The 54927-nt window shown below is 60.9% G+C and carries 57 protein-coding genes (2 of these 57 only partly in view); 35 read left to right on the top strand and 22 right to left on the bottom strand.

The window, feature by feature from the left end; all coding sequences use genetic code 11:
- Positions 1–52 carry the 3' portion of a GNAT family N-acetyltransferase gene (locus tag ACA051_RS12535; RefSeq protein ID WP_497375011.1) on the top strand. It extends 407 nt beyond the left edge of the window, so 52 of the gene's 459 nt are visible here — the last part of the coding sequence; its start codon lies beyond the left edge, outside the window; the stop codon is at positions 50–52.
- Positions 53–154: 102 nt separating this feature from the next.
- Positions 155–1081 (top strand): universal stress protein, encoded by a 927-nt coding sequence (locus ACA051_RS12530; RefSeq protein ID WP_497375009.1) that lies wholly within the window; start codon positions 155–157, stop codon positions 1079–1081.
- Between the two features lie 138 nt (positions 1082–1219).
- Here the strand turns inward: ACA051_RS12530 and ACA051_RS12525 are convergent, their stop codons facing one another.
- Both ACA051_RS12525 and ACA051_RS12520 read right to left on the bottom strand, forming a co-directional pair.
- The gene (locus ACA051_RS12525; protein ID WP_497375007.1) at positions 1220–2032 is read right to left on the bottom strand and encodes a class I SAM-dependent methyltransferase; all 813 of its coding nucleotides are present in this window, start codon (positions 2030–2032) and stop codon (positions 1220–1222) included.
- Between the two features lie 37 nt (positions 2033–2069).
- Positions 2070–2339 carry a DUF4242 domain-containing protein gene (locus tag ACA051_RS12520; RefSeq protein WP_497375005.1) on the bottom strand — a complete coding sequence of 90 codons (270 nt, stop codon included), beginning with the start codon at positions 2337–2339 and terminating at the stop codon, positions 2070–2072.
- 183 nt (positions 2340–2522) lie between these two features.
- Between ACA051_RS12520 and ACA051_RS12515 the strand changes: the two genes are divergently transcribed.
- Positions 2523–3515, top strand: coding sequence for an AraC family transcriptional regulator (locus tag ACA051_RS12515; protein ID WP_497375003.1), 993 nt, complete (start codon positions 2523–2525; stop codon positions 3513–3515).
- Positions 3516–3524: 9 nt separating this feature from the next.
- Here the strand turns inward: ACA051_RS12515 and ACA051_RS12510 are convergent, their stop codons facing one another.
- From ACA051_RS12510 to ACA051_RS12500, 3 genes are all read right to left on the bottom strand, one after another.
- Entirely contained in the window at positions 3525–4733 is a 1209-nt protein-coding gene (locus ACA051_RS12510; protein WP_497375001.1) for a cytochrome c biogenesis protein DipZ, read from the bottom strand.
- Between the two features lie 165 nt (positions 4734–4898).
- Positions 4899–5153, bottom strand: a complete 255-nt coding sequence (locus ACA051_RS12505) for a hypothetical protein (protein WP_497310080.1) — start codon at positions 5151–5153, stop codon at positions 4899–4901.
- Between the two features lie 48 nt (positions 5154–5201).
- The gene (locus ACA051_RS12500; protein WP_497310079.1) at positions 5202–5468 is read right to left on the bottom strand and encodes a DUF2790 domain-containing protein; all 267 of its coding nucleotides are present in this window, start codon (positions 5466–5468) and stop codon (positions 5202–5204) included.
- Between the two features lie 306 nt (positions 5469–5774).
- On the opposite strand from ACA051_RS12500, the gene ACA051_RS12495 reads away from it, so the two are divergent.
- The 5 genes from ACA051_RS12495 (at position 5775) to ACA051_RS12475 (ending at position 10169) form a co-directional block, all read left to right on the top strand.
- Positions 5775–6515, top strand: a complete 741-nt coding sequence (locus tag ACA051_RS12495) for a response regulator (RefSeq protein WP_497310078.1) — start codon at positions 5775–5777, stop codon at positions 6513–6515.
- On the top strand, positions 6512–7807 hold the full coding sequence (locus ACA051_RS12490; protein ID WP_497310077.1) for a sensor histidine kinase: 1296 nt from the start codon (positions 6512–6514) through the stop codon (positions 7805–7807). The genes ACA051_RS12495 and ACA051_RS12490 overlap by 4 nt, the downstream gene beginning before the upstream one ends.
- A gap of 199 nt (positions 7808–8006) precedes the next feature.
- Positions 8007–8639, top strand: a complete 633-nt coding sequence (locus tag ACA051_RS12485) for a CDP-alcohol phosphatidyltransferase family protein (protein ID WP_497374999.1) — start codon at positions 8007–8009, stop codon at positions 8637–8639.
- Positions 8626–9225 carry a lysophospholipid acyltransferase family protein gene (locus ACA051_RS12480; RefSeq protein ID WP_497310075.1) on the top strand — a complete coding sequence of 200 codons (600 nt, stop codon included), beginning with the start codon at positions 8626–8628 and terminating at the stop codon, positions 9223–9225. Before ACA051_RS12485 ends, ACA051_RS12480 begins: the two co-directional genes overlap by 14 nt.
- Positions 9222–10169, top strand: a complete 948-nt coding sequence (locus tag ACA051_RS12475) for a phosphatidate cytidylyltransferase (RefSeq protein ID WP_497310074.1) — start codon at positions 9222–9224, stop codon at positions 10167–10169. The genes ACA051_RS12480 and ACA051_RS12475 overlap by 4 nt, the downstream gene beginning before the upstream one ends.
- Positions 10170–10313: 144 nt before the next feature.
- Here ACA051_RS12475 and ACA051_RS12470 read toward each other — a convergent pair whose 3' ends face one another.
- The 3 genes from ACA051_RS12470 to ACA051_RS12460 form a co-directional block, all read right to left on the bottom strand.
- On the bottom strand, positions 10314–11072 hold the full coding sequence (locus ACA051_RS12470) for an HvfC family RiPP maturation protein (protein WP_497374997.1): 759 nt from the start codon (positions 11070–11072) through the stop codon (positions 10314–10316).
- Complete coding sequence (locus tag ACA051_RS12465; protein ID WP_497374995.1) at positions 11065–11904, bottom strand: HvfB family MNIO-type RiPP peptide maturase; 840 nt, start codon at positions 11902–11904, stop codon at positions 11065–11067. The genes ACA051_RS12470 and ACA051_RS12465 overlap by 8 nt, the downstream gene beginning before the upstream one ends.
- Before the next feature lie 142 nt (positions 11905–12046).
- Positions 12047–13381, bottom strand: a complete 1335-nt coding sequence (locus tag ACA051_RS12460) for an acetamidase/formamidase family protein (protein ID WP_497310071.1) — start codon at positions 13379–13381, stop codon at positions 12047–12049.
- A gap of 488 nt (positions 13382–13869) precedes the next feature.
- On the opposite strand from ACA051_RS12460, the gene ACA051_RS12455 reads away from it, so the two are divergent.
- Together ACA051_RS12455 and ACA051_RS12450 are read left to right on the top strand one after the other, a co-directional pair.
- On the top strand, positions 13870–14916 hold the full coding sequence (locus ACA051_RS12455; RefSeq protein WP_497310070.1) for a class I SAM-dependent methyltransferase: 1047 nt from the start codon (positions 13870–13872) through the stop codon (positions 14914–14916).
- 190 nt (positions 14917–15106) lie between these two features.
- The gene (locus tag ACA051_RS12450; RefSeq protein ID WP_497374993.1) at positions 15107–15949 is read left to right on the top strand and encodes an NAD-dependent protein deacetylase; all 843 of its coding nucleotides are present in this window, start codon (positions 15107–15109) and stop codon (positions 15947–15949) included.
- 115 nt (positions 15950–16064) lie between these two features.
- On the opposite strand, the gene ACA051_RS12445 is transcribed toward ACA051_RS12450, so the two are convergent.
- Positions 16065–16967, bottom strand: a complete 903-nt coding sequence (locus ACA051_RS12445) for a LysR family transcriptional regulator (protein ID WP_497374991.1) — start codon at positions 16965–16967, stop codon at positions 16065–16067.
- Positions 16968–17118: 151 nt separating this feature from the next.
- Between ACA051_RS12445 and ACA051_RS12440 the strand changes: the two genes are divergently transcribed.
- From ACA051_RS12440 to ACA051_RS12430, 3 genes are read left to right on the top strand one after another with little or no spacing between them, the layout of a single operon-like run.
- On the top strand, positions 17119–17817 hold the full coding sequence (locus ACA051_RS12440) for a CoA transferase subunit A (RefSeq protein ID WP_309675526.1): 699 nt from the start codon (positions 17119–17121) through the stop codon (positions 17815–17817).
- Between the two features lie 33 nt (positions 17818–17850).
- Complete coding sequence (locus ACA051_RS12435; protein WP_010455523.1) at positions 17851–18516, top strand: CoA transferase subunit B; 666 nt, start codon at positions 17851–17853, stop codon at positions 18514–18516.
- Between the two features lie 11 nt (positions 18517–18527).
- Positions 18528–19709: an acetyl-CoA C-acetyltransferase gene (locus tag ACA051_RS12430; protein ID WP_497374988.1), complete on the top strand. Its 1182-nt coding sequence runs from the start codon at positions 18528–18530 to the stop codon at positions 19707–19709.
- Positions 19710–19961: 252 nt separating this feature from the next.
- Here the strand turns inward: ACA051_RS12430 and ACA051_RS12425 are convergent, their stop codons facing one another.
- Entirely contained in the window at positions 19962–20564 is a 603-nt protein-coding gene (locus tag ACA051_RS12425; protein WP_497374986.1) for an NADPH-dependent F420 reductase, read from the bottom strand.
- Between the two features lie 113 nt (positions 20565–20677).
- On the opposite strand from ACA051_RS12425, the gene ACA051_RS12420 reads away from it, so the two are divergent.
- Positions 20678–21580: a LysR family transcriptional regulator gene (locus ACA051_RS12420; protein WP_497374984.1), complete on the top strand. Its 903-nt coding sequence runs from the start codon at positions 20678–20680 to the stop codon at positions 21578–21580.
- Positions 21581–21673: 93 nt separating this feature from the next.
- Here the strand turns inward: ACA051_RS12420 and ACA051_RS12415 are convergent, their stop codons facing one another.
- The 3 genes from ACA051_RS12415 to ACA051_RS12405 form a co-directional block, all read right to left on the bottom strand.
- A complete protein-coding gene (locus tag ACA051_RS12415; protein WP_497310063.1) occupies positions 21674–22993 on the bottom strand; it encodes an Nramp family divalent metal transporter in 1320 nt (439 codons plus the stop codon).
- Between the two features lie 77 nt (positions 22994–23070).
- Entirely contained in the window at positions 23071–23595 is a 525-nt protein-coding gene (locus ACA051_RS12410; protein ID WP_497310062.1) for a DUF3833 domain-containing protein, read from the bottom strand.
- A 10-nt stretch (positions 23596–23605) separates the two neighbouring features.
- On the bottom strand, positions 23606–24139 hold the full coding sequence (locus tag ACA051_RS12405) for a chalcone isomerase family protein (RefSeq protein ID WP_497310061.1): 534 nt from the start codon (positions 24137–24139) through the stop codon (positions 23606–23608).
- A gap of 163 nt (positions 24140–24302) precedes the next feature.
- Here ACA051_RS12405 and ACA051_RS12400 point away from each other — a divergent pair, with 163 nt between their 5' ends.
- From ACA051_RS12400 to ACA051_RS12385, 4 genes are all read left to right on the top strand, one after another.
- The gene (locus tag ACA051_RS12400; RefSeq protein WP_497310060.1) at positions 24303–25097 is read left to right on the top strand and encodes a hypothetical protein; all 795 of its coding nucleotides are present in this window, start codon (positions 24303–24305) and stop codon (positions 25095–25097) included.
- A gap of 56 nt (positions 25098–25153) precedes the next feature.
- Positions 25154–26077, top strand: a complete 924-nt coding sequence (gene yddG, locus ACA051_RS12395; protein WP_497374982.1) for an aromatic amino acid exporter YddG — start codon at positions 25154–25156, stop codon at positions 26075–26077.
- Positions 26078–26158: 81 nt separating this feature from the next.
- Positions 26159–26830, top strand: coding sequence for a glutathione S-transferase family protein (locus ACA051_RS12390; protein WP_497374980.1), 672 nt, complete (start codon positions 26159–26161; stop codon positions 26828–26830).
- Between the two features lie 234 nt (positions 26831–27064).
- On the top strand, positions 27065–27652 hold the full coding sequence (locus ACA051_RS12385; RefSeq protein WP_497374978.1) for a hypothetical protein: 588 nt from the start codon (positions 27065–27067) through the stop codon (positions 27650–27652).
- Between the two features lie 3 nt (positions 27653–27655).
- Here the strand turns inward: ACA051_RS12385 and ACA051_RS12380 are convergent, their stop codons facing one another.
- From ACA051_RS12380 to ACA051_RS12370, 3 genes are all read right to left on the bottom strand, one after another.
- The gene (locus tag ACA051_RS12380) at positions 27656–28372 is read right to left on the bottom strand and encodes an alpha/beta hydrolase (RefSeq protein ID WP_497374976.1); all 717 of its coding nucleotides are present in this window, start codon (positions 28370–28372) and stop codon (positions 27656–27658) included.
- Positions 28373–28555: 183 nt separating this feature from the next.
- Positions 28556–29668, bottom strand: coding sequence for a succinylglutamate desuccinylase/aspartoacylase family protein (locus ACA051_RS12375; RefSeq protein WP_497374974.1), 1113 nt, complete (start codon positions 29666–29668; stop codon positions 28556–28558).
- A 205-nt stretch (positions 29669–29873) separates the two neighbouring features.
- Entirely contained in the window at positions 29874–30653 is a 780-nt protein-coding gene (locus ACA051_RS12370; protein WP_497310054.1) for an ABC transporter substrate-binding protein, read from the bottom strand.
- A 246-nt stretch (positions 30654–30899) separates the two neighbouring features.
- Here ACA051_RS12370 and ACA051_RS12365 point away from each other — a divergent pair, with 246 nt between their 5' ends.
- The gene (locus tag ACA051_RS12365) at positions 30900–31544 is read left to right on the top strand and encodes a type 1 glutamine amidotransferase (RefSeq protein ID WP_497374972.1); all 645 of its coding nucleotides are present in this window, start codon (positions 30900–30902) and stop codon (positions 31542–31544) included.
- Positions 31545–31736: 192 nt separating this feature from the next.
- Here ACA051_RS12365 and ACA051_RS12360 read toward each other — a convergent pair whose 3' ends face one another.
- Entirely contained in the window at positions 31737–32171 is a 435-nt protein-coding gene (locus ACA051_RS12360) for a rhodanese-like domain-containing protein (protein WP_497374970.1), read from the bottom strand.
- 102 nt (positions 32172–32273) lie between these two features.
- On the opposite strand from ACA051_RS12360, the gene ftrA reads away from it, so the two are divergent.
- A complete protein-coding gene (ftrA, locus tag ACA051_RS12355; RefSeq protein WP_497374968.1) occupies positions 32274–33248 on the top strand; it encodes a transcriptional regulator FtrA in 975 nt (324 codons plus the stop codon).
- Between the two features lie 93 nt (positions 33249–33341).
- On the opposite strand, the gene cobF is transcribed toward ftrA, so the two are convergent.
- Both cobF and ACA051_RS12345 read right to left on the bottom strand, forming a co-directional pair.
- Entirely contained in the window at positions 33342–34097 is a 756-nt protein-coding gene (gene cobF / locus ACA051_RS12350) for a precorrin-6A synthase (deacetylating) (RefSeq protein WP_497374966.1), read from the bottom strand.
- On the bottom strand, positions 34097–34657 hold the full coding sequence (locus ACA051_RS12345) for a histidine phosphatase family protein (RefSeq protein ID WP_497374964.1): 561 nt from the start codon (positions 34655–34657) through the stop codon (positions 34097–34099). The genes cobF and ACA051_RS12345 overlap by 1 nt, the downstream gene beginning before the upstream one ends.
- Before the next feature lie 341 nt (positions 34658–34998).
- Between ACA051_RS12345 and ACA051_RS12340 the strand changes: the two genes are divergently transcribed.
- From ACA051_RS12340 to ACA051_RS12305, 8 genes are all read left to right on the top strand, one after another.
- Positions 34999–35850, top strand: coding sequence for a MurR/RpiR family transcriptional regulator (locus ACA051_RS12340; protein WP_497310048.1), 852 nt, complete (start codon positions 34999–35001; stop codon positions 35848–35850).
- Between the two features lie 2 nt (positions 35851–35852).
- Complete coding sequence (locus ACA051_RS12335; RefSeq protein ID WP_497310047.1) at positions 35853–36497, top strand: cysteine hydrolase family protein; 645 nt, start codon at positions 35853–35855, stop codon at positions 36495–36497.
- Positions 36494–37825: a glutamine synthetase family protein gene (locus tag ACA051_RS12330; protein WP_497374962.1), complete on the top strand. Its 1332-nt coding sequence runs from the start codon at positions 36494–36496 to the stop codon at positions 37823–37825. Before ACA051_RS12335 ends, ACA051_RS12330 begins: the two co-directional genes overlap by 4 nt.
- Positions 37809–38561 carry an N-formylglutamate amidohydrolase gene (locus ACA051_RS12325; RefSeq protein ID WP_497374960.1) on the top strand — a complete coding sequence of 251 codons (753 nt, stop codon included), beginning with the start codon at positions 37809–37811 and terminating at the stop codon, positions 38559–38561. Before ACA051_RS12330 ends, ACA051_RS12325 begins: the two co-directional genes overlap by 17 nt.
- Positions 38562–38617: 56 nt before the next feature.
- Positions 38618–39967, top strand: coding sequence for an APC family permease (locus ACA051_RS12320; RefSeq protein ID WP_497310044.1), 1350 nt, complete (start codon positions 38618–38620; stop codon positions 39965–39967).
- A gap of 119 nt (positions 39968–40086) precedes the next feature.
- Positions 40087–41103, top strand: a complete 1017-nt coding sequence (locus ACA051_RS12315; protein ID WP_497310043.1) for an arginine N-succinyltransferase — start codon at positions 40087–40089, stop codon at positions 41101–41103.
- A 61-nt stretch (positions 41104–41164) separates the two neighbouring features.
- The gene (gene astA / locus ACA051_RS12310; protein ID WP_497374958.1) at positions 41165–42199 is read left to right on the top strand and encodes an arginine N-succinyltransferase; all 1035 of its coding nucleotides are present in this window, start codon (positions 41165–41167) and stop codon (positions 42197–42199) included.
- A 128-nt stretch (positions 42200–42327) separates the two neighbouring features.
- The gene (locus ACA051_RS12305) at positions 42328–43197 is read left to right on the top strand and encodes an isocitrate lyase/PEP mutase family protein (protein WP_497310041.1); all 870 of its coding nucleotides are present in this window, start codon (positions 42328–42330) and stop codon (positions 43195–43197) included.
- A 119-nt stretch (positions 43198–43316) separates the two neighbouring features.
- Here ACA051_RS12305 and ACA051_RS12300 read toward each other — a convergent pair whose 3' ends face one another.
- Both ACA051_RS12300 and ACA051_RS12295 read right to left on the bottom strand, forming a co-directional pair.
- Positions 43317–44558: a M20/M25/M40 family metallo-hydrolase gene (locus ACA051_RS12300; protein ID WP_497374956.1), complete on the bottom strand. Its 1242-nt coding sequence runs from the start codon at positions 44556–44558 to the stop codon at positions 43317–43319.
- A gap of 147 nt (positions 44559–44705) precedes the next feature.
- Complete coding sequence (locus tag ACA051_RS12295; protein ID WP_497310039.1) at positions 44706–45779, bottom strand: diguanylate cyclase; 1074 nt, start codon at positions 45777–45779, stop codon at positions 44706–44708.
- 194 nt (positions 45780–45973) lie between these two features.
- On the opposite strand from ACA051_RS12295, the gene ACA051_RS12290 reads away from it, so the two are divergent.
- From ACA051_RS12290 to hglS, 3 genes are all read left to right on the top strand, one after another.
- Entirely contained in the window at positions 45974–47428 is a 1455-nt protein-coding gene (locus ACA051_RS12290; RefSeq protein WP_497374954.1) for a flavin-containing monooxygenase, read from the top strand.
- A gap of 22 nt (positions 47429–47450) precedes the next feature.
- Positions 47451–48398: an alpha/beta fold hydrolase gene (locus tag ACA051_RS12285; RefSeq protein ID WP_497310037.1), complete on the top strand. Its 948-nt coding sequence runs from the start codon at positions 47451–47453 to the stop codon at positions 48396–48398.
- A 164-nt stretch (positions 48399–48562) separates the two neighbouring features.
- On the top strand, positions 48563–49945 hold the full coding sequence (hglS, locus tag ACA051_RS12280) for a 2-oxoadipate dioxygenase/decarboxylase HglS (RefSeq protein WP_497374952.1): 1383 nt from the start codon (positions 48563–48565) through the stop codon (positions 49943–49945).
- Positions 49946–50036: 91 nt separating this feature from the next.
- Here the strand turns inward: hglS and ACA051_RS12275 are convergent, their stop codons facing one another.
- Complete coding sequence (locus tag ACA051_RS12275) at positions 50037–50714, bottom strand: type 1 glutamine amidotransferase domain-containing protein (RefSeq protein ID WP_497374950.1); 678 nt, start codon at positions 50712–50714, stop codon at positions 50037–50039.
- A gap of 415 nt (positions 50715–51129) precedes the next feature.
- Here ACA051_RS12275 and ACA051_RS12270 point away from each other — a divergent pair, with 415 nt between their 5' ends.
- The 4 genes from ACA051_RS12270 to ACA051_RS12255 all read left to right on the top strand — a co-directional run.
- Positions 51130–51645, top strand: a complete 516-nt coding sequence (locus ACA051_RS12270) for an Hcp family type VI secretion system effector (protein WP_054051032.1) — start codon at positions 51130–51132, stop codon at positions 51643–51645.
- 131 nt (positions 51646–51776) lie between these two features.
- Positions 51777–53825, top strand: coding sequence for a type VI secretion system Vgr family protein (locus ACA051_RS12265; RefSeq protein ID WP_497374948.1), 2049 nt, complete (start codon positions 51777–51779; stop codon positions 53823–53825).
- A complete protein-coding gene (locus ACA051_RS12260; RefSeq protein WP_497374946.1) occupies positions 53815–54552 on the top strand; it encodes a DUF4123 domain-containing protein in 738 nt (245 codons plus the stop codon). The genes ACA051_RS12265 and ACA051_RS12260 overlap by 11 nt, the downstream gene beginning before the upstream one ends.
- On the top strand, positions 54552–54927 hold the beginning of the coding sequence (locus ACA051_RS12255) for an RHS repeat-associated core domain-containing protein (RefSeq protein ID WP_497374944.1). It continues 4424 nt past the right edge of the window; 376 of the gene's 4800 nt are visible here — the first part of the coding sequence; it begins with the start codon at positions 54552–54554; the stop codon falls past the right edge of the window. The genes ACA051_RS12260 and ACA051_RS12255 overlap by 1 nt, the downstream gene beginning before the upstream one ends.

Genomic DNA, 54927 nt, shown 5'->3' with positions numbered 1-54927 from the left:
CCACGGTGCCGAGCGCACGATCATCATGGAACGGCGTCTGTCCTCCCTCTGACTGGCACGCCCACCCAACCTGCACCAGTCTGACGGACGGGAGGTCGATCATGGTCAATACTTAAAGACTGCTATCTCTTCGTTCACCCACGGGAGGTTTGCCATGTCTGGTCAATCACGCTTCATGCTGGTCGCCTCGCCACTGATGGAACACAGCCCCGCCTTCGACAGGGCTGCGGCGCTGGCCAAGGCCGAAGACGCGGCGTTGCACATCGTGGCGTTCGATTACCTGGAAGGCCTGGCCACCGCCAGCCTGGTCAACGAAAAGGCCCTGGAACAGATGCGTCTGGGCTACGTCGATCGACACCGCCAGTGGCTCGAAGAACAGGCCCGGCCCTTGCGCAAGATTGGGGTGCACGTCACCACGGAGGTGGCGTGGGTCGAACGCCCGCTGGAAGAAATCCTGATTCACCTCAAAGAACAGCCGATGGACGTGCTGATTAAGGCGTTAGAGCATGAATCGCTGCTGTCGCGGTTGATGTTTACCCCGCTCGACGTGCATTTGCTGCGTGAATGCCCGGTGCCGCTGCATTTTGTCAGCCATGCGGTTCACGCCCTGCCACGTAGGGTCGTCGCGGCGGTCGACCCTTTTCATCGCGACGATCACTACAAAACGTTCAATGACCGGATCCTGCACGAAGCGTCGAAACTGGCGAGTGCCTGTAATGCCGAGCTGGACGTGCTCTACGCCTACGACCTTTCCTCCATCAGCGCGGACGAGTTCGGCTTTGACAACGGCTCGGCGTTTTTCAATTCCGGCAAGGCCAAGACCCTGTTCGACTACCAGGAAGACGCCTTCAATGAATTGGCCGAGCGCAACGGTATAGCGCCCGAGCAGCGGCACATGATCATGGGCAACCCGGCCAAGGTATTGACCCGCTATGCCGATGCTTATGACGTCGACGTGATTGTCATGGGCCGGGTCGGCCATCGCGGCCTGGGCCGGTTGATCGGCAGCACGGTGGAGCACCTGCTGTACAAAATGCCCTGCAGCGTGTGGGTGGTGCATACCGAGCGGGTGGATGAGTGACCGCCCCCTGCAAAACACCGCATATCCCCTGTGGGAGCGGGCTTGCTCGCGAAGGCGTCGTGTCAGTCGATACGAATGGTGCCTGACACACCGCTTTCGCGAGCAAGCCCGCTCCCACATTGGGATTGTGTTGATAGGTCAGCGCCGGGTGATGACGACCTCCAGGTATTCACTCGGCACCACCAGCGACTTCTCTCCCGCCCGGTTCATCTTGTTGATCAGTCCGGTCAGGTCGCTTTCCAAGGCCTGGCCACTCTCGGGAGGCAGCGCCGCGAAGGCTTTGTGGACCGGGCCGTACCAGGTGCGGAATGTGTCGATGAAGTGCGCCGCCGAGCGATAGCGGAAGTTGAAGGTGCGGCGCGTCACCTGGACCTGGAAGTCGCGCTCATCGAAGTGCGTGTGCAACCAGGCTTCGGTTCCCCAATTTGAAGGCGGTTGCGCGCCTGCTGGTGGCGGCAGATGACGGCCCAGGGTCTTGAACATCTGGCCGACAAAACCTTCAGGCGTCCAGTTGGCCAGGCCGATGCGGCCACCGGGGCGACAGACCCGCGCCAATTCCGCAGCGGCTTTGGCCTGGTCCGGCGTGAACATCACACCAAACGTCGAGAGCACGGCATCGAAGCTGGCGTCCTCGAAGGGCAGCGCCTCGGCATCGGCGACCTGGAAGGTCACTTCCAGGCGCTCGGCCCGGGTCCGGTCTTCGCCGCGTTCCAGCAGCGCGGCCACGTAGTCGGTCGAGGTAACGTTGCACCCTCGGCGTGCGGCGGCGAGCGTCGCATTGCCGTTGCCGGCGGCCACGTCCAGCACCCGCTCGTCGCAGAGCAAGTCACAGGCTTCGGCCAGTTGCTCGCCGACGATCTGCAGGGTGGTGCCGATCACGGCGTAGTCGCCGCTGGCCCAAGAGGCCATCTGACGGTTTTTCAGGGCAGTGAGATCAAGGGGGGTACTCATTAAATCTGCTCCGTAAGGATTGGAACGCAGGCCCGGCTTATTCCGCCGTGGTGGGATCGATGATGTTCGTGACCTGGGAAATGCGGTTGGCCGGGAAACCGCTCTGCCTGGCGTGCTCCTGGATCAGCGCCTCACTTGGCGAGATGTACACGCAGTACAACTTGTCGCCCGTGACATAACTCTGAAGCCACTGCACCTGCGGCAAATCGCGCAACGCCCGGCAGGACTTTTGCGAAGCCGCTTTCAAATCCCTTTCTGACAGTGTTCCAGCACCTGGGATCTCGCGTTCTATGACGAACTTTGGCATGGCAACCTCTCGTTCTTGTTATTGATGACAGGGTCGGCAGTGGCCCTGTAGGCAAACTATCGCTCCGGCGCGGGCCGGCGTCCTGCCCGATCGTCGGGCAACACTGCCCGATCGTCCGGAGAATTCACGTTACGCGGCAACGCGCTCACAATCAGAAAGCCCTCAGCCGCACGGGAAGCCACCATGGACGCCCTGTCCCAAACCCTGCGCGTCGTTCGCCTGGTCGGTGCGATTTTCATCAATGCCAGGTTCACGGCGCCCTGGTGCTACCAGTCGCCCAGCGCCGACACGGCCGCCCCCTTTCTGGAGCCCGGTGCCGAGCGGGTGGTGATTTTTCACTTGATCACCGAAGGCGAGTGCTTTGTCGAGATGGGAAACGATCCGCCGCTGCGCCTGACCGCCGGCGATGTGGTGGTGTTCCCTCAGGGCGACGCCCATCGCATGAGCTCGCAACCGGGGCTGACGCCGGTCACGGGCAAGCGGCTGGACGTGGTGCTGGCGCGCCGTCCCCGGCAACTGAGTTACGGCGGTGGCGGCGCGGTCACGCGGCTGGTGTGCGGTTATCTGGCGTGCGATACGCGGTTGGCGGGCATGTTGCTGACGGGGTTGCCGGCGGTGGTCCGGGTCAATGTGCGCGGCTCAAATGCCGGAATCTGGCTGGAATCATCGGTCCGTTATGCGCTGGCCGAAGCACGCTCGCCCAGGCCCGGCGGCGAAAGTGTGCTGGCGAAACTGGCCGAGGTGTTGTTCATCGAGGTGTTGCGCCTGTACATGAACGAACACGGTGAAGGCCGGACCGGTTGGCTGGCGGGTGTGGGCGACCGGATTGTCGGTGCTGCCCTGAATGCGCTGCACAAAAAACCCTGTCACGCCTGGACCCTGGATGAACTGGCGCGGACCGCCGGCACGTCAAGGTCGGTGCTGGCGGAACGCTTTGCGCAATTGGTTGGGAGTTCGCCGATGCAGTACCTGACGCAATGGCGGATGTTGCTGGCGGCCAACCTGTTACGCAGCAGTAACCGTTCGTTGATGTGGATTGCCGAAGAGGTGGGCTACCAGACCGACACGGCCTTCAGCCGTGCCTTTCGTCGAGAGTACGGCGCGCCACCGGCGGCGTGGCGGCGCAATCAGGAGAAAAAACCAATGGCCCACGGCGCGCAGCCTATGAGCCATTGATGTCAAGGGTTACGCCGAAGGTGCCTTGGCCTCTTCCAGCAACTGTTGAATCATCTTTTCCTGGGTTTCGTAGGCGCCTTCACCGAAGTGGGTGTAACGCACCTGGCCCTTGGCGTCGATCAGGAAGTGAGCGGGCCAGTACTGGTTGTCGAAGGCGCGCCAGATCGCGTAGTTGTTGTCGATGGCCACCGGGTAGGTAATCCCGAGCTCTTTGACCTGATCCTTGACGTTGTCGATGATGCGCTCGTAACCGTATTCAGGGGTGTGGACGCCGACGACCACCAGGCCATCCTTCTCGTATTTCTTCGCCCAGTCCTTCACATACGGCAAGGTGTGCTGGCAGTTGATGCAGTCGTAGGTCCAGAAGTCCACCAGCACCACTTTGCCTTTGAGCGAATCATTGCTCAGCGCTGGCGAGTTCAGCCACTGAACGGCACCGGACAGCGACGGCATGGCGCCTTGGGCATTGTCCATGGAGTCGGCCTTGGCCTTGCTGACGAAGTAGTCGACGATTTTCGGCACGGTTTCCAGCACGCCTTTCTCGAGGGTGCTGACGCCTTCGGACGAGGTGCCGGCCAGCAGTGTCCGGTCGGCACCGGTGGAAATCACCGCCACGGTGGCCAGCACGGCAACACCGGCACCACGACGCAGCCAACCGGTGACCGGGATCGACGCCTTCAAGCGATTGACCAGGCCGCGACCGGCGAAGATCAAGGTGCCCAGGGACAGCGCGCTGCCCAAGCCGTAGGCCAGCAGCAACAGGCTGGTCTGTGCGTTCGCGCCCTGGAGCATGGCGCCGGTGAGAATCACCCCGAGGATCGGTCCGGCACACGGTGCCCAGAGCAGCCCTGTGGCCACACCGATCATGACCGAACCCAGCGGGCCAGACATTTTGCGGGTGTCGGGATCAAGGCGATTGCCCAGCGCCACGAAGGGACGGGCCATCCAGTCACCGACACGGGCGGAAATCAGCGACAGGGCGAACAACGCCATGACGATGAGGGCGACGTGGCGACCGGTGTTGTTGGCTTGCACCACCCATTCGCTGCTGACCACGGCCAGGCTGGAGATCAGGGCAAAGGTCAGGACCATGCCGCCGAGGGTGAGCAGGATGGATGAACGCGTGCGTTTGACACCGGCGAACAGGAACGGCACAACCGGGAGGATGCAGGGGCTGAGGACGGTCAATATGCCGCCCAGGAAAGCGATGAGAAACATGGGATCACCTAAACATGAGAGGGGGTGGGCGATTCACACCAATCCCCTGTGGGAGCGGGCTTGCTCGCGAAGAGGCCAGTACATTCAAAATTAATGTTGACTGACACTCCGCTTTCGCGAGCAAGCCCGCTCCCACAAGGATTGATGGTGGGCTCAAAACAGTGTTCAGACCGCTTGGTTATCCAGCAACTGCCCCTGTGGCGTGCGGCTAGCGCCGTTCTCTGCCACCAACTGACCTTGCGGCGTGCGGCTTGAACCGTCCTGTGCAAGGAAGGCATGACCGCCCTGCTCCGCCACCGGCGTCAGCTGGAAGCAGGTCGCGCTGCCACAGCTTTTCTGTTCAACAGCGGCATTGGCATGGGCCGCCGCGCCGGCTACGGAGAAAGCAACAGCGGTCAAAAAGCGGGTGACGTTATTCATGGTGTTCTTCCTGTTTCAAAGGGGGGTGGCAATCGGTCAGCGAAGGACTCAGTTGTCCGCGTTGCAGCCGTCGGCAAATTTTCGGTAATCCAGCACCTGGGTTTTGTGCTGGGAGTCCAAGTAAGTCAGCTGGGCATTCACAACCCCGCAGGAAGGCGTGGCGTCCTCTTTCAACGACACCACTTTCTTGATGTCCAGGTGGGTGCCGTAGGTGTAGGTTTTAGCGCTGACATCGGTGGCTTCGGCACGGGCCGACAAGGTGCAGATGTTCAGGGCGGCAAACAGGCAAGCGGCGTAGATGGCTTTGGTGTTCATGGCGGTTTCCTCAAGGCTTCAATGGCTAGGTCGTTCAATTGAGCCGAGGCGGTGTGGGTTGCCTCGATGGAACCCATTAGAAGCTCGCGAGGTATCTCGTCTGTGTCGAAAACAGCCGCGTGTAAATCGGTACGTATCAAAGCCGGCCCCTGATACAGAGCGATACAAAACCCCTGAAAAATCGTATTTTTGCGTTCGCGTGTATCCGCCGCTACGCCAGATACACTGCAATACAAAGGGCTGCGGGCGAGCGGGCCAAGGCTCGATAGACTGCGCAACATCCCCCATTGATAGAGGCCTGGCCCCATGGAACACGTCGATCACATTCTCATCGTGGACGATGACCGCGAGATCCGGGAACTGGTAGGCAACTACCTCAAGAAGAACGGCCTGCGCACCACGGTCGTCGCCGATGGACGCCAGATGCGCAGCTTCCTTGAGTCCACGCCGGTGGACCTGATCGTGCTCGACATCATGATGCCGGGCGACGACGGCCTGATGCTTTGCCGCGAATTGCGCGCCGGCAAACACAAGGCCACGCCGGTGCTGATGCTCACTGCCCGCAACGACGAAACCGACCGCATCATCGGCCTGGAAATGGGCGCCGACGATTACCTGGTCAAGCCGTTCGCCGCCCGTGAACTGCTCGCCCGAATCAACGCCGTACTGCGCCGCACGCGGATGCTGCCGCCAAACCTGGTGGTCACCGAAAGCGGTCGTCTGCTGGCGTTCGGGCGCTGGCGCCTCGACACGTCGGCCCGGCACTTGCTGGATGAAGACGGCACCATGGTCGCGCTCAGCGGCGCGGAATACCGTTTGCTGCGAGTGTTCCTCGATCACCCGCAGCGGGTGCTCAATCGCGACCAACTACTCAATCTGACCCAGGGCCGCGACGCCGACCTGTTTGACCGTTCCATCGACTTGCTGGTCAGCCGCTTGCGCCAACGCTTGCTGGACGATGCCCGGGAACCGGCCTACATCAAAACCGTGCGCAGTGAGGGCTATGTGTTTTCCCTGCAGGTGGAAGTGCTCGGTGCGCCGTCATGAACGTCACCCTTCGTTGGCCCCGCACCCTCGCCTCGCGCCTCTCGCTGATTTTTCTGATCGGCCTGATCCTTGCGCAGGCGCTGTCCTTCGGTGCGCAGTATTACGAACGTTACGAAAGCGCAAAAAACACCATGCTCGGTAACCTGGAAACCGACGTCTCGACCTCCATTGCCATCCTTGACCGCTTGCCGGCCGAAGAACGCATGAGTTGGCTGCAACAACTGAACCGCCGCAACTACCGTTATTTGCTCGACGAGGGTTCGCCGGGCGTGGCCATGAGCGATACGCCCATCGCGATGACATCGATCAAGGACGCCATCGGCAAGGATTACCCGATGACCGTGACGGACATTCCCGGCGAGCAGAAGCATTTTCAGGTGCACCTGAAACTGGCGGACGGCAGCCCGGTGACCATCGACGTCAGGCCATCGATGGTGCCGTTGTCGCCGTGGTTGCCCATCGTTCTGCTGGGCCAATTGGCGCTGATGATTATCTGCACCTGGCTGGCCGTCAAAATCGCCATCCGCCCCCTCACTCGCCTTGCCGAAGCGGTGGACAACCTTGATCCCAACACCCATGCGGTGCTCTTGGACGAAAAAGGCCCGACCGAAGTCGCCCACGCCGCCATCGCCTTCAATTCGATGCAGGCTCGCATCGCCGCGTACTTGAAGGAGCGCATGCAACTGCTGGCGGCGATTTCCCACGACCTGCAAACCCCGATCACCCGCATGAAGCTGCGTGCCGAATTCATGGACGACTGCAGCGAGAAAGACAAACTGTGGAGCGACCTCAGTGAGATGGAGCATCTGGTGCGCGAAGGCGTGGCGTATGCCCGCAGCGTTCACGGCGCCACTGAGGAGAGCCGCCGCACCGACCTTGACTCATTCCTCGACAGCCTGGTGTTTGACTATCAGGACGTGGGCAAGGACGTGCAACTGGGTGGCAAAAGTGCTGCGGTGATCGACACCCGGCCGCATGCCTTGCGGCGGGTTTTGGTGAACCTGACGGATAACGCACTGAAGTTCGCCGGGGCCGCCGAGTTGTGGGTGGAAGCGAAAAACGGCCTGCTCTCGGTGAAGGTCATGGATCGCGGACCGGGCATTTCCGAAGAGGACCTGGCCCACGTAATGGAACCGTTTTATCGGGTAGAGAATTCGCGCAACCGCAGCACCGGCGGAACCGGTCTGGGGCTGGCAATAGCGCAGCAATTGGCGTTGGCGATCGGGGGATCGTTGACGTTGAGCAACCGTGATGGCGGTGGGTTGTGTGCGGAGTTGAAGTTGCCGATTTAGCTTTTGTAGGAGCGAGGCTTGCCCGCGAAGGCCGTTAAGCGGTTCCACTTGAGAAACGAGTTATCGTTCTTCGCGGGCAAGCCTCGCTCCTACAAACGGCCCAATGGCGCAGGAAAGCCTTTATATTGTCGGGCACCGTCGCGCAACGTGCCGCGGTGGCGCACCCGATAGCAACCGACACTTATATGGATATTGGCAAATGGATGACAACCGAAGGCCCATCAAGACGCGCTCTGCGGGCTGGGCGAAACACATCACCGACCTTCTGGTGAAACGAGACATTTCCCCCAATCAGATCTCCGTCGCCAGCATCGCCTTCGCGCTCGCCGGGGCGGTGGCACTGAATATCGATAACGGGCTCATCGGCTCGATCCTCTGCGCCGTCGGCATTCAATTGCGCCTGCTGTGCAACCTCTTCGACGGAATGGTGGCGATCGAGGGCGGCAAGAAATCCGACATCGGCAGCCTCTACAACGAATTCCCCGACCGCATTGCCGACAGCCTGCTGATCGTCGCGCTGGGGTATGCCATCGGGTACGCCGATCTCGGCTGGTTTGCGGCGCTGGCCGCGGCACTGACGGCTTATGTCAGGGTGTTTGGCGGCTCGATTGGCCTGAAGCAAAGCTTCATGGGCCCCATGGCCAAGCAGCACCGAATGGCCGTGATGACCGCAGGACTTCTGTTGAATGCCGTCGAGGCCACCGTTTATGGCACTCACTACGTGCTGTTGATCGCGCTGGTCATCATCGCCGCCGGATCCGCCGCGACCTGCGTCACGCGAACTTTGGCCATCTCGCGCCAGCTCAAGGGGACTCACCATGTGGATCAGTAACGCGCTGATTTCTGTTCTTAGATTCCTCATCGGCGTCACGGCCCGATGGGAAAGCCCGCCGGACCTGACGCGCCAGCGCATCTATTTCGCCAATCACTCCAGCCACATGGACACCCTGGCAATCATCGCCGCCCTGCCACCGGAAGCCCGCGTGAACGTGAAACCGGTCGCGGCGGCGGACTACTGGGGCAAAAACCGGTTTCTGTCGTACATCTCGCAGAAAGGCCTGAATGCGGTGCTGATCGAGCGCAACCCGGCGCCCGGCGTCAACGTGCTGGAGCCGATTTTCGACGTGGTGCGCGCGGGCCATTCGATCATCATCTTTCCGGAAGGCACGCGCGGCAGCCAGGCGTTGCCCGGTCCATTCAAATCGGGGCTGTATCGCTTGGCCGAGGCGTTCCCCGAGGTTGACCTGGTGCCGATCTACCTGGAAAACCTGCATCGCTCCATGCCAAAAGGCAAACACGTCCCGCTGCCCATCATCTGCACGATCCGTATCGGCGACCCGCTGCAACGGATCAGCGGCGAGGAAAAACAGGTGTTTCTGGACCGGGCGCGTGACGCCATCGTGAGGCTGTCGGAATGAATCTTGATGAAAAGTTTTTGTGGTTCTTCGGCGCCATTGCCGGCCTGTTGGCCGTTGCTTCGATCATCGGCCGGATACTGGCCAGGCGCGCGACAACGGAAGGCTCGATCTCGACCATCGAAAACCTCAACCAGCGGGTGAATGCCTGGTGGGGCATGGTCATCATCTTCTTCGTGTCCTACCTGCTGGGCGGCAACGCGACGGTCATTTTGTTCGGCTTCATTTCGCTGTTCGCGCTCCGGGAGTTCATCACCCTGACGCCGACCCGACTGGGCGACCATAACGCGCTGTTTTCGGCGTTTTTCATTCTGATCCCGCTGCAATACGTACTGATCGGCACGCACTGGTATTCGCTGTTCACGCTGTTGATTCCGGTGTACGCCTTCCTGTTGTTGCCGGCGATTGCAGTGCTGAGTCAGGACACGGACGCCTTTCTGGAACGAGCGGCCAAGATCCAGTGGGGGGTGATGATTTGCGTCTACTGCATCAGCCACGCGCCGGCCCTGTTGCTGCTGGACCTGGAAGGTTTCAAGGGGCAGAACGCGCTGCTGTTGTTTTACCTGGTGTTCGTCGTGCAGTTGAGTGATGTGTTGCAGTACGTGTTCGGCAAACTTTTCGGCAAGCACAAGGTTGCGCCCCTGGTGAGCCCGTCGAAAACGGTGGAAGGATTGGTCGGTGGCGGCCTTTCGGCAACGCTGATTGGCGGGTGCATGTTCTGGATGACCCCGTTCAGTTTCTGGCAGTCGCTGATGATGTCGTTTGTCATCGTGGTGATGGGTTTTCTGGGTGGGCTGGTGATGTCCGCCATTAAACGCAGCCTGAGCGCCAAGGATTGGGGGACCATGATCAAGGGTCATGGCGGCATGCTGGATCGGATGGATTCGATTTGCTTTGCGGCGCCGATTTTCTTTCACCTGACACGGTATTTCTTCTCCGCCCCATAAATTCCCAGTCACCACTTGACCCTGTGGGAGCGGGCTTGCTCGCGAAGGCGGAGTGTCAGTCGACGATGATGTTGCCTGACACTCTGCCTTCGCGAGCAAGCCCGCTCCCACAGAGTCAAGTGGTGTTTGGGCGATTGTGGTCGGTCAGGCTTTTATGCCAATCACCCCTTCCCCATGCATCTGCCGCAACAACGCCGCCCCGCTCTCCATGAACACTGGCGATCCAGCACCCCCCGCCTCCACCGCCAATGCTTCCAGCTGTGCCTGCCCGTCCAGCTCGGGAAATTCCTCGACCCGCTGCAACAACCGCCACGCCAGCGGGCTCAACTCGGAAAACTTCACACTCCAGTCTTCAGCCCGACGCACCAACAATAACGTGGGTTGAGGCGGTGCACTGTCCGGTTGATGATCCGGCCCCACCCACTGCACCGGCCAGGCATAGGCCAACGGCCACGCCAGCGGCGATACCTGCAACGGTCGCGCCAGAATCAACGCCACATCACTCGACGCCAACGGCTCGGCTTCGGACTGTTGCAACGCCATTTCAACCCACTCGTAATGCGCCAGTTCCACCATGAACGGCGGCCACTCGCCCTCGCTCAACGCCTGCGGACCGGAGGCCAGGTGTTCGACAAACTCCTTGGCGATTTCACCGAATTTCGGCGTGCGCGCGCGGTAATCCCGCAGGAAGATCCGTACCAGCGAACGCCAGCGCTCATCACCGAGAATCTTGATCAGCACCGGGAAGGTCCCGCTGAGCAGCAACGACAGGTTGGAAAAAATCAGGTCGCGGTAAACCTGTGCCCGCGCCACATCCATCCCGGCTGGCGGCGCGTGGTGATCGGGATCTCGCAGGTACAGGCCCAGCGTGGATTGCTGTTGATGCAGCGAGTGCTTATCCACGGTTCACCCCCTCGGTCTGCAGCCGGCGAATGGTCTGCAATTCAGCCACCAGTTCAGAAAACGCGGGGAAGTTGAAGTCCCGTTCCAGCAGCGTCGGTTGTGCGCCAAACCGGGCGTAGGCCTGGGCCAGCAACGACCACACCACCGGTTTCACCGACGCGCCATGGGTGTCGATTTTCAACGTGTCGGACTCATCGAAGTGCCCGGCCACGTGCATCGCCACCACCCGCCCCGAATCGATGCCCGCCAGAAAGGTCTGCGGATCGAAGCCGTGATTGATCGAGTTGACGTAGACATTGTTGACGTCCAGCAGCAGGTCGCAATCGGCTTCACGCAACACCGCGTTGGTGAACGTCACTTCGTCCATGTCCTGCTGCGGCGCGGCATAGTAGGACACGTTCTCCACCGCCAGACGCCGGCCGAGAATGTCCTGGGCCTGGCGGATCCGCGCGGACACGTGGTGCACCGCTTCTTCGGTAAACGGCAACGGCAACAGGTCGTAAAGGTGACCGTCATCGCTGCAATAACTCAGGTGCTCGCTGTACAGCGGCACGTTGTAATGATCGAGGAACACCCGCACTTCCTGCAAGAACCCGACGTCCAGCGGTGCCGGCCCACCCAGCGACAGGGACAAACCGTGACAGGACAACGGAAAACGCTCGGCCAGGGCACGCAACGCATGACCATGGGCGCCACCGATGCCGATCCAGTTTTCCGGCGCGACTTCCAGAAAGTCGAAATCGCCGGTACGGGCGGCCTGAAGGTCCTTCATTAAACCGCGACGCAAGCCAAGCCCGACGGTCGCGTTCGTTGAGGTGATGGGGGTCTGCATGGTGTCGGTCTCATGGTTGCCAGTACGGAATCACAGTTAACCGAAGCGATGTATCAGCCCTGTGTTCCGGTCCGGCAGAAAATCGCAGCGCTTGTATCGCCGGCGGGTCTGTACACACTTGGGTACAGACCCTTGTCAGGCGTTACGCCAGGTCGTATTTCTCGCGCACCAGATGGCCGATGCCGATGCGATCGAGCACGTTCATCGGGCACAGGAAGGTCACGCGCACGGTGCCTGGCAAACGGCTGATGTCGATCGAGCCGGTGATGGTCGCGCGGTTGAGCACTTCGTCATACGGCAAACCGGTGACCGACGCGGCACGTTTCAAGCCGTTCTCGACGGCGACGTTGAGGTTCTCGCCGCTGCCGATAAAGGTGATCGGGCCGCTCTGCTCGATTTCATGCTGACCCCAGCGCTCGCCCAGTTCACGGACTTTCTGCCGCTGTTCGGCATTCATGGGCCGCGCCATCGGCGGCAGATCGTCGAGGTTTTGCAAGAGGATCGGCCCTTCCAGCGTCAGGTTTTTTACCACTTGCACCACCACTTCGGTTTCCCCGGAGCAATCGGTGGCGTGCCCGGCGATCTCGCCGTTGCCCTGCTGGGCGTGCATGTCGCCCATGTACACACCGGCCCCCGGCACTTTCACCGGGCAGATCAACACGCAGCCTTCGCGGATCGAGTTGGTGTCCATGTGGCCGTCGGTCTTGGCCGCGTGCAGCTCTTCGCGGGTCATGCCGAAACGGTGCGGTGCATTGATCAGGTATTGGCCGAAGTCGGCGCAGTTGTGCGAGTCGGGCAAGTCACGGGACGGCGTGGTGCCGATGTTGCCGAGGAACGGGCGCATGTGCGCGGCAACCCCGGGAATGTCGGCGCGGGCCAGGGACAGGATCGAATGCTGGGCTGCGAACTCCGGCAGCGCCGACATTTGCGAAGCATTGCCGGCCAGTCGGTTGGCGACGTCCTGATTGACGGTCAGGCTGACCTGATTCTGCGCATCGAACACGATCACGTAGCCATGGCTGAAGCGAAATGCGCTGACCTCGGCGCCGCATTCATTACAGCGAATCGACTCCTCGCCAATGCCTTCGACATGGCTGGCCGGATGGTCGGTGCCGCATTTGGAGCAGAACTTGGCGACGAACGGGTCGCCGTTGTAGCGGCCCTCAACGAAGCTCATGACGCCGGACGACGTCGCCAGCGAGGTGACGCGCATGCTTTTGATCTTGATCGCCACCGCGTCGCCGACTTCCGCTCCGGCGATGGCCACCGGTTGCGTCACTTCGTGGCCGCCCTCGAAGGCGGGCGTGATCATCGGGCCCCAGCAACCCGGCGGTGTACCGGTGATCAGGGTGCCGCCGTCGGCCAGAGGGCCGAGCATCGGCTGGCTGGGGCCGATGATGCCCTGGGTGTAGTGATCGACGCGCAGGTGGTTGACGGGAGCGGATTTCAGGTCGGTTTCAGGCACGAGCGTGGTCATTGTTGTTCCCTTCACGGAGTCACGAGCGAAGATGGCCGCCTGTTGCGACGACCCTGAAAAGTGCCTCGACAGCCCCGGGTTTCGGGCGCTGGGTAGCCTTTACAGTTCATCGCAGGTTTGTATCTGGTCTGTGTTCGGTGGGAGCCGCGAATGAAGTGGAATGTATCGGGACGGCGGTTGGATACAGTGCGATACACACCGCAAATCCTTGTAGGAGCGAGGCTTGCCCGCGAAGACGGAGTGTCAGGCAATACTTTTGTCGACTGACACTGCGCCTTCGCGGGCAAGCCTCGCTCCTACAGGGGATTTGTGTCGGTCTGGGGAATGGGGCTTTCGTCGCTCCAGGCCGCGACGCACGGGGCTCGGACTAAACTTGTTGCACGCGGGACGTGCACAGCGTCCTGTTCATTCCCACGACCACCGCCCAGAGGTACACGCCTCGATAAACAAGGCCTCTGGACCGTGATCCTGCTGAAGGAGCACACGTGATGGACGAGGCCCGACTCAATGATTTCATGGGCAAACTGGTAAACGACATGGGCGGCGCGGCGATGCTTGCCAACGTCATCCTCGGCGAAGAGCTCGGCCTGTACCGGGCCATGGCCGACAGTCAGCCGATCACCCCTGAAGCACTCGCCGACAAGACCGGCTGCAATCCCCGCCTGCTGCGCGAATGGCTCAGCGCCCACGCCGCTTCCGGTTACATGGAACACGAGGGCGGCCAGTTCCGCCTGCCCGAAGAGCAAGCCCTGGCGCTGGCGATCGAAGACTCGCCGGTCTATATCGCCGGCGGTGTCGGGGTGGTCGCGTCGTTTTTCCATGACAAAGACAAACTGGTCAACGCCATGCGCGGCAACGGCGCCCTGGCCTGGGGCGACCACCATCCGTGCATGTTCAGCGGCACGGAGCGATTCTTCCGCCCCGGGTACAAAGCGCACCTGATCGCCGAGTGGCTGCCGGCCCTCGACGGCGTGGTCGCCAAACTGCAGGCGGGGGCCAAAGTGGCGGACATCGGCTGCGGCCACGGTGCCTCCACGGTGATCATGGCCCAGGCGTTCCCGGACTCGCGGTTCGTCGGCTTCGACTACCACGCACCCTCCGTCACCGTTGCCACCCAACGCGCTGAAGAAGGCGGCGTTTCCGGGCGCGCGAGGTTCTTTCAGGGCACCGCGAAAAGCTTCCCCGGCGACGACTATGATCTGGTCTGCTATTTCGACTGCCTGCACGACATGGGCGACCCGGTGGGCGCGGCAAAGCACGCTTATGACGCACTGAAACCGGACGGCACGGTGCTGCTGGTGGAACCGTTTGCCAACGACTCGCTCGACGACAACGTCACCCCGGTTGGGCGGTTGTTCTACGCTGCGTCGACTTTCATTTGCACACCGAACTCACTGTCCCAGGAAGTCGGCCTTGGGCTCGGCGCCCAGGCGGGTGAAGCGCGGTTGCGCAAGGTGTTTACCGAGGCGGGATTCAAGAGTTTCCGGCGGGCCACGGAAACGCCGTTCAACCTGATTCTGGAGGCGCGCAAGTAACCACGCCGCTCACTGCCCCCCTGTAGGAGCTGTCGAGTGAAACGAGGCTGCGATCTTTTGACTTTGATTGTTTAAAAACAAGATCAAAAGATCGCAGCCTCGTTTCACTCGACAGCTCCTACAAGGGATCGCGTTCGGCGGGTTAGCAAGTGCTACGCTGCAAACACTCAAGATACCCGGAGTGTTGAACATGCTCGACCGCCGCATCCGCGAACAACTCGATCGGCTCCAGCAACTGATGGCCGAGCAGCCGTTCATGGTCCTGACCGGCGCCGGCATCAGCACCCCGTCGGGCATTCCGGACTACCGCGACAACCAGGGCGTGCGGCGTGGCCGGCAACCGATGATGTACCAGGAGTTTCTCTCGGCCCCGGAATCACGGCGCCGCTATTGGGCACGGGCGATGCTCGGCTGGCCGCGCGTACGCCAGGCTCAGCCGAACGTGGCCCACGAAGCCCTGGCCAGTCTGCAAAGCAGCCGGCAGATCAGCGGGCTGATCACTCAGAACGTCGACACCTTGCACGATCAGGCCGGCAGCCATGACGTGATCGAACTCCACGGCAGCCTGCACCGGGTGCTGTGCCTGGACTGCGGACAGCGCAGCGAGCGCGATTCGATCCAGCAACTGATGGAAGCGCAGAACCCCTATCTGGCCGGGGTCGATGCGGTGCAAGCGCCGGATGGTGACACGCTGCTGGATCCGGCGTTCGAAGCGCGGTTCCAGGTGCCGCACTGCCCCCACTGCGCGGGCGAGCGGATGAAACCGGACGTGGTGTTTTTTGGCGAGAACGTCGCGCAGGTGACGGCAGCCAAGGCCATGGCGGCGGTGGAACAGGCGGCGGGATTGTTGGTGGTGGGGTCGTCGCTGATGGCGTATTCGGCGTTTCGCTTGTGCCGGGTGGTGGCGGATCAGGGCAAGCCGTTGATTGCGATCAATTTGGGCAAGACTCGTGCGGATGACCTCCTGGAGATGAAGATTGAGGCGTCGTGCGAACAGCTTTTGCCCTTGCTGTCCCAGCGCTTCTCTTCCTGATCAACCCAAAACCCTGTAGGAGCGAAGCTTGCTCGCGAAAGCGTTGTGTCAGTCGACTTCAATGTTGAATGTGCCGGCCTATTCGCGGGCAAGCCTCGCTCCTACAGGGCGATGATCAGGGCATGGACACTTGTTGTCCCAGGTTTTCGGCTTTGAGAATATCGAACAACGCCTGCGCCGCCGCCGACAGTTCAACCCCCGGCTTGGTCAGCACCCCGATCGCCCGTTCCACCACCGGGTCGCGCAAGGTAATGCAGCGTGCGCCCAACTCGCGCATCTGCCCGGCGCACAACGCCGGCACGGCGCTGACGCCCAATCCGCTGGCCACCATCCTTCCGACAGTCGCCAACTGATGGCTTTCAAACTCCACCGGCAACTTCATCCCCCGGGCCTGCAAGTGTTCTTCCAGCATCACCCGCACCGTCGACGGACGCTGCAAGGTAATGAACGGTTCCTTGAGCAAGGTTTGCCAATCAATGTCGTGCCGTTGCGCCAAGGGCGAATCGTCCGGCACCACGGCAACGAAACGGTCCATATACAACGGCGTGAATGCCAGCGATGAACTCTGCGTCGGCTCAAACGCCACCCCCAGCTCCACCTGCCGGTCGCGCACCATTTCCAGCACTTGCTCGTTGATTACATCGTTCACCGTGACGTTGACCTTGGGATAACGGGCGCGAAAGGTCTTGAGGATCGGCGGCAGCAGATTGCCGGCAAAAGATGGCATTGCCGCCAGGGTCACGCGTCCGCGCTGAAGGGTGAAACGCTGGCGCAGTTCATCCTCGGCATTGTCCCAATCCGCAATCAGCCGGCGAGCCAGGGGCACCAGCGATTCGCCTTCCGCCGTGAGCGCCACATTGCGCGTGTTGCGCGTGAACAACCGCCCGCCCAAGCCCTCCTCCAGGGCCTTGATGGTCAGGCTCAAGGCCGATTGCGACAGGTGCAACCGCTCGCACGCCACGGCAAAACTCAAGCTCTGGGCCACGGCCAGGAATGCGCGGATCTGCTTGACTGTCATGGGCGCCGGCTCCAACGTATTACAGATGAGTGATTGGTGAGTTTTATCTATCAATCAACCTTAAAAATCAACTTAACAAATGAATCCTTCAGCGAGACACTCCTACCCCATACGGCTAGCCAGCCGCCCACAAAGAATAAAAGAGGTGCATATGGCAGGTTTCGACAAGCGCGTGAGTTCCTATGAGGAAGCTCTGGCAGGTCTTGAAGACGGCATGACCGTGATCGCCGGCGGCTTCGGCCTGTGCGGGATCCCGGAAAACCTGATCGCCGAGATCAAGCGCAAAGGCACCCGTGACCTCACCGTCGTTTCCAACAACTGCGGCGTCGACGGTTTCGGCCTCGGCGTGTTGCTGGAAGACCGGCAGATTCGCAAAGTGGTGGCCTCCTACGTTGGTGAGAACAAACTGTTCGAAGACCAACTGCTCAAAGGCGAAATCGAAGTCGTCCTGACCCCCCAAGGCACCCTCGCCGAAAAAATGCGCGCAGGCGGCGCCGGCATCCCCGCTTTCTTCACCGCCACCGGCGTTGGCACTCCGGTTGCCGACGGCAAGGAAGTGCGCGAATTCCATGGCCGCCAGTACCTGATGGAAGAATCCATCACCGGTGACTTCGCCATCGTCAAAGGCTGGAAAGCCGATCACTTCGGCAACGTGATCTATCGCCACACCGCCCAGAACTTCAACCCGCTGGCCGCCACTGCCGGCAAGATCACCGTGGTCGAAGTCGAAGAAATCGTCGAACCCGGCGAGCTGGACCCGTCGCAGATCCACACCCCTGGCATCTACGTCGACCGGGTCATTTGCGGCACGTTCGAGAAGCGCATCGAACAGCGCACCGTGCGTAAGTGATCCCCTGCCCCCGGACCTGAAGGAAAAATAACAATGGCACTTTCCCGCGAACAAATGGCTCAACGCGTCGCCCGCGAAATGCAGGACGGCTTTTACGTGAACCTGGGCATCGGCATTCCGACCCTGGTGGCCAACTACATCCCAGAAGGCATGGAAGTCATGCTGCAGTCGGAAAACGGTCTGCTCGGCATGGGCCCCTTTCCTACTGAAGAAACCATCGATGCCGACATGATCAACGCCGGCAAACAAACGGTCACCGCACGTATCGGCGCTTCGATCTTTTCCTCGGCCGAGTCCTTCGCGATGATTCGCGGTGGTCATGTCGACCTGACCGTGCTGGGCGCCTTCGAAGTCGACGTGCAAGGCAACATCGCCTCGTGGATGATCCCCGGCAAACTGGTCAAGGGCATGGGCGGCGCCATGGACCTGGTGGCCGGTGCCGATAACATCATCGTCATCATGACCCACGCGTCCAAGGACGGTGAGTCCAAACTGCTGTCCAAATGCAGCCTGCCGCTGACGGGCGCCGGGTGCATCAAGCGTGTGCTGACCGACCTGGCTTACCTTGAAATCGAAAACGGCGCGTTCATTCTCAAAGAACGTGCGCCGGGCGTCAGCGTCGAAGAGATTGTCGCCAAGACCGCCGGTAAACTGATCGTGCCGGATCACGTTCCGGAAATGCAGTTCGCTGCCCAGTGAGGAATCATTCCATGCAAGACGTCGTTATTGTTGCCGCCACCCGTACCGCCATCGGCAGTTTCCAGGGTGCCCTGGCGAATGTTTCCGCCGTTGACCTCGGCGCTGCGGTGATCCGTCAGCTGCTGGCGCAAACCGGTCTGGACGTTGCTGAAGTCGATGAAGTCATCATGGGCCAGGTGTTGACCGCCGGTGCCGGGCAAAACCCTGCGCGCCAGTCCGCGATCAAGGCCGGCCTGCCGTTTACCGTGCCGGCGATGACCCTGAACAAGGTCTGCGGCTCGGGCCTCAAAGCGCTGCACCTGGCCACTCAGGCGATCCGCTGCGGCGACGCCGACGTGATCATTGCTGGCGGCCAGGAAAACATGAGCCTGTCCAACTACGTCATGCCCGGTGCCCGCACCGGTCTGCGCATGGGTCACGCGCAAATCGTCGACACCATGATCAGCGACGGCCTGTGGGATGCGTTCAACGATTACCACATGGGCATCACTGCCGAGAACCTGGCGGACAAGTACAACCTGACCCGCGAGCAACAGGACGCCTTCGCCGCGGCCTCGCAGCAGAAAGCCACGGCCGCCATCGAAGCCGGGCGTTTTGTCGATGAGATCACGCCGATCCTGATCCCGCAGCGCAAGGGCGATCCGCTGTCCTTCGCCACCGATGAACAACCACGCGCCGGCACCACCGCCGAAGCGCTGGGCAAACTGAAACCGGCCTTCAAGAAGGACGGTTCGGTGACCGCCGGCAACGCCTCGTCCCTGAACGACGGTGCCGCCGCCGTGATCCTGATGAGCGCCGACAAAGCCAAGGCCCTGGGTTTGCCAGTGCTGGCGAAAATCGCCGCTTACGCCAACGCGGGCGTCGACCCGGCAATCATGGGCATCGGCCCGGTATCGGCCACTCGTCGTTGCCTGAGCAAGGCCGGCTGGTCCATCGACCAACTGGACCTGATCGAAGCCAACGAAGCCTTCGCCGCGCAATCCCTGGCGGTGGCCAAGGACCTGGAATGGGACTTGAACAAGGTCAACGTCAACGGCGGCGCCATTGCGTTGGGCCACCCGATCGGTGCGTCGGGCTGCCGGGTGCTGGTGACCTTGCTGCACGAAATGATCAAGCGTGACGCCAAGAAAGGCCTCGCCACCTTGTGCATCGGTGGTGGTCAGGGCGTAGCGCTGGCGCTCGAACGGGCGTAAAGCGTTCAACAGACTGCGCGGGGACCCACGAAGAACCGCGCGGTCTGGTAACACCCTCGGTGTTCCTGTGTTGCATGTTTTGTGGCGAGGGAGCTTGCTCCCGCTCGAGTGCAAAGCGCTCGCAAAATCTTCGACAGTTGCCGATATTTTGGGGCTGCTTCGCAACCCAGCGGGAGCAAGCTCCCTCGCCACGGTCAGTGTCTGCATGAGCTGACTGTCATCAGAAGCACCGGGGTCTTCTTCGCCCAGCCGTCAGGCAAATTTCACCAGGTTCAGGGCTGGCAACGGGCCGCCTGGAAACTGCACCAGCTTCGCTCCCACACTCAGCGCCCCAAGATCAATCCCGAAGAACCCCAACTTCTCGATCAGCGCTGCCACTTGAGCTTTCGCCTCGGCGTCATCACCCGAAACAAACAGCACCCGCTGCCCGCCCTCCGCTGCCGGATCGCTCTCCAGCAAACGCGCTTGCAGATGATTGAACGCCTTGACCACCCGCGCACCGGGTACCCATTCGGTAAACAGTTCGCTGGACATACGCCCCTGCAAATCCACGGCTTTGAAGGACGGCGCCTCAATCGAGTTATTGGCATCGATGACGATCCGCCCGCCAAAATCCGGCAGACCGGCCAACGCTGTCGGCAATTTCGACCAGTTCACCGCCACCAGCACAATCGGCTGCGCGGCCGCTTCTTCACGGGTGCCAGCGCGTGCCGATGGCCCGAGTTCTTCCACCAGTGAAGCGAGCGTTTCTGGCCCACGGCTGTTGGCGATCACGATCTCAATGCCTTTGCGTGAAAGCGCCCGGGCAAAGGCTGAGCCAATGGCGCCGGCGCCGATGATTCCAATTTTGATCATGATGGTTCACTCCGAGGGGGTTGTCGTTGGAGTGAATACTGCGCTTGCCATTAGGGCTTGATTAGACGGTAATGCCTTGAATCATCTTCAAGCATTGCTATCAGGTGCCAGCCATGGAAACCCTTGCCAACCTTGAGTCGTTTGTCCGCAGCGCCGAGACCGGCAGCTTTTCTGCGGCGGCCCGCGTGCTCGCGCTGACACCTGCCGCTGTCAGCCGCAACGTGGCGATGCTCGAACGCAACATCGGTGTGCGGCTGTTCCAGCGCTCGACCCGCCACCTGTCGCTGACCGAGGCTGGCGAGCGTTTTCTGGCGAGCATCGGTGGCAATCTGCAGGCGTTGCAGTCGGCGATCAGCGCGGTGAGCAGCGATCAAGGTGAACCTGCCGGGGTGCTCAAAGTCAGCCTTGCGCCGACGTTTGGCATCGGTCATGTGCTGCCGTTGCTGCCGCAATTCCTCAGGCGCTACCCACTGATCAAACCCGAATGGCACTTCGAAAACCGCCAGGTGGACCTGATTGCCGAAGGCTATGACGCGGCCATCGGCGGCGGTTTCGAGCTGACACCCGGGGTCATCTCTCGAACATTGGCGGCGGCGCATGTGGTGGCGGTGGCCTCACCGGACTACCTCGCAGGGCACAGCCTGCCCGCCAACCCGACCGACCTGGCCCGATTGGAGGGCATCGTGATGCGCGGCACCCGCACCGGACGGATCCGGCAGTGGGACATGCAGGACGGCGCGGGCAATGAGGCGCAGGCGATTCTCAACGAAAACATCGTGCTCAACGACCCGGCCGCCATGCGTGAAGCGGCGATCCTTGGGCTGGGCGTGTCGCTGCTGGTGTTGCCGGACGTGGCCGCGAACATCCAGCGCGGCGAACTGGTGCGCCTGCTGCCCGACTGGCATGCCGATGCGGGGCCGATTTCGTTGTACTACCCGAGCCGGACGTTGATGCCGGCCAAGACCCGGGTGTTTATTGATTTTGTGGTGGATGCATTCCAAATGAAGACCGAGTAATCGTTCATCGCGAGCAGGCTCGCTCCCACAGGGGTTTGTGCTCACCGCAGATCCACTGTGGGAGCGAGCCTGCTCGCGATGAGGCCAGCCCAGTCACCCCAAAAACTGGAAGATTAACCAACTATTCGCCCCACTGATCACCCCAAACAACCCCCACGCCAGCACCCGCGTCGGCCAGCGATTCACAAACGGCCCCATCAATTTGTGATCGTTGGTCATGCGAATCAGCGGGTACAACGCAAACGGCAACTGCAAACTCAACACCACCTGACTCAACACCAGCAACTTGCCGATTGCGTTATCGCCCATCAGCCAGACGCCGATGAACGCCGGGATCAACGCCAGCCCCCGGGTTATCAGCCGCCGTTGCCAGCAGGGAATCCGCAGGTTCAGATAACCCTCCATGATCACCTGCCCCGCGATGGTCCCGGTAAACGTCGAACTCTGCCCCGAAGCCAACAGCGCCACGCCAAACAACACACTGGCCAAGGCGCCGCCCACCAGCGGGTCGAGCAAGTGATAGGCGTCCTGGATGTCCACCACATCGGTATGCCCGCTCTTGTGAAACGCCGCCGCGGCGAGGATCAGGATCGCCGCATTGACCAGCAGCGCCAACGCCAGGGAGCCAATGGTATCGATCCGCGCCAGTTTGACCGCGTCCTGCTTGCTGGCCAGGTCCTTGCCGATCATTCGGGTCTGTACGATCGAGGTGTGCAGGTACAAGTTATGCGGCATCACCGTGGCCCCGAGAATGCCGATGGCCAGGTACAGCGGCGCGGCATCGCCAATGGCTGACAGGGACGGCGTGAAACCACGGGCCACGTCCGGCCAGTACGGCTTGATCAGCAGCAACTCGACGAAGAAACACACGCCGATGGTGCTCACCAGCACCAGCATGATCGCTTCCAGGCGGCGGAAACCACGGTTTTGCAGGGCCAGCACCAACAGCGTGTCAAACGCGGTCAGCGCGATGCCGACAGTCAGCGAACAACCCAGCAGCAAGTGAAAGGCCAGCGCACAGCCGAGCACTTCAGCCAGATCGGTGGCGATGATCGAGATTTCCGCCAGCACCCACTGGGTCCGGGCAGTCCGCGTGCTGTAGCGCTCCCGGGACAGTTGCGCCAGATCACGACCGGTGGCGATGCCCAGGCGCGAACACAGACACTGCACCACCATCCCCGCCAGACTCGCCAGCAGCACCACGAACAACAGGCTGTAACCAAAACGCGAACCCGCCTCGATGGCGGTCGCCCAGTTGCCCGGGTCCATGTAGCCGATGGACACCAGTAAGCCAGGACCGGCAAAGCGCAGCATTCGCTTGAAGAATGAGGCGCGAGGATCAACGGCCACGCTGCCCGCCACTTCCGGCGGGCAAAACGGCGCCGTGGCGACTTTAGGCAAACTGAATTTCACGCAAACATCCGTCGACAGGTGGAAAAGCGCAGCTTAGACGTTTCAGCCCACGCGCCCAAGGGGCAGATGCCCGGGTATCAGGCGCCGTGGCGGCGGAAGAACAAGGTCACCTGGCCCAACTCAACACCGAACTTGGTCATGGCTGAGCGATTGGCCATGGTGTTTTCGTCCAGCAAGTACATCCAGTCGTCGAAATGCACCTGGTAGACCTTGTCGTCCACCGGCAGGCTGAGTTCATAGCGCCAGTGCAGCGCGTTGCCGGCGACCTCACCGCGGGACTCGCCGACCACATCGCCCGCCGTACCGCGCCAACGGCCGGGGCCGTCAGGGTACAACGTCCAGACACGGGTCTGCTTCGTACCGTCGCTGTAGGTAAAGGCTTCATGCATGATCAGGTTCTGGCCGTCCATTCGGCTGTTGATCAGCACATGAAAGCGCTTGATCACCTCGCCCGAGCGCTTCTGGAACATTCCCCAGCCATCCACTCGCCCGACGAAGAACCCGGGTAGATCGAGCTTGGGGTTTTGCTCGCTGTAGCGCTGCACATCGACGCTGCAACCGGCCAGGCAGACGCACAACACCAACAGCAGATTCTTCAGCATGTCATGCACCTCAAGGCTTGGCGCTGCCCAGCAACTGCTGGCGCAACTCGGGATTACGTGTACGTGGGTCGAGCCAGATATCGAAAAAGGCCCGGGCGAATTGCGGGTCTTTCACTTCGTGTTGCGGCTGCTGGCCGACAAAGAATCGCGCGCCCTGCCCCGGCAAATAAACGCCGGTAATGCGGGTGCCAGCTTTTACATCGACGAACGACTGTTGCATCTGCACCTTCCAGCGCTCGAGTTGCTCGGCGCTGACCGAGGCGCCGGACAACCGCTTGATTTCATCGACACTGGCCTGCACCAGATCATCGCGGGAAATGCTGCGCTGATAGATCAGTTCCAGGGCAAACGGCTGGTCCGGCGCCAAGGGCCGGGCCGCACTCCAGAGCCGAGCGTTGTAAACATCGAACCCGAACACCCGAAACTCGCCGGTGCCGATGATCTGCGCACCGGGCAATGCCTCCTGCCAATTGGCCAAGGCCTGGGTGCCTAACAATCCCAGCAACAACACACCGTGGTGCAGGCGTAATCGAGGTCTGTTCATCGCGTTCTTTTCACCTTGGGCATCCGCTAAAAACTTATACGCAAAGTATGATTTTGTACAATTATTTGAGCCGCAAGCTTTGTATACAAAAGCTCCTCATTCCTAGAGCAATCCACCGTCCGCAGTGCTAACGTTAGCCCACACTCAGGTCGGAGACGTGTGCGTGTTGATGCTTAAACTGCTGGTGATTCCTGGTTTTCTCTTGTTGATTTCACTGGCTGGCAAACGCTGGGGCCCGAGCGTGGCCGGTTGGCTGTCGGGATTGCCGGTGGTGGTCGGGCCGATTCTGTTCTTCCTTGCCATCGAACAAGGTCAGGTGTTCGCCGCTCAATCAGCGACGGCGGCGTTGTCGGCGATGTTCGCGATGATTGCCTTCTGCGTGACCTACGCCCAAGTCGCTCAACGGGCGGGATGGCCATGGGCGTTGACGATTTCACTGCTGGTCTGGGCCGCCGTGGCCGTGGTGCTCTCGATGATTCCACCCTCGCTGGTGTTCTCGGTGATTGCGGCCGCCACCGCGCTGCTGGCGGCGCCGTACCTGTTTCCCAGCGCGCAACCCATCGTTACAGGCCCGGCGCCGAAGTCCGACAGACTGCTGCTGCGCATGATTGCCGGCGCCCTGCTCACCCTCGCCGTAACATTACTCGCCAGCACCGTCGGCGAAGGCTGGAGCGGTCTGCTCGCAGTGTTTCCGGTGCTCGGCAGCGTGATGGCGGTGTTTTCCCAGCAAACCCGCGGCCCGGCGTTTACGGCCGCATTGCTGCGGGCGACGGCGACCGGCATGTATTCGTTCGCGGCGTTTTGCCTGGTGTTGGCGCTGGCGTTGCCCGACATGGGCATGAGCGCGTTTGCACTGGGTGTGGCGGTATCAGTGGGAATGTTGGGCATCACCCGGCGCTTGCTGGCGCGACCGGCCCACCCGACGACCGAGACTGGACGATCAGCGATCAAACGCTAAGCTCCTTCACATCCAGAGGGCCAGGATGTCGCCCGCTACGTGCTGAAGGAACAGACATGAGTCTCGCATCGTCCCTCGTCCGTACTCCCCACTCAGCCACCGCCGTTGGCGTGATCGCGATAGTTCTCTGGTCCTGTCTCGCGCTGTTGACCACCCTCACCGAAGGCATTCCCCCCTTTGAACTGCTGACGCTGAGCTTCGGCATAGTGTTTGCGGCGAGCCTGGTCATTCTCGGTCGACGCGGGCTCGCCGGCTTCAGTAGCTGGCGACAGCCCTGGGCCGTATGGGTGACCGGGTTCGTGGGCATTTTCGTTTATCACGCGCTGTATTTTTTCGCGCTCAAAGTCGCCCCGGCGGCCGAAGCCAGTCTGATCAACTACCTGTGGCCGCTGTTGCTGGTGCTGCTCTCGGCGTTCTCGGCCGGGGAAAAGCTGCACAAACGACAAATGCTCGGCGCACTGCTGGGACTGGCCGGCACCGCGTTCATCATGCAACAACATGGCCCGGAAGCTGGAGCATCGATGCCCATCGCCGGTTATCTTGCGGCCTTCGGCTGTGCGTTGATCTGGGCCGGTTACTCGGTGATCAACCGACGGTTCAACGACGTGCCCAGCAGCATTATCGGTGGGATCTGCGGTATGTCGGCCGTGTCCGGCCTGATCTGTCACCTGGCCTTCGAAACCACGGTGCAGCCTGATCCCGGCCAATGGACCGCGATTGTGGTGCTCGGCCTCGGGCCGGTGGGAATGGCGTTTTTTGCCTGGGACCACGCCACCAAACACGGCAGTCTGGCGACACTGGGGGCGCTTTCCTACCTGGCGCCGTTGATTTCGACGTTATTGCTGCTCGCCGTGGGACGCAGCCATGCCGGTCCGATCCTGATCGTCCCTGCCGTGTTGATTATCGCCGGGGCGGTGATCGCCACGTCGAGAGCAAGCGATAGAACCTCCGCAACACGTTCGATCGTTCCGAACGAGTAGAGCAATAACCTTGTACGTCAATCGAACAGGTTTGCCCCACCATCAGCCTCAGTTCCTAACCCACTGACTGAGGCCTACACCATGAAATTCTTTTTCCACCCTTCGCCGAACCCGATGAAAGTTGCTCTGTTGCTTGAAGAACTGCAAACGCCCTACGAATTGATCGGCGTTGATACGTTCAAGGGCGAACAACATCTGGCGGCTTTTATCGCAATCAACCCGAACGCCAAGGTTCCGGCCCTGATCGACGGTGAGGCCACTGTGTTCGACTCCCAGGCCATCATGCTGCACCTGGCGCAAAAACATCAGCGCTTCCTGCCGAGCTCCGTCGCCGGCCAAGCCGAACTGTTGTCCTGGCTGATGTTCATCGCCACCGGCCTGTCGCCGTTCTCCGGTCAAGCCGTGCATTTCCTGCACCACGCGCCGGAAGACCTGCCCTACGCGAAAAACCGCTACCTCAAGGAAGTCGAACGCCACTACCGCGTGCTCGACCAGCGTCTGGCCGATCATCAATACCTGGCCGGCGACACTTACAGCATCGCCGACATGGCACTGTGGGGCTGGGCCAGCTACGCGCATTACATCCTCGGCGAGAACGGCCTGGCGGCCTACCCGAACGTCCAGCGTCTGTTCGATGAAATCAGCGCCCGCCCCGCCGCCCAGCGTGCGCAGGGTCTGAAGGAGAAGCTGGTGCTCAAGGCCGAGTTCGACGAAGAAACCCGTCGTAACCTGTTCCCGCAGAATCAGGCGTAAGAATGTTTGGAGGTGAATATTTGTGGCGAGGGAGCTTGCTCCCGTCCGGCTGCGAAGCAGTCGCCATTCCTGCCAGTGCGGTTTATCTGAATAAGCGCAGGGGCCGCTTCGCAGCCCAGCGGGAGCAAGCTCCCTCGATACAGGGGAGCCTCCAACCGTTATTGCGCGCTGGAATGCATTACAGCCTCCATGGGATGATCGCACCCAAAGCGCGATCATCCCTGGAGTTTTTGAATGTCATTGTTGAGTAAAAAAGCCATTGTCCTGTTACTGACGGCGGCCGCCAGCCTGGGGGCTTTGAATGCCTATGCCGCCAAGGCCACTGCCAGCGACAAAGCGCCTGTACAAGAGGTCTCGATGCTCGGTGGCAAGTTCAAGTTCACCCTGCCCAAGGGCTTCATCGCCAACCCGCTGCCGGCCGGCGACGCGGCTGCCGGTACTGCCGGGGCAACGGGCACCATGTACACCAACCAAGCCACCAAAACCGTGGTAATCGCCGCCGAAAATACCATTCCCGGTGGCGCCAACGTCAAGGACAACGACGGCCAGTTCCTCGATTCCGCAGCGGCCGACTTCGCCACTGAGCAAGCCAAGGCGCTGCCCGACTTCACCAAGCTCAGCGAAAAAAGCCTGACCCAGAAAGGCACCGGCCTCGGGTTGCGGCAGATTGACAGCACCGCCACCCAGGGCGGCGGCAAAACCCTCGGCACCACACTGATGGCCGCGTCCAACACGCGCATGGCGATCGTTCAGGTGATTTCCCGCCTCAGCGACAATGGCGGCCACGAGACGCTGGTCAAACAGATCGTCAGCGGCAAATAAGATTCAAGGGTTGAGGCGCTGCAACCAGGCGCTCAAATCCTGTATTTCGGTGGCACTGATGCTGTGACCGACACCCGGGTAGGCATGAAACTCAGGCTTGAGTGACAGGCTCTGCAACAGGCTGTCGGCCTCGGTGCCGTCGATGTACGGCAAGCGTTTGTCTACCGTGCCATGACCGATGAAGATCGCCAGCTTCTGGCGTTTTTCATCCGGTTTCAGTTCGGATTTCAGCACCGGCAGAATCCGCCCGCTCAGGGCCGCAATGCCGCCAACCGCTTCGGGATGACGCAACGCCACCTCGTAGGACATGATCGCGCCCTGGCTGAAACCCACCAGGAACACCTTGTCGGGTTCGGTGTGATATTTCTTCGCCGCCTGTGCGATGAAATCCAGCAGCACCTGGCCGCTGGCCTTCAAATCATCGGTCTCACCGTTGTAAGCAGCGTTGCCCTTCTCGCGAAACCACTTGTAACTACCCTCTTCCATCGTCATCGGTGCCCGCACGGACAGGAAGTTGTAGTGCGCCGGCAACTCATCCTTGATGTCGAACAGATCCTGCTCGTTACTGCCGTAACCGTGGAGGAAAATCACCAGGGGCTGGTGGCGGGATTCGGGATTGGCCTGCTCCAGGTACTTGAGCGGCAGATCGGTGTGCAGCGGGGTTTGAGCGTGGACGGTGGCACTGGCCAGCAGCGTCAGCAGAGCGAGAAATTTCAACATAAACCTTCCTTCACGGAGCGCAGGATTCGGGGCAGAGCCTAACACCGTGAAGCTTGCCGGGGGATTTTCGGTGTGGCTGATGCCGCCTTCGCGAGCAAGCCCGCTCCCACAGGGGAGTGCATTCCAAATGTGGGAGCGGGCTTGCTCGCGAAGAGGCCCGGCAAGGCACCGAAGATTCTGCAACTAATCGTTGACCAGTTTCCCCACTCGAATCGGCTCACGCCCCGCCACTTTCGCCTGCCACGTTCCCGGCTGTGTATACCGCCCGCGATCAATCGCAAACAACACACCGCTGGTGCCGGCGCGCACGGTGGTCACGCGGTCGCTGAGCGGATCAACCACCTCAAACAGCGCATCGCCCTTTTCCACCCACTCACCTGAATCACGCAGAAAACTGACGACACCGTGATGCGGTGCAAACAGGTATTCGGTGCCCTCGAACGGCATGCCTTCGCAGCACTCGCTCGGTGCCGCAGGCCAGGTGCCGGTGATGAAACCCTGCTCGGCGAGGAACCCGAGAATCGCCTCGCAATTGGCCTGGGCCTGATCGACCCGCGTGTCGCCCATGCTGCCCAGCTCCAGCGTCGTCGCCAGGTTGGCCGGCGGAATCGCCGCCTCGGGGAAGGCCCGCGCCAGGCGCAGCCACGGCGACGAACAGGACTCATCAAATGAACTGCCACCGGAATCTTCACAGAGCAACGCCACCCCGGCCTTCAGACGCGCGGCCAGGGATTGCCACTGCGGCCAGTGTTGCGGCAAGGCGTACAAATGAATGGCCGCGTCGAAATCACAATGCAGATCCAGCGTGATGTCGGCGTCGCAAGCGTGGCGAAGCAACAGGCGGTGCATGGCTTCCAGTTGCGAGGCCGGTGCCGGCAACTCGTCGAGGACCCGACCCATGGTCTGGCGAATCAACGCGATGTTGGCCTGCGCATCTTTACCCAACTGGTCGCCAATCAACGCGGCCACCGGAGCGCTGAGTTCAACGAAGGCGCGGTTGAAGTTCTTGCCGCTGCCCAGCTCGAAGCGACCCATGTGACTGCCTTGCAGGTGCTGGTCAAGGCCGATTGGATTGGCTACCGGCACCAGCTCGATCACGCCCTGCAACTGGCCCTGGGTTTCGAGTTCGGCCAAGCGCTTCTTCAGCTCCCAGGCCGTGCGCATGCCGGGCAACTCGTCAGCGTGCAGGCTGGCCTGGATATAAACCTTGCGAGTGCCGGCGCCATAGCGAAACACGCTGAGGGTGCGTTCGGTGCCCAGGTGGCTCCAGGGCAGAGGATGGTCGATGCGTTGCATGGGGACTCCTGAATGGCTGAACGGCGAAAATCACCTGTGGGAGCGGGCTTGCTCGCGAAGGCGTCGTGTCAGGCAATATCAATGTCGACTGACACGACGCCTTCGCGAGCAAGCCCGCTCCCACAAGGGATTTCATTTCAACAGAGAGAGCGCATAAAAAAAGTGGCAACCGCGTCAACGGTTGCCACTTTTTTAAACGGCTTGATTACTTGCCGTAAACGTCAAAGTCAAAGTACTTGTCTTGCACTTGCTTGTACTTGCCGTTGGCGCGGATTTCGGTGATGGCGGTGTTGAATTTGTCCGCCAGCGCGGTATCGCCCTTGCGCACAGCAATACCGGCGCCGCCGCCGAAGTACTTGGCGTCTTCGTAGGTCGGGCCGACGAAAGCGAAGCCTTTACCGGCGTCGGTTTTCAGGAAACCGTCGTCCAGGTTGACCGAGTCGGCCAGCAGCGCGTCAACGCGACCAGACACCATGTCCAGGTTGGCTTCCTGCTGGGAGCCGTAGCGAACCAGGTTGATACCGGCCGGCACCAGCACTTCGGTGGCGAAGCGATCGTGGGTACTGGCGCGCAGCACACCAACTTTCTTGCCCTTGAGTTCGGTCAGCGGGTCCTTGATGTCGGTGCCTGCCTTCATCACGAAACGAGCCGGGGTGTGGTAGTACTTGATGGTGAAATCGACGTTCTTCTTGCGATCGTCAGTGATGGTCATGGACGACAGGATCGCGTCGATTTTCTTCACTTTCAGTGCCGGGATCAGGCCGTCGAACTCTTGCTCGACCCAGGTGCACTTCACTTTCATCTGCTCGCACAGTGCGTCGCCGATATCGACGTCGAAACCGGTGAGTTTACCGTCAGGGGTTTTCATCGAGAATGGCGGGTAACCGGCTTCGATACCGATGCGGATCGGCTTGGCGTCATCGGCCACAGCCGTCAGGGACAACATCGACAGTGCCAGAGCACCAAACATCACTAGCTTCTTCATTTATAACTCCTGTGTGCGGAGGCTTTTATTGGCAGCTTTCGAATGACTTTCGGTCGGTGACGATCGAAGTGGCCGGCAGTCTAGAACGGCTTACGGAGGGCCAATTGTGTTTAAGCGACAAATATTTATAGAAAAGTTGCCACCCCATTCAAAGCCCTTGAAGCGTGCGCCAAGTCGGTGCAAGGACTGTAGGACAAGCGCTTTTTTCAGACAAAACCTACACGCAAAAACTACAAGAGAACCCCGATGCCTACATTGAATCTGATCCAGCACCACCCCGCCGAAGGTCCTGGCGCCATTGCCGAATGGGCCAGGTCCCGAGGATTGACGCTGGACATCTTTCGCGCCGATCTCGGTCAGTTACCGTCGGTAAGTGCGGCACCCGTGATTGTATTGGGCGGACCTTATGAATCCAACGCCGGGCCGGCATGGCTGGAAGCAGAACGGCAGTGGCTGGCGGCGAGCCTGGATCAGGGCGCTGCAGTGTTTGCGATTTGTCTGGGGGCGCAGTTACTGGCGTTGACTCTGGGTGGGACGGTGCGGCGGATGGATCGAACTGAAACCGGCTGGACCATCGTGACATTTGGCGATGGCCAGGCACTCAAGGTGCTGGAGTGGCACGAAGACGCGATCAACCTGCCGACCGATGCGCAATTGTTGGCCAGCAGTGATCAATGTGAACAGCAGATGTATCGCGCGGGGCCGACTCGGGTGGGCTTGCAGTTTCATCCGGAGTGGGATGCGAAGTCAGTGGCGACGCTCAATGCGCACTTTGGAAATGAGTCGCCGTTGCCCCGGGGGGAGCAGGACAGCGCCGCCCATGCCGCCGTGTTCGAGTGGTTGCAGGCGACGCTGGATGGGTGGTGGGCAGCGTCCTCAAGCAGTCGCTGAACTTAAGGGTTGATGGGGTTCTATGGCGAAGTAGGGCTTTTGTGGCGAGGGAGCTCGCTCCCGCTGGAGTGCGAAGCGCTCCCAAAATCTTCGACAGTTACCGAGATTTTGGGGCTGCTGCGCAACCCAACGGGAGCAAGCTCCCTCGCCACAGAAGCTCCCTCGCCACGATGGTTCAGCGGTGTCTGAATATCAGCATTCGCAGCCGATGGCGGTGGTGGCAGGCCGTTGCACCACAGCACTCAATTCCAACCCCTCATCCAGCCACCCGGTCACGCCGCCGATCATCTCCTTGACCGGGTAACCCAGCGCCGCCAGTTTCACCGCCGCCTTGTGCACGCCGTTACAGTGCGGCCCGGCGCAATAGACCACGAACAAAGTGGAGGTCGGGTAGTGCGCCAGGCCCTCGGCGGTGAGCAGGCGTCCCGGAATGTTGATCGCGCCGGGCACATGCCCGCGTTCAAACGCCAACGGTCCGCGCACATCCACCAGGACAAAATCCACATCGCCGGCCTGTTGACTGCTGTACACGTCGGAACAGTCGGTTTCATAGGTCAGACGGTTACTGAAGTGCATCAGGGCAATGGCCGAAGGGGCTGCGGGAATGGCGCGGACCAGGCTGGTCATGGGCGGTACTCCAAAGTCTTGAGTGGGTGTGAGAAGACTTTATCCACCCGAAGCTTGCGGCTACAGTGGCGTACAAGACACTTACCGGGAACTTTCCGCCAAATGCAACCGAACCCTGGATTGGTCGCGATCCTGGCCTACGACGGCCTCTGCACCTTTGAATTCGGTATCGCCGTGGAGATCTTTGGCCTGGCGCGGCCGGAGTTCGACTTCCCTTGGTATGAGCATCGTATCGTCGCTGTGGATCAGGGCCCGATGCGCGCCATGGGCGGCATTCAGGTGCTGGCCGATGGCGGCATGCAACTGCTCGAAGACGCCCGCACAATCATCATTCCCGGTTGGCGCGACCGCAGCGCGCCGGTACCGGAGCACTTGCTCGCCGCCCTTCGACAAGCACATGCGCGGGGCGCACGATTGCTGTCGATCTGCTCCGGCGTGTTTGTGCTGGCGGCGACCGGTCTGCTGGACGGTCACGGCGCCACCACGCATTGGCGCTACGCCGCTGAGTTGGCCGACCGTTTTCCGAACATTCTGGTGGACCCGGATGTGCTCTACGTCGATTCCGGCCAACTGATCACCTCGGCGGGCAGCGCGGCGGGGATCGATGCGTGCCTGCACCTGGTGGCGCGGGATCTAGGTACGCAAGTGGCGAACTCGGTGGCGCGGCGCTTGGTGATGTCGCCGCAACGCACCGGCGGGCAGGCGCAGTTTATTCCTACGCCCGTCAGCCCGACGCCGCGCAGCGATTTGTCCCGTGTCATGCAGTGGGCGCGGGAGCGTTTGCACGAACCGCTGGAGGTTCGCGAACTGGCGAACGAGGCGGCCATGAGTGAACGCACGTTCCTGCGCCGGTTTACCGAGGCCACGGGCCTGCCGCCCAAGGCGTGGTTGCAGCATGAACGGCTGGGGCGGGCGCGGGAGTTGCTGGAGAGCACCGGGCAAAACACCGAGCAGATTGCCGAGCAGTGTGGGTATCGCTCGGTGGAGAGCTTTCGCGTGGCGTTTCGGGGGGTGGTCGGCGTGCCGCCGTCGGTGTATCGGGAGCGGTTTGGGCGTGGGGGCAAGGCAGTTTTTTGAGGTGCGCTTGAGGGCCTCTTCGCGGGCAAGCCTCGCTCCTACAAAGGCGACGCAATACCCGTAGCGAAGACGTCAGCCCAGACACCGCTGTCCTCAGGGCTTACGCAACAGGTAGGTATCCATAATCCACCCATTCGCCACCCGCGCCGCCTTGCGTACCCGCTCAATCTCCGGCGCCACGTCCTTGAGCTTGCCGCTGATCAAAACCTCATCCGGCGTCCCCAGGTAAGCCCCCCAATAAATCTCCGTCTCCTGATCCGCCACCTGATGGTAGGAATCTTCGGCATCGAGCATCACCACCAAGCTGTCGGCATCGCTCACCTGCCCCGCCGCCAGCCGACGGCCGGTGGTGATTTCAATCGAGCGGCCAATGCGATTCAGTGGCACTTTGTGCTGCGCCGCCAGCGCCTGAACGCTGGTGATACCGGGGATTACCTCATACTCGAACGCACAGCGGCCCGAAGCCAGGATCGCCTGCAAAATCCGCAGGGTGCTGTCGTACAACGCTGGATCGCCCCACACCAGAAAACCGCCGCACAGGCCGTCGGACAGTTCCTCATTGATCAGCCGCTCGAAAGTCTGCTGCTTGGCGAGGTTCAGATCGTCGACACTGGTCTTGTAGTCCACCTCCCCGCGCTCGCGCTCCGGGCTGTGGGCTTCGACGAAGCGGTAGTCGCGATCGGTGATGTAGCGCTCGCAAATCTCACGGCGCAGGTCGATCAATTTGTCTTTGCTCTGGCCCTTGTCCATCAGGAAAAACACGTCGACGAGGTTCAGTGCCTTCACGGCCTGCATCGTGATGTACTCGGGGTTGCCGGCGCCGATGCCGATGACCAGAAGCTTTTTCATCACATTGCTCCTTCAAGCAAACGCAGGCGCCAGCGGCCGGTGAACCGCAACTCGATGGCCGACAACGGTTCGACGTCAATCAGGTTGAATGCCTTGGCCTGCAACACCTGCGTAAGTGCCGCGCGAATGACAAAGGGATGGGTGATGGCAAGGAAATGCCCCGGTGTTGCCTCAAGGGACTGGAGCCACTGCGCCACGCGCTCAGCGAGTTGCGCAACCGACTCACCGCCATGGGGCGCCGATGTCGGGTCATCGCACCAGGCCTGCAGCGCCACGGGCTCGGACTTTTGCAGGTCATTGATCCGAACCCCGCTCCACCGTCCGAAGTCGCAATCCCTCAGTGCCGAGACGATTTCAACGTCATTGCCAAACAATTCGGCCGTCTGCTGCGTCCGTAACTCCGGCCCACAAAGCAAGCGTGGAACCCCCTCGAACTGGCCGCTACGCGAACCCTTGGCCGATTGGTCATAAAACTCCAACGGCTCATTTGTAGGAAAACGCGCCAATTTTTGTGCGACGGTTCGAGCGTGGCACATCAGGGTCAAACGAGTGTCCTGCACGGTTTATCACCCTGTCGATGAAATGGAAAACGGCACGATGCCGCAGATAATGACGCAATTGTGCCCCAAGAAGCGCGATCCAGGGCGTTTCCTTTGAACCAGCAATCACGGGACACAGGCAAGTTGAATGGTTGAAATTCGGCAATCTCCGACAACCTTATGGGCGATGGACTACAAATCCAGTCGACTTCCTCGTAGCCCTCAGCGCACGGGCTTTTCGCCCCATTTTGGGGCCTGGAAAAACCACGGAAAAATTCACTAGACATGTAGCATGCGCTACATAAATACTGTTTTAGCGATTTATGAAACAAAACCGACATACCCATCCAGCAGGAGCCCGGATGCCCTCTCTCAGAGACCTGATCACCGATCCCGGCCTGGACCTTACGCCGGCAGAACGCAAAGTCATCCGTGCCTTGCTGGACCAGTACCCGCGTAACGGACTGGGACCGATGTCACGCTTGGCCGAACATGCCGGTGTCAGCGACCCCACCATTGTGCGGATGGTGAAAAAACTGGGTTTCGGCGGTTATGCCGATTTCCAGGATTCCCTGCTCAGCGACATGGATCACCGCCTCCGCTCCCCCAGCGCCTTGTTGCAGCTTCGCTCTCATCAGAAAGGCGACGCCTGGAGCCATTATCTGGCGGACGCTCATCGGGGGCTGGTGGACACCCATGCGCTGACCCAACCTGAGGATGTGCGAATTCTGGTGGAGTGGCTGCTCGAAACCCGCCATCAGGTTCACTGCTTTGGCGGGCGCTTCAGCAGTTTCCTCGCCAGTTATCTGCTCAACCATTTGCGCCTGCTGCGCCCTGGCTGTTTCGCCCTGGAAGACAACGCGCAACTGCCGGACCGGCTGTTCGACGTGCAGCGTCAGGACGTGGTGCTGGTGTTCGACTATCGCCGCTATCAGTCACAAGCCCTGCGCGTGGCCAATGCGGCGAAAAGTCGATACGCCCGGGTGGTGTTGTTCACGGACATCTATGCTTCACCGCTGCGGGAAATGGCCGACCTGATTATCAGTGCGCCGGTGGAATCGGTGTCGGCCTTCGACACCATGGTCCCGGCGCTGGCCCAGGTCGAGGCGCTGATTGCCTGCCTGACCCTGCGCAGCCCGGAGCTGGCCGATCGCCTGGAAGGCATCGATGCCCTGCGAACCGATTTCGACACCCACCTGCTGGAGGATAAATAAGGATGTTCACGTTCCCCCACCACTCGCCCCGGGACTTGCCGTTCACTGCCGATCACACCGCGCTGTTGCTGGTGGACATGCAGCGTGCCTGGCTCGAACCGCAGTTCGACCCGCACCTCAACGGACCGGACGGCGAGTACTTCCTGACCCGCACCCACATGCAGGTGGTGCCCAATCAACGCCGATTGCTCAGTGCCTTTCGCAGCGTGCGGCAAAACGTGCTGCACACGATCATCGAAAGCCTGACCGCCGATGGCCGCGACCGCTCGCTGGACCACAAACTCTCGGACATGCACTTGCCCAAGGGCAGCCCCCCGGCGCGGATCATCGACGACCTGACGCCGACAGAAAACGAAATCGTTCTGCCCAAGACCTCCTCCGGGGTCTTCAATTCCACCAACATCGACTACGTGCTGCGCAACCTTGAAACGCGGCACCTGATCATCGCCGGCATCGTCACCGACCAGTGCGTGGACATGGCGGTGCGTGATGCCGCCGACCGTGGCTACCTGGTGACGCTGGTGGAGGATGCCTGTGCGACCTACACGCCGGAGCGTCATCAAGCCTGCCTGAACGCGATCAAGGGTTACTGCTGGATCACCGACACCCAGACCGTGCTCGGCCGGTTGCAGGAGATGCAACCATGAGCGAACGCCTGTCGCCCCTGCCCATGACCACCCTCGTCACCACCGACCTGATCGGCGTGACCCGTGGCCGCTCGTTCCCGACCGACGAACTCGAACATTACCTGGCGACGGGCTGCGGCTGGGTGCCGGCCAACAGCACCCTGACCCCGCAAGACATCATCGCCTCCACCAACCCGTGGGGCGCTTATGGCGATTTGCGCCTGATTCCCGATCTGAGCAGCCGGGTGACGGTCAGCAATGGCCCGGATGCCACGGCTCCGGCGCTGGACTTCATCCACAGCGACATTCACGATACCGATGGCCGCCCGTGGGGCGCCTGTCCACGCACGTTGTTGCGCAATGAAGTGGAGCGTTATCGCGCCGAGCTCGGTTTGCAGGTCAACGCCGCGTTCGAACACGAGTTCAACCTGAGCATCGACGCGGCCGATCAGTTGGCGTTCTCTCTTGAGGCTCAGCGCCAGGGCGCCGAGTTCGGTGGCTGGCTGCTCAGCGCCCTGCGCGCTGGCGGTGTCGAGCCGGAAATGTTCCTGCCCGAATACGGCAAGCATCAATACGAAATCACCTGCCGCCCTGCTCTCGGTGTGGCGGCGGCGGACCGTGCGGTGAACGTGCGTGAAATCACCCGCGAGATCGCCCGGCAGATGGACCTGGACGTGAGCTTTGCGCCGAAGACGTCCGAGCATGCCGTGTGCAACGGCGTCCATCTGCATGTCAGCCTGCTGGACCTGGACGGCCAACCGCTGATGTACGACGCCGGCACGATCAATGGCCTGTCGACCCTCGGCCAGCACTGGGCCGCCGGCATCCTGCATTACTTGTCGGCGCTGTGCGCGTTTACCGCACCGACACCGGTGTCCTACGAACGCTTGCAGCCGCATCACTGGAGCGCGTCCTACGCCTGCCTCGGCCAACGCAACCGCGAAGCGGCGCTGCGGATCTGCCCGACCGTGAGCCTGGGCGGAAAATCGGTGGCGGCGCAATACAACCTGGAATTTCGCGCCATGGATGCCACGGCGTCGCCGCACCTGGCCATGGCCGCACTGCTGATCGCCGGTCGCCTGGGCATCGAGCAACGCCTGGCCTTGAACGCGATCACCGATGAAATCCCCGACTCCCTGAACGAAGAACAACGCCAGGCCCGTGGCATCGTCGCCCTGCCCGCGTCCCTTGCCCAGGCGCTCGAGTGCCTGCGCAACAGCGAGGCGCTGATCGAAGCCCTGCCGAGCGCGTTGATGGACACCTGGTTCGCCCTTAAAACCGAGGAGTTGACGCTGACGGAACAGCTGTCGCCCGCCGAACGCTGTGAGCACTATGCACGCCTGTACTGAATCCGCTGAACTCGGTCTTTTTACCGAGCCCGCGTACACCCTGAGTCGCGAAGACTCAGCGCACCCGTTGATTCTGGTGTGCGAACACGCCAGCCGTTTTATTCCACCCGGTTTGAATGACCTGGGTTTGAGTCACGACGCGGCTCGCGAGCATATCGCCTGGGACATTGGCGCGCTGGCGCTGGCTGAAGGTTTGTCCCAGGCACTGGGGGCGACGTTGCTGGCGGCCAATTACTCGCGACTCTTGATTGACCTCAACCGCCCGCGCCATGCCCCGGACAGCATTCCGTCGCAGAGCGAGATGTATCAGATACCGGGCAATCAGGATCTGGACGAGGCCGCGCGCGAGTACCGCCGCGAATGCCTGTTCAAACCGTTTCATGCCCGGCTGCAAACCTTGATCGACCAACGTATCGCCCAAGGGCGACCGGTCCGGGTGGTCGGCATTCACAGCTTCACACCGGTTTACCATGGCCAGCCCCGCGCGCTGGAAGTCGGCGTGCTGTTTGGCGAAGCCAAGGGCTACGCCCAACGATTGATTGACGGGTTGAGCCAGCATCCCTTGAAGGTCGCCGGTAATGAGCCGTACAAAATCAACCCGCTGGGCGACATGACCGTGCCGGTCCATGGCGATGCACGAGGACTCGAATCGGTGTTGATCGAGGTGCGCAACGACCTGTTGCGCAGCCCTGAAAACGTCAGTCGTTGGGCAGGTTATCTGGCTCCGCTGTTATAAAAAATCGTGTCAAACCCGCAGCGTGCAGCTGCTTTCATCCCAAGGAGTAGGGCTTCATGGAAATAGAAGAATTCGGCTACAAGCAAGAGTTGAAACGTAGCCTGTCGCTGACCGACCTGGTGGTGTACGGGATGATCTTCATGATCCCCATCGCCCCGTTCGGGGTATACGGTTACGTCAACGCCGAAGCGCCCGGGATGGTGCCGCTGGCCTACATCATCGGCATGGTGGCGATGCTGTTCACCGCCCTGAGTTACGGCAGCATGGCGCGGGCCTTTCCGATTGCCGGCTCGGTGTATTCCTACGCGCAACGCGGCCTCAACCCGCACGTCGGGTTTATCGCCGGTTGGCTGATGCTGCTCGATTACCTGCTGATTCCGCCGCTGCTCTACGTGTACGCGGCCATGGCGCTGAATCACCTTTACCCGGACATTCCCAAAGTCGGTTTTATCCTGGCGTTTCTGGTCAGCGCGACCTTCGTCAATCTGCGGGGCATCACCTTCACCGCCCGCATGAACATTGTCTTTCTGCTGGCGCAACTGGTGGTGCTGGGGATCTTCCTGTTCTACGCCTGGAATGCGCTGCACAGCGGCGGCGGCAACGGTCAACTGACCCTGGCGCCGTTGTATAACCCGGACACCTTCAATTTCGCCCTATTGATGCAAGCCGTGTCGATTGCGGTGCTGTCCTTCCTCGGTTTCGATGCGATCTCCACCCTCGCCGAAGAGATCAAGGGCGACCCGGGGCGCAGCGTCGGCAAGGCAGCGCTGATTACGCTGCTGGTGATGGGCGTGATCTTCGTCGTGCAAACCTGGATTGCCACTGATTTGGCGGCCGGCATGGGCTTCACCTCCGCCGACACCGCGTTCTATGAAATCGCCGAAATCGCCGCCGGCAGCTGGCTGGCAACCCTGACCGGCGTGGCCACGGCCCTGGCCTGGGGCGTGGCGGTCGCCATCACGTCGCAAGCGGCGGTATCGCGCCTGCTGTTCGGCATGGCCCGGGATGGCAAGCTGCCGAAAGTGTTGGCGAAGGTTCACCCGAAACACAACACCCCTTACCTGAGCATCTATCTGGTGGCCGTGCTGTCGCTGGTGATCTGCTACCTGTTTATCAACTCGGTAGACACCCTCACCTCGCTGGTGAACTTCGGCGCGCTGAGCGGTTTCATGTTGCTGCACCTGACCGTCATCAATTACTACTGGCGCCGGCAGAAGTCCGGCCAGGTGATCCGTCACCTGGTCTGCCCGGCGATTGGCTTCATCATCGTCGCGGCCATCATGTACAACATGGGTGTCGATGCACAAAAACTCGGTCTGATCTGGATTGCCTTGGGCCTGGTGTATCTGTTTTTCCTCAACAAGCTGGGCGCCAGCACGGCGTTGCCCGACCCGAGCAACGGCTGACAAGAAAAAGAGCGGCGTCTGACAGGAAATCAGGCGACCGCCGATTTAATGCGTGGAAACCGACAGTGATAGTCAGGTTCGGCACACAGCGCCGAACCCTTTGATACAGGAGTACATCCATGCTGGTCTTACGCCCAGTCGAGTTGACCGACCTGCCCCAGTTACAGCAACTGGCGCGCGACAGCCTGGTCGGTGTCACGTCCTTGCCGGACGATACTGAACGCCTGCGCCTGAGGATTCTCGACTCCTGCGCCTCGTTCGACCAAGACGTGAAGGCTCATGGCCCGGAGAACTATTTCTTCGTGCTGGAGGATCTCGCGGCCCGGCGTCTGGTGGGGTGCTCGGAAATCCTTGCCACCGCCGGCTTCAACGAACCGTTCTACAGTTTGCGCAACCGTCACTTCACCAGCACCTCCCGAGAGCTGAACATCGAGCACGGCGTACCGGCGTTGTCGTTGTGTCAGGACCTCAGCGGCCACACCTTGCTGCGGGGCTTTCATATCGACACGGCGCTGGTTCGCACAGCGTTTTCGGAGTTGCTGTCCCGGGCGCGCCTGTTGTTCATCGCCGCCCATTCGCAGCGTTTTGCGCAAGCGGTGATCACCGAGATCGTCGGTTTCAGCAGCGATGAAGGGCAGTCACCGTTCTGGGATGCGCTGGGCAAGCATTTCTTCGACTTGCCCTACGCCGAAGCCGAACGGCTCTGCGGTCTGGAGAGCCGGACCTTCCTCGCCGAATTGATGCCGCAATACCCGATCTACGTGCCGATGTTGCCCCAGGCTGCACAGGACTGCATCGGCCGGATCCACCCCGATGGCCAGGAGGCCTTCGATATCCTTGAGCGCGAGGGATTTGAAACCAACAGCTACATCGACCTGTTCGACGGCGGCCCGACGCTGTACGCGCGCACCTCGAACATTCTCTCCATCGCCCAAAGTCAGACCGGTACGGCGCAACGGACTTCGCCGATCGATGCGCGCGGCCGTTACCTGGTCAGCAACGATTCGCTGAAGGATTATCGCGCGATCGTCGCCGAGCTGAATGTCCAGGCCGGGCAACCGGTGGGGTTGAGCGCCGAGATGTGCGCCGCTCTGAACGTGACCGATGGCAGCCCGATCCGGCTGATTGCCCTGTGAGCATCACCCGGCCCCGTGCCCAACGACAGCGCCCGAACTGGCGCGAAGAAGGAGCTGCATCATGATTGTCCGCCCGATTCGCGTCACCGACCTGCCCGCCTTGATGGATCTGGTGCAACAGGCCGGCCCCGGCTTCACCACCCTGCCAGCCAACGAAGAACGCCTGGTGCACCGGGTGCGCTGGGCCCAACGGACCTTCGCCGAGCAGGTCGAGCGTGCGGATGCCGATTACCTGTTCGTGCTGGAAGATGACGATCAGCAAGTGATCGGCATCAGTGCGCTGGCCGGTGCCGTTGGCATGCGTGAGCCCTGGTACAACTATCGGGTCGGGCTGACGGTCAGTTCGTCGCCGGACCTGGGCATTCAGCGGCAGATTCCGACGCTGTTCCTGAATAATGAAATGACCGGCCAATCGGAAATCTGCTCGCTGTTTCTGCGCCCCGACCAACGCCACGGCAGCAACGGTCGGTTGCTGTCCCTGGGGCGTCTGCTGTTCGTGGCCGAGTTCCCGCACCTGTTCGGCGACAAGCTCATCGCCGAACTGCGCGGCAGCGCCGACGAACACGGCTGTTCACCGTTCTGGGACAGCCTGGGCCGGCACTTCTTCAAGATGGATTTCAGCCACGCCGATCATCTGTCGGGGCTGGGCAGCAAATCGTTCATCGCCGAACTGTTGCCGCGCCAGCCGCTTTACACTTGCCTGCTCACCGAACAGGCCCAGGCTGTCATCGGCAAGGCGCACCCAAATACCGAACCGGCGTTGAAGATCCTCAAGGCCGAAGGTTTTGTGCATCAGGGTTACATCGACATCTTCGACGCAGGCCCGGTGATCGAAGCCCCGGTCGCGAAAATCCGCACCGTGCGCGACAGCCAACCGCTGGTTTTGGCCATCGGCACGCCTGACGAGCAGGCCCCGGTGTGGCTGATCCACAACCGCCGCCTGGAAAACTGCCGCATCACCACCGCCCGGGCCAGGCTGGTGGGCAACAGCCTGATCGTCGACCGACTCACGGCCAAACGCCTGCAACTGCAACCGGGTAACTCGGTGCGGGCAGTGCCGCTGCCCAATCAACAGCAGCAGGCGGTGGCGGCGTGAACGGCCGTTGTCCAGCCGGTCTGTAAATTCGTCATCATCTTCCCCTCGTCCGCGTGATAGCCTTTTGTTCCTTCGGCGTTGACACCTTTGCTCAAGCCTTTCCATTCCTTTGTATTGGTGGAACTCATATGTCCAGGCTTTCTCATCAAGATTTACGCCGTAACTTCCGCGAGCTGTTTGCTTCCAACGCCTGCTATCACACGGCGTCGGTCTTCGACCCGATGTCGGCCCGCATTGCCGCTGACCTCGGTTTTGAAGTGGGAATCCTGGGTGGCTCGGTCGCGTCGTTGCAGGTGCTGGGCGCCCCCGACTTTGCCTTGATCACCCTCAGCGAGTTCGCCGAACAGGCCACGCGCATCGGCCGTGTTGCTCAATTGCCGGTCATCGCCGACGCCGACCACGGCTATGGCAACGCGCTCAATGTGATGCGCACCATCGTCGAACTGGAACGCGCCGGCATCGCCGCCCTGACCATCGAAGACACCCTGCTGCCGGCGCAATTCGGCCGTAAATCCACCGACCTGATTGGCGTGGCGGAAGGGGTTGGCAAGATTCGCGCAGCCCTGGAAGCCCGGGTCGACTCGGAAATGGCGATCATCGCGCGTACCAACGCCGGGATCCTGCCGGTTCAGGAAGTCATCAGCCGCACCTGTCATTATCAGCAGGCCGGTGCGGACGGGATTTGCATGGTGGGCGTGCGGGACTTCGATCACCTCGAACAGATTGCCGAACACCTGAGCGTGCCACTGATGCTGGTCACCTACGGCAACCCGGCGCTGCGCGACGACAAACGCCTGGCCGAACTGGGCGTGCGGGTGACCATCGATGGTCATGGCGCGTACTTTGCGGCGATCAAGGCGACTTACGACAGCTTGCGCGAACAGCGTCAGATCTTTGCCCAGGCCTCGGATTTGAGCGCTACCGAACTGACTCATACCTATACGCAGCCTGAGGAATATATCCGTTGGGCGGAAGAGTTCATGAGTGTGAAGGAATAGCGCTGCAGCAGGTGCACCGCGACAGTCACGCGCGCTGTAAGAACTCGATTTTCACCAACACCAAAAACCGCTGTGGCGATCCGACAAGCCCCCTCGCCACAGGGGACCATCGAGCCGCTTTAGTGCTTCGCCAACTCCATAATCATCCGCGACAGCAGGTAAATCCGCGGCGCCACACTCTCCACCTCCGCGTACTCTTCAGGCGTATGAATATTGCCGCCGACAATCCCGAACCCATCCAGCGTCGGCGTGCCCACACCGGCCGAGAGACTGGCATCCGCCGCCCCGCCGCTGCCTTCTTCCGTCAACTTACGCCCGATCTCGCCGTAAATCCCCTGGGCCATAGCCATCAGCCGATCCGATTCCGCCGTCTGCGGCATCGGCGGCAACCCGCGCTGAAGCGTGGTCGTGACTTCGGTTTCAGGAATCAGCTTGTCCTTGGATACCCGCGCCAGGTCCTTCTCGATCCGGTCGAACTCTTCCGGCACCGCCGCCCGCACGTCAGCCTTGGCCGTGGCCTGGTCCGGAATCACGTTGGTGCGCTCGCCCGATTTGATCACGGTGAAGTTGATGGTGGTTTTCTTCTCCGCATCGCCCAGTTTGCCGAGCTGCAGAATCTGGTGCGCCGCCTCCATCGCCGCGTTGCGTCCCAGCTCTGGTGCAACACCGGCATGCGCGGCTTTGCCTTTGACTTCCACCACCGCCGTCGCGCTGCCTTTGCGCCACACCACCAGGCCATCCGCTGGGCGGCCCGGTTCTAGGTTGAGGGTCACGTCGTGGGCCTTGGCGGTTTTCTTGATCAGGTCGGTGGCGATGTCCGAGCCGGTTTCTTCGCTGGTGTCGAGCAGGAAGGTGATTTGCGCGTAGTCCTTGAAGTCAAGGTTTTTCAGGACTTTCAGTGCGTAGATCCCGGCGACGATGCCGCCCTTGTCGTCCATCACGCCCGGCCCGTAGGCGCGGCCATCCTTGATGTGGAACGGGCGTTCGGCGGCCGAGCCTTCCTTGAAAACCGTGTCCATGTGCGCCATCAGCAGGATTTTCGCCTTGCCGGTGCCTTTGAGAGTCGCGATCACGTGGCTGCTTTTGTCCGGCGTGTTGGGCACGAGTTCGATGGTGGCGCCGAGTTTTTTCAACTCGTCGATGCCGATGTCGCGCACTTGTGTCAGGCCGGGGTCATAGCCGGAACCGGAGTCGATGTTTACCAGCCGCTCCAACAGTTTCAGGGCTTCACCCTTGTACTGCTCGGAATCGGCGAGGACTTGTTTGTGGGGTTCGGCAAAGGCTGCAGAGGAGAATGTACTGAGGGCGAGGGTCAGGCCAAGGCTGGTGGCCAGCAGGGAACGAGGGAGATTGAGCGTCATGAATCGATCCTTGTTTCGTGTCGGAGGGCAAAAACACCCTACCTGACTGCGACGCAAGGCTCTAGACCGAATGCGACACACACAAACCTGAGGCCGATGATTACTGGTGGGAGCGAGCTTTTGTGGCGAGGGGACTTTTGCAGGCCCTCAGACCGGGTCGAGCAGTTCGTGATGGGGTTTGCCGTCTATGCGGCAGATAACGCGGTTGCGGCCGGTGGTCTTGGCTTCGTAGAGCGCCTGGTCGGCATCGTTGAGCCACAGGGTGGCGTCGGTGTGTGACGGGTCGAATGCCGCCAGGCCAATGCTTAGGCTGACTTTCAGCGCCGGGTTCTGCTCGTAGCCCAGGGTCGCGAAGCGATCACGCAAGGCGTCCATGGCAGCCGCAGCGCTATCGAGGGGCAAATCCGGGAGGAGCACGCAGAATTCGTCGCCGCCATAGCGCCCCGCCACATCCGTCGCGCGCAGGTTCTGCTTGAGCATTTTGCTCAGCTGTCGCAGCACAATGTCCCCGGCGACGTGGCCGTAGGTGTCATTGATGGTCTTGAAATGATCGATGTCGATCAACGCAATCGCCCCGCCCTGCTGCTGGCGTTGGCAACGCTGGAATTCAACTTCCAGCTGGTCTTTCCAGGCGCCATGGTTCAGCAGGCCGGTGAGGCTGTCGGTACGGCTCAGGGCCAGCAGTTCGCGTTTTTGGCGGCCCAGGGTGGTGGCCTGTTGAAAGCAGATCCAGCCTAGCGCCAGTGGATACAGGATCAGCAGGGGCAGGCAGGCGTACAGCTGCAACGGGCTGGTTTGCGTGACGAAGGCCGGTGTGAATACCAGCAGGCCGACACCGATCCCGAGAATCTGCGCGACCGTGCCCACCAGCAGGAACCGCAAACCACCGATCGCCACGTTGTTCATGGCCATCATCGACAGCGTCGCCGCGCTCGGCAGCGGATTGAACTGCATGGCGGCGACCCAGAATCCACCGAGAAAGGCATCGACCAGGATGTTGCGATGTTCGGCGTGAAAGGGCACCTTCGCCCGACGCGCCCATTGATAGGCAACATGTGGCCAGAGCACGCCATTGAACAGCATCAGCCCCCAAACCCACGGCGCCGGGTTGAGTGGATACATCGCCGCGCCTACGCACAACAGCCCCAGGGCCAGGCCCAGGGTTCGCGATGTATAGAGCCTTCTGGCCAGTGAAAGCCCTTTTCCTCCCGTTTTTCCCATAAGGGCCTCTGCGTCACACAACGGAACCTGACCACACAAGGGTTGCGGGTGTGCTGGGAGTCTATCAGGGCAACGTTAAATAGCCATCACCGGCGGGCAGCCTGAAAACCAAGCGCTCGGTCCTACAGGTTATGTGTGCAGTGTTTGGGCTATACATGAAGGGAGAGTTGGATAAACAACGATAAAGGAGGCCCATGCAGACCTTTCAGGTGTTGATCATCGGCAGCGGTTTTGGCGGTCAGTGCGCGGCGATCAATTTGCTCAAGGCAGGCATCGACGATTTTCGTCTGCTGGAACGACGGGACTTTTTTGGCGGCACCTGGTGCCAGAACACCTACCCCGGCGCGGCCGTCGATGTGCCCTCGCCGCTCTATTCGCTGTCCTTCGCCCCTTACCGCTGGACGCAAATGTTCGCCGATCAGGCTGAACTGCAACACTACACCCAGTACGTAGTGGAGCACTTCGGCCTGCGGGACAAGGTCGAATTGCAAGCCAATGTCGAGCACATCGAATGGGACGCCGACGGCCAGCGCTGGGCTGTCCACACCGGTGCCAAAGGCACGTTTTACGCGCAGTTCCTGATCAACGCGACGGGGCCGCTGAGTCAGCCGGTGGTGCCTCATTTCGAAGGTCTGGAACGCTTCCAGGGCAAGACGTTTCACACCAATAATTGGGATCACACCTTCGACTACCGGCACAAACGCGTCGCCATCGTCGGCAGCGGCGCCAGTGCGGCGCAGGTGATTCCGGCCATTGCCCCCGATGTCGAACACCTGCATGTGTTCCAGCGCACGCCGCATTGGGTATTGCCACGGGCCGACCGCACCTTCGGGCCTTTCCAGCGTTGGCTACTGGGCCTCAAACCGGCGTACAAACTGCTGCGCTGGATGCTCTACTGGCAGTTCGAAACCCGGGTGATTGCCTTCAAATACTCGAAACCGGCAATCCGTATGGTCCAGCAACACGCCCTGCGCTTCCTCAAACGCCAGGTGCCCGACCCCGAATTGCGCCGCAAACTGACACCGGACTTCACCATCGGCTGCAAGCGAGTGATCGTCTCAAGCACCCTCTACCCGGCGCTCGGCCGCAGCAACGTGACGCTGCACAGCCGCGAGCAAGGCGTCGCGTCCATCGACGAAACCGGCATCGTCACCCAGGACGGTCAGCACATCGACCTGGACCTGATCGTCTGGTCTACCGGGTACGACGCCACCGACGGGGTGATCTCCTACCCGGTCACCGGTAAAAACGGCACCCGGCTCAAAGACGTCTGGGCCCAGTACCCACGGGCGTATCTGGGCACCAGCCTGCCGGACTTTCCCAACCTGTTTATCGTCACCGGGCCCAACACCGGCATCGGCCACACCTCGGCGCTGTTCATCATCGAATCCCAGATGAATTACATCCTCGACTGCATCCGCACGCTCAAAGAACACGGTTTACGCAGCATCGAAGTACGCCCCGAAGCAGAACGTACCTACACTGAGATGATCCACCGTGAAATGGAGCGCACCGTCTGGAAGTCCGGGGGCTGCCACAGTTGGTATCAAAGCAAGAGCGGTCATGTGATCGCCATGTTCCCGGGGTTCAGTTTCAGCTATCACCGGTTGACCCGGGCGCTGAAACCCGCAGACCACATTTTGTCCTGATCACGTAAAAGGAAGATGCCTGATGCTTGTGTTGGTTGTCCTTATCGCGGTTTTTGTGGCCTGGAGCTGGCTGAGTTACCCGGCCATCGGCTACTGGCTCTATGACCTGAACATGGCCCTGGAAGCCAAGCTGTATCGCCTGCACAAAATCGTCGTACCGATCACGGAAATGACCGTCTCGACCTGGCAAGGTGGGCCATACGAAGCGTCCAGCAGTGTGTTGATGCTGCACGGCTACAGCGCCGACAAGAACATCTGGCTGCGCTTCGCCCGGCACTTTGTCGGCAACTATCGGGTGATCATCCCCGACATCGCCGGCCACGGCGAAACCGGGTTCAAGGCCGGTGGCGGCTACGACATCCCGCTGCAGGCCAAGCGGATGATCCAACTGCTGGACGTTTGCGGAGTCGAAAAAGTCCATGTGATCGGCAACTCGATGGGCGGTTACATCGCGGCGTGGCTGGCGGCGACTTACCCGGACCGGATTGCCTCCGTCGCCCTGATCGACCCGGCCGGCGTCACGGCCCCCGAGGCCAGTGACCTGGAGCGACATCTGGCCAAGGGGCACAACCCGTTTTTGATTCATTCACGGGAAGAATTCCGGCACTTCTACGCCATGACCATGGCGGAACCGCCGTGGGTGCCGGGCGTGGTGCTGGACGCCATCGCCCAGCGATATGAACAGAGTCGCGATGAGCTGGAAGAAATCTTCAACGACTTTCGCGCCAGCCCGCCGATGGAACCGAAACTGCCCGACATCAAGTGCCCGGCGCTGCTGCTGTGGGGGCGCAAGGACCGTCTGATCGATGTCAGCAGCGTGGCCGTCTGGAGCAAAGGCATTGCTGATTTGCGCGTGGACATCTGGGACCACATTGGCCATATGCCGATGGTCGAACAACCGGCCAATACCGCGCGGTTGTATCGGGAGTTCCTCGGATCGCTGCGCTCGGAAAGCCGTTCGCACCTGTAATCCCGGCCCCAATGTAGCTGCCCTGTGGCGAGGGGGCGGCTACAGATCGGTTGTGCGTCAGTCCTTGGCAGAATGAAGTCCGTAAGATTCTTCGTTTGTCGGCGTTGCAGAAGGCTGCGATCTTTTCCTACATCCTTCACGTCACCGCGCCAGGAATTTTTTTCATGAGCCACCCAAGCTTCGTCAGCCCTGACCTGATCCGCCAACGCTTTTCCAAAGCGATGTCCGACATGTACCGCGAAGAAGTGCCGCTGTACGGCGCGTTGATGAAACTGGTGGAGCAGACCAACCGTCACGTGCTCGACAGCGATCCGCAGGTGGCCCGCCAGCTGAACAGCACCGGCGAAATCGAGCGCCTGGACCTGGAGCGTCACGGCGCAATCCGCGTCGGCACCGCTGACGAACTGGCCACCCTCGCCCGACTGTTCGCGGTCATGGGCATGCAACCCGTGGGCTATTACGACCTGACCCCGGCCGGCGTACCGGTGCACTCCACCGCGTTCCGCGCCGTGCACGAAGCCGCCTTGCAAGTCAGCCCGTTCCGAGTGTTCACCTCCCTGCTGCGCCTGGAACTGATCGAAGACCTGGAACTGCGAGCCTTCGCTCAATCGGTGCTGGATAAACGCCAGATCTTCACCCCGACAGCCCTTGCCCTGATCGACCGCGCCGAAACCGCAGGCGGTCTGACCGAACAAGAGGCCCAGGACTTCGTCGAGCAGGCGCTGGAAACCTTCCGCTGGCACCACAGCGCCACGGTCACCGCCGAGCAGTACCAGAAACTCAGCGCACAGCATCGCCTGATCGCCGACGTAGTCGCGTTCAAAGGCCCACACATCAATCACCTGACGCCGCGTACCCTCGACATCGACATCGTCCAGGCGCAAATGCCCGCCCACGGCATCACGCCCAAAGCGGTCATCGAAGGCCCGCCTCGCCGCCAGTGCCCGATCCTGCTGCGCCAGACCAGTTTCAAGGCGCTCGACGAGCCGATTGCCTTCACCGACCAAGCCGGGACACGCGGCAGCCACAGCGCACGCTTCGGCGAAATCGAACAGCGCGGCGCAGCGCTCACGCCGAAAGGCCGGGCACTTTACGACCGCCTGCTTAATGCAGCCCGTGATGAGTTGAAGGACTTCCCCAACGAAGCCAATGCCGCACGTTACAACACGTTGATGGCGCAGCACTTTGCAGAATTCCCTGACACGTATGAAGGCATGCGCCAACAGGAACTGGCGTACTTTCGCTATTTCGTCACGGAAAAAGGCCTGGCGGCGGATGAACTGAAATCCTTGACCCTGGACGACCTGCTCAGCGGCGGGTATTTGCGGGTCGAACCGTTGGTGTATGAAGATTTTCTGCCGGTTAGTGCGGCGGGGATTTTCCAGTCGAACCTGGGGGATGCGGCGCAGGTCAATTATGGCGTGCATTCGAACCAGCAGGCGTTTGAACAGGCGCTGGGGCGGCCGACCATTGATGAATTGGGGTTGTACGCCGAAACGCAGCGGCGCTCGATCGAACAGTGTTTTGCCGCGTTGAGCCTTCGCTAGTCACCACTGAACTGTAGGAGCATGGCTTGCCAGCGAAGGCGTCTTCAAAACCGCCTTCGCCGGCAAGCCGTGCTCCTACAAGGTCCTGCGTTTACTTCAGTTTTGCCAACAACGCCTCAGCCGCCGCCTCGGACGACGCCGGGTTTTGCCCGGTGATCAACAGGCCATCGGTGAGCACATAACTCGCCCAATCCGCGCCCTTGGAGTACTCACCGCCCTTCTCCTTCAGCATGTCCTCCACCAGAAACGGCACAACATTCGTCAGTTGCACCGCCTCTTCCTCAGTGTTGGTAAACCCCGTCACCCGCTTGCCTTTGACCAACGGCTGGCCATCCGCCCCCTTGACGTGACGCAGCACACCCGGCGCATGGCAGACCGCCGCGACCGGTTTACCCGCTTTGATAAACGCCTCGATCAGAGCGATTGAAATTTTGTCTTCGGCCAAATCCCACAGCGGACCATGACCGCCGGGATAAAACAAGGCGTCGTAATCCTCAGGTCTGGCGGTGCTCAGCACAGCCGTGGAAGCCAGTGCTGACTGAGCCGCGGAATCCTTGCGAAAGCGATCAGTGGCAGCCGTTTGTGCGTCCGGCTCGTCGCTTTTCGGGTCCAGCGGCGGCTGGCCACCCTTGGGCGAAACCAGGGTCAACTGCGCACCGGCATCCTTGAAGGCGAAGTACGGCGCGGCGAATTCTTCCAGCCAGAAGCCGGTTTTCTTGCCCGTGTTGCCCAATTGATCGTGGGACGTTAAAACCATCAGGATTTTCATGTCGTTCACACTCCACTTCCAGGTTGTTCGGACGCTCGACGGCGCTGTTTTTATGGACCACTCAGCCCGTCGATTCGTTTCACCGGGTTCCAGACGCCTTCAAGTGATGGCGCAAAGCCTTGCTGTGCAAGAAGTTGCGCACTGCTCGCGCCAAATGCGCTTGCAGGATCGCTGATCGCCCGGCCTGCCAGGCTCCCCAGCCAAGTGCGCAAGTTCTTGCGCAGTGCTGCGCAAGAACTTGCGCACATTCATGCGCCCCCCCTTACAAAAATCTTCACGGCTCTTTAAAAAAAAACCCAACACCTTGATTTATATGGACTTAACGGTTTCTGGCACGGACCTTGATTACAGTCAGGCACCCACCGGGCGATACCGCCTCCCGGGCACCTCACTTTATTCAGCAAGGAGCACATCCATGGCTACTCCAGCGTACATGTCCGTCACTGGCGAAAAACAAGGTCTGATCACCGCCGGCGCATTCACCGCCGACTCGGTTGGCAACACTTACCAAGAAGGTCACGAAGACCAGGTCATGGTTCAGGCTTTCAGCCACGACGTGATCATCCCGCGTGACCCACAGTCCGGCCAGCCAACCGGTCAGCGCGTTCACAAGCCAGTCGTGATCACCAAGGTCTACGACAAGGCTTCGCCACTGCTGCAAGCTGCTCTGACCTCCGGCGAGCGCATGAGCGAAATCGTTATCCAGTGGTACCGCACTTCGGCTCAAGGTACCCAAGAGCACTACTACACCACCAAACTGGAAGACGCGATCATCGTCGCCATCAACAACAAAATGCACAACTGCCAGGATCCGTCGAACTCGCACTTCACCCACCTGGAAGAAGTACAGTTCACCTACCGCAAAATCACCTGGACCCACGAAGTATCCGGTACTTCGGGTTCCGATGACTGGCGTCAGCCGGTCGCCTAAGTCAGGCCGACCGTCACAAGCATCGGCCAGCTCTGCTGGTCGATGTTGTTTCCGCCCTTCCAGAATTTCGCGTCCGTTGACCCGGTTTCCGGGTGTCAGCGCATGCCGCAGCACTGCACGAGGAACAAGGGATGTTCGCGCCGGCCAATCAAACTCACTTTGCCCTGACCATCGAAGGTCTTTCCAGCGACTTCCAGGTCTTTTCCCTGCAAGGTCGGGAAGCCATCAGCCAGCCTTTTGTGTTTGAGGTGGAGCTGGTCAGTGAACAGCCGTCCCTGGACCTCGAAACGCTGCTGCACAAACCGGCCTTTTTGCAGCTCTCGCCTGACGGCAGCGGCATCCATGGCCAGATCTATCGCGCCGCCCAGGGTGATTCCGGCAAACGCCTGACCCGCTACGCGGTGACCCTGCGCCCGCAACTGTCCTACCTCGCGCACCGCATCAACCAGCGCATCTTCCAGAACCTCAGCGTGCCGAAAATCATCGGCATGGTCCTCGAAGAGCACGGCATCCAAAGCAATGCCTATGAATTCAAAGTCGGGGCGATCTATCCCGAGCGCATTTACTGCGTTCAGTACGATGAATCGGACCTGCAGTTCATCCAGCGCCTGTGCGAGGAAGAAGGTATCCACTACCACTACCACTTCCAGCACAGCGCCACGGCCCACAAGCTGGTGTTCGGCGATGACCAGACGGTGTTCCCGAAACTCGCACCCGTGGCCTACCAGCAAGATTCCGGCATGGTCGCCAACAACCCGGTGATCAAGCGCTTCGACCTGCGCCTGGAAACCCGTACCAGCCGCACCACCCGCCGCGACTACGACTTCGAAAAACCGCGCATCACCCTCGAAAGCGAAAACCGTGGCGACGCCCTGCCCGACCTCGAAGACTACGACTACCCCGGTCGTTTCATCGACCGTGAGCGCGGCAAACACCTGGCCAAGCGCAACCTGGAACGTCACCGCAGCGACTTTCAACTGGCCGAAGGCAAAAGCGATCAACCGTTGCTGGTCAGCGGCCACTTCCTGGCCCTGACCCAACACCCGAAAGCCAAATGGAACGACCTGTGGCTGCTGACCGAAGTCCTGCACGAAGGCAAACAGCCGCAGGTGCTGGAAGAGTCGGTAACCAGCGACACCACTAGCCTCAAGGGCGATTTCCACCAGGGTTACCGCAACCGCTTCCAGGCCACCCCGTGGGACGTGCCAAACCGCCCGCCGCTAACGCAGAAAAAGCCGCGCATCCTCGGCAGCCAAAGCGCCGTGGTCACCGGGCCCAAGGGTGAAGAAATCCACTGCGACCAGTACGGTCGGGTCAAAGTGCAATTCCACTGGGACCGCGAAGGCCAGGCCGACGACAAAACCAGCTGCTGGCTGCGCGTCTCCTCCGCCTGGGCCGGCGCCCACTACGGCGGCATCGCCATCCCGCGGATCGGCATGGAAGTCCTCGTCACCTTCCTCGAAGGCGACCCCGACCAACCGCTGATCAGCGGCTGCCTGTACCACAAGGAAAACGTCGTCCCCTACCCACTGCCGGCGAACAAAACCCGCAGCACCTTCAAATCCCTCAGCTCCAAGGGCGGTGGCGGCTTCAACGAACTGCGCATCGAAGACAAGAAAGGCCAGGAACAAATCTTCCTGCACGCCCAGCGCGACTGGGACGAAAACGTCGAGCACGACCAGAAAATCCGCGTCGGCAACGAACGCCACGACACCGTCGAGCAAAACAGCTACAGCGAATTCAAGGCCGAAGAACACCACACCGTCTACGCCGACCGCAAAGTCGAGGCCCGGGCGAACGACCACCTGACCGTGGGCGTAAACCAGCACATCAAGATCGGCACCGGGCAGTTCATTGATGCAGGCCAGGAAATCCACCTGAGCAGCGGCATGAAAGTCGTGTTGGAAGCCGGCAGTGAACTGACCCTCAAGGGCGGCGGCAGCTTCATCAAGATCGACGCCAGCGGCGTGACCCTGAGCGGGCCGGTGATCAATATGAACTCGGGTGGAAGTCCCGGCAACGGGACTGGTGCGGCACCGCTGATGCCCGGCGTGCTGAAACAGGCAGACGCCGACAAGGCCGGCGCGGTCCTGACCCCGGCTCAAGTGAACACCCTCAAACGTAACGCGCCATTCTGTGAAGAGTGCGAGAAGTGTAAGGCAGGTGCTTGTGCGATCTGATCTGTTGACTCCGCAGGCGTGGCTTGCTGACAAACCGTTGCAAGCAGACGAACGCCTGTACCTGATCGTCAGCGCCGCCAGCGATGCTGAAGCGCTCAAGACGCTTTATCAGAATGAACCCATGACCCAAGCGACCCCCATCTGGGGCGGAACGCCCTACGCGGGCTGGCAACAGGTTATGCCCTACCTCGTCGAGTTGAAACCCAACTCCAGTTTTCTGCAGTGGATTGCCGAAACGGATGCGTGGGATTGGGGTTGGCTGGCAGTTTCAACCAGTACGCCCGAGGTGGTGTTCGAACATCTTCGCAGTTTGACTCAAGTGCGCATGCCCGATGGGACTGAGGTGTTTTTTCGGTTCTGGGATGGGCGGCATATCTTCCCGATTCTGGAAGGACTCGGCGATGCCGCCGGTGAAGTGCTGCCGGTGTTTGATCGGTATTTGATTAACGGGAAGCGTCTGGAAGTTGGGCCACGGGTTGTGCCGCCAGCGAAGGATTGGCCGTGGTGGGAAGTGCCCAAGACGTTACTCGATGGCTTGGCCCAGAAAAACCCGTCAACCCTGATTGGCAACCTGATGCAATGGCTGGAAGAGGAACGTCCAGACATCTACGCCGCCTACCCCGAGAGCAATCTGAAGCTGAAAATCGCACGTTTCGTGCGCCGGCCCGACGCTCCAAAAAATCTCAATGAAGCACTGTTAAACCACCTGATTCTGGAGCAAGGCTGATGGATCGCGTTGCCTACGTTGACAACCAACTGAGTACGTTCAAGGACAGTCTGAAGCTGTACCAGGAACAAACCAAAACCTGGTACGCAAAGGTCGCCGATAAAGGCAGCCGCGCCGCAGACCTGCCCTCCTTGCTCGGCATGGAACGAGTGATAAAGGTTGGCAACACCAGCAAGTCGGTCAGTATGACCGACGGCGACTTTTCGTCGAACGTGGCTCAGTGTCCCCTCAAAGGTCCGTTGCTGATCGAGAGCAAGTTCGAATCGGTCTATGACATTCCGCTGGGCGATATCGAAGTCGAAATCGTTGCGGTGGAAGGTGGCGCGATCAGCAAGGTCAAGCTGGATGCTCAAGGCAAAGCGGCGTGGACAGGTG

The sequence above is a fragment of the Pseudomonas sp. LBUM1669 genome, assembly GCF_059695705.1.
Note: the sequence above shows the minus strand (reverse complement) of the source record. Positions and strands in the feature narration are given on the sequence as shown.

Excerpts from the sequence above, each read along its gene's own strand:
- ACA051_RS12380 (WP_497374976.1), bottom strand. The coding sequence starts at position 28,372 with ATGTTGAAATTTCTCGCTCTGCTGACGCTGCTGGCCAGTGCCACCGTC.
- ACA051_RS12305 (WP_497310041.1), top strand. The coding sequence starts at position 42,328 with ATGTCCAGGCTTTCTCATCAAGATTTACGCCGTAACTTCCGCGAGCTG.
- ACA051_RS12530 (WP_497375009.1), top strand. The coding sequence starts at position 155 with ATGTCTGGTCAATCACGCTTCATGCTGGTCGCCTCGCCACTGATGGAA.
- ACA051_RS12340 (WP_497310048.1), top strand. The coding sequence starts at position 34,999 with ATGCCCTCTCTCAGAGACCTGATCACCGATCCCGGCCTGGACCTTACG.
- ACA051_RS12505 (WP_497310080.1), bottom strand. The coding sequence starts at position 5,153 with ATGAATAACGTCACCCGCTTTTTGACCGCTGTTGCTTTCTCCGTAGCC.
- ACA051_RS12510 (WP_497375001.1), bottom strand. The coding sequence starts at position 4,733 with ATGTTTCTCATCGCTTTCCTGGGCGGCATATTGACCGTCCTCAGCCCC.
- astA (WP_497374958.1), top strand. The coding sequence starts at position 41,165 with ATGATTGTCCGCCCGATTCGCGTCACCGACCTGCCCGCCTTGATGGAT.
- ACA051_RS12325 (WP_497374960.1), top strand. The coding sequence starts at position 37,809 with ATGCACGCCTGTACTGAATCCGCTGAACTCGGTCTTTTTACCGAGCCC.
- ACA051_RS12520 (WP_497375005.1), bottom strand. The coding sequence starts at position 2,339 with ATGCCAAAGTTCGTCATAGAACGCGAGATCCCAGGTGCTGGAACACTG.
- ACA051_RS12315 (WP_497310043.1), top strand. The coding sequence starts at position 40,087 with ATGCTGGTCTTACGCCCAGTCGAGTTGACCGACCTGCCCCAGTTACAG.
- ACA051_RS12365 (WP_497374972.1), top strand. The coding sequence starts at position 30,900 with ATGCCTACATTGAATCTGATCCAGCACCACCCCGCCGAAGGTCCTGGC.
- ACA051_RS12275 (WP_497374950.1), bottom strand. The coding sequence starts at position 50,714 with ATGAAAATCCTGATGGTTTTAACGTCCCACGATCAATTGGGCAACACG.
- ACA051_RS12405 (WP_497310061.1), bottom strand. The coding sequence starts at position 24,139 with ATGAACAGACCTCGATTACGCCTGCACCACGGTGTGTTGTTGCTGGGA.
- hglS (WP_497374952.1), top strand. The coding sequence starts at position 48,563 with ATGAGCCACCCAAGCTTCGTCAGCCCTGACCTGATCCGCCAACGCTTT.
- ACA051_RS12335 (WP_497310047.1), top strand. The coding sequence starts at position 35,853 with ATGTTCACGTTCCCCCACCACTCGCCCCGGGACTTGCCGTTCACTGCC.
- ACA051_RS12285 (WP_497310037.1), top strand. The coding sequence starts at position 47,451 with ATGCTTGTGTTGGTTGTCCTTATCGCGGTTTTTGTGGCCTGGAGCTGG.
- ACA051_RS12265 (WP_497374948.1), top strand. The coding sequence starts at position 51,777 with ATGTTCGCGCCGGCCAATCAAACTCACTTTGCCCTGACCATCGAAGGT.
- ACA051_RS12370 (WP_497310054.1), bottom strand. The coding sequence starts at position 30,653 with ATGAAGAAGCTAGTGATGTTTGGTGCTCTGGCACTGTCGATGTTGTCC.
- ACA051_RS12390 (WP_497374980.1), top strand. The coding sequence starts at position 26,159 with ATGAAATTCTTTTTCCACCCTTCGCCGAACCCGATGAAAGTTGCTCTG.
- ACA051_RS12475 (WP_497310074.1), top strand. The coding sequence starts at position 9,222 with ATGAATCTTGATGAAAAGTTTTTGTGGTTCTTCGGCGCCATTGCCGGC.
- ACA051_RS12330 (WP_497374962.1), top strand. The coding sequence starts at position 36,494 with ATGAGCGAACGCCTGTCGCCCCTGCCCATGACCACCCTCGTCACCACC.
- ACA051_RS12480 (WP_497310075.1), top strand. The coding sequence starts at position 8,626 with ATGTGGATCAGTAACGCGCTGATTTCTGTTCTTAGATTCCTCATCGGC.
- ACA051_RS12295 (WP_497310039.1), bottom strand. The coding sequence starts at position 45,779 with ATGGGAAAAACGGGAGGAAAAGGGCTTTCACTGGCCAGAAGGCTCTAT.
- ACA051_RS12490 (WP_497310077.1), top strand. The coding sequence starts at position 6,512 with ATGAACGTCACCCTTCGTTGGCCCCGCACCCTCGCCTCGCGCCTCTCG.
- ACA051_RS12495 (WP_497310078.1), top strand. The coding sequence starts at position 5,775 with ATGGAACACGTCGATCACATTCTCATCGTGGACGATGACCGCGAGATC.
- ACA051_RS12465 (WP_497374995.1), bottom strand. The coding sequence starts at position 11,904 with ATGCAGACCCCCATCACCTCAACGAACGCGACCGTCGGGCTTGGCTTG.
- ACA051_RS12410 (WP_497310062.1), bottom strand. The coding sequence starts at position 23,595 with ATGCTGAAGAATCTGCTGTTGGTGTTGTGCGTCTGCCTGGCCGGTTGC.
- ACA051_RS12290 (WP_497374954.1), top strand. The coding sequence starts at position 45,974 with ATGCAGACCTTTCAGGTGTTGATCATCGGCAGCGGTTTTGGCGGTCAG.
- ACA051_RS12440 (WP_309675526.1), top strand. The coding sequence starts at position 17,119 with ATGGCAGGTTTCGACAAGCGCGTGAGTTCCTATGAGGAAGCTCTGGCA.
- ACA051_RS12420 (WP_497374984.1), top strand. The coding sequence starts at position 20,678 with ATGGAAACCCTTGCCAACCTTGAGTCGTTTGTCCGCAGCGCCGAGACC.
- ACA051_RS12460 (WP_497310071.1), bottom strand. The coding sequence starts at position 13,381 with ATGACCACGCTCGTGCCTGAAACCGACCTGAAATCCGCTCCCGTCAAC.
- ACA051_RS12445 (WP_497374991.1), bottom strand. The coding sequence starts at position 16,967 with ATGACAGTCAAGCAGATCCGCGCATTCCTGGCCGTGGCCCAGAGCTTG.
- ACA051_RS12270 (WP_054051032.1), top strand. The coding sequence starts at position 51,130 with ATGGCTACTCCAGCGTACATGTCCGTCACTGGCGAAAAACAAGGTCTG.
- yddG (WP_497374982.1), top strand. The coding sequence starts at position 25,154 with ATGAGTCTCGCATCGTCCCTCGTCCGTACTCCCCACTCAGCCACCGCC.
- ACA051_RS12435 (WP_010455523.1), top strand. The coding sequence starts at position 17,851 with ATGGCACTTTCCCGCGAACAAATGGCTCAACGCGTCGCCCGCGAAATG.
- ftrA (WP_497374968.1), top strand. The coding sequence starts at position 32,274 with ATGCAACCGAACCCTGGATTGGTCGCGATCCTGGCCTACGACGGCCTC.
- ACA051_RS12450 (WP_497374993.1), top strand. The coding sequence starts at position 15,107 with ATGCTCGACCGCCGCATCCGCGAACAACTCGATCGGCTCCAGCAACTG.
- ACA051_RS12320 (WP_497310044.1), top strand. The coding sequence starts at position 38,618 with ATGGAAATAGAAGAATTCGGCTACAAGCAAGAGTTGAAACGTAGCCTG.
- ACA051_RS12425 (WP_497374986.1), bottom strand. The coding sequence starts at position 20,564 with ATGATCAAAATTGGAATCATCGGCGCCGGCGCCATTGGCTCAGCCTTT.
- ACA051_RS12300 (WP_497374956.1), bottom strand. The coding sequence starts at position 44,558 with ATGACGCTCAATCTCCCTCGTTCCCTGCTGGCCACCAGCCTTGGCCTG.
- ACA051_RS12525 (WP_497375007.1), bottom strand. The coding sequence starts at position 2,032 with ATGAGTACCCCCCTTGATCTCACTGCCCTGAAAAACCGTCAGATGGCC.
- ACA051_RS12385 (WP_497374978.1), top strand. The coding sequence starts at position 27,065 with ATGTCATTGTTGAGTAAAAAAGCCATTGTCCTGTTACTGACGGCGGCC.
- ACA051_RS12455 (WP_497310070.1), top strand. The coding sequence starts at position 13,870 with ATGGACGAGGCCCGACTCAATGATTTCATGGGCAAACTGGTAAACGAC.
- ACA051_RS12360 (WP_497374970.1), bottom strand. The coding sequence starts at position 32,171 with ATGACCAGCCTGGTCCGCGCCATTCCCGCAGCCCCTTCGGCCATTGCC.
- cobF (WP_497374966.1), bottom strand. The coding sequence starts at position 34,097 with ATGAAAAAGCTTCTGGTCATCGGCATCGGCGCCGGCAACCCCGAGTAC.
- ACA051_RS12485 (WP_497374999.1), top strand. The coding sequence starts at position 8,007 with ATGGATGACAACCGAAGGCCCATCAAGACGCGCTCTGCGGGCTGGGCG.
- ACA051_RS12515 (WP_497375003.1), top strand. The coding sequence starts at position 2,523 with ATGGACGCCCTGTCCCAAACCCTGCGCGTCGTTCGCCTGGTCGGTGCG.
- ACA051_RS12375 (WP_497374974.1), bottom strand. The coding sequence starts at position 29,668 with ATGCAACGCATCGACCATCCTCTGCCCTGGAGCCACCTGGGCACCGAA.
- ACA051_RS12430 (WP_497374988.1), top strand. The coding sequence starts at position 18,528 with ATGCAAGACGTCGTTATTGTTGCCGCCACCCGTACCGCCATCGGCAGT.
- ACA051_RS12500 (WP_497310079.1), bottom strand. The coding sequence starts at position 5,468 with ATGAACACCAAAGCCATCTACGCCGCTTGCCTGTTTGCCGCCCTGAAC.